The following is a 56476-nucleotide window of genomic DNA, read 5'->3' on the forward strand; positions in this document are numbered from 1 at the left end:
ATGAGAACCTTGATCAGGTCATGAAGGGGCGTGCCCCGACCCTGACTACTGTTCGCAAGGGGCAGGAGATAAAGGAGACGCTTACACGTCGACGCTTTTTGTCCGTGCTCTTCGGCTACTGTGCGACTCTTTCGATCCTGCTCTACATGTTTGGCGTCGTTTCCGCACATGTATCTGTGGACGTTTCTGGCCCGCCTTGGAGCGACGATGCGCTCCAAGTTATCGAGGCTTGCGGTTGGGCGCTTTATACTTGGATGGTTTGTAGCTTGCTCGTGGTTACTCTTTTGGGTCTCCACTACTTGGTCGAAAGGATGCACCGAGCCTAAGTTTTGGCACAGGGCGTGGTGCAAAGTGTGGTATGTCTACCCAGAAAAGAAATTAAACACTTTATAAACATATACTTGTTCCCAAAGTGAGACAGACTGTCTCTCCGCCATAACACTCACCCAAGCAAATGATTCCATTGCGAAAGGGTCGTTTCGTGCACACATTTCCCCATGTAGTTTTCCAGGCTTGGTTGATCAGCGTGACGCGTAATGGTGTTGTGATCTGACAATGGGGCAGCACCGTGATGCACATTGATTTTCGAAGCCTATCCACGATAGTATTCTTGAAACCGGCATTCTTGCGGGTTCAGATTGCCACGATTCAGCGTGCCTGCGGCAGCTTCACTGCGCTACCAGGTGCGCGTCTCGCCCGTGTCGATATGGATGAAGCTTGAATAGCGTGAAAGCCCACCTCGACCGATTGATGCCGCGATTTCATGCAGCCCGCGTGGACCAAGCCTGTGATGGGTGATATCGAGCGCCTGACCGTGCAGGTGGTGTGAATTGGCAGCGCCTCCACGCACATTGCGCGAGGATGATCGAAATCCGTGGGTCAGGATCAGCGGCTCCTCCGCGCCGGCACGTTGCTGGATTTCAAACGCCAGATCCAGAAGATGCGGGTCCATTTCACCCAACTCGCCTGTGCGCAGATCGCGGGCGAAAACCGCAAATCGTGCAAGCGATTCCGCAATATAAGCGTGACCGTCGAAATAGACATGATTGAACACCTCGTCGGTGCGCTGATTGACCATAAGCAGGCTGCGTGCCTCGGCGGGGTCCGGCTGCGTTGCCCTTCGCAGGAAGGGCAATGCGAAGGCTGGTGCCGCTGATACGCCGCCAAGCGCCGCAGTGGCACCGAATAGAAAGCTGCGCCTGCTGAATGCGGCCGGTCGGGCTTGGGTCTGCATAGGGTCTCCGGGATGGTTATTTCCGGCTGGCGCTTTACGCTGCTTGCACGGATCATCCCAGTGGGCTGGACATTCACATCTCTGTGTCGGCGGATTCTGACCAAGCGGGGCAGACTGGCGCGATGGCATTCCATTGCCGCGCGTGGAATCCGACCCGTTCTGACAGCGTCAGGCACCCGAACCTGTTGCAGCCCATGCGCCTGCGTTGCCATTCAGGGGCGAAAAGGGCGTTCTGCCTGCGGACAGCCCGATATCAGGAACCGGCTTGCCCCATTGCCGGGATTGCCCCCGTTACGGCCTGCGCCAACACCCCTGCCCCTTGGCGGACGGGGTCGGAGGCGGGCAGGCCGGTCTCATCCTCAACCGCTTTCAGCGCGGCGAAGGCATCTGTTTGTGACAGCCGTGATGTGTTCAGCGCGATTGCCACGACCTTGGCTGGCGTCAATGCACCCGCTGCGCGCGCCACCGCTTCATTCAGGGCGATTACATCGGGCAGCGGGGGAATACGCACAGTGTCCAACTCGTCCAGCGTTTCCATGCCCGCGCGGTGGCACAGGATCATATGTGTCGCGCAACTGCCGCGCATCAGCGGCAGGGTCGCGGTGCTGCCGGGGTGCAGAAGCGAGCCTTGCCCCTCGATCACGACGATCTCTTGATCTGCGGCCTCCAGCACCATGCGTTCAACCGCGCCGCCCGCATGGTCCACGCGGATCGCGTCCAGCGGGATGCCGCGCCCCGTGATGGCAATGCCGGTCTGGCCCGTGGCCAGAAATGCCGCGTCGCGACCCAATGCCTGCAAACTGCGCGTCAGTTCCAACCCCGCTGTCATTTTGCCGATGGCCATGTCGGTGCCAACCATCAACACGCGGGTATTGCCCAGTTTTGCGGCGCGTCCCATCGCGATGGGCGGGGCATCACCCTGTGGTACGCGCAAATCCCAGACCCATTGACCGACGCGCAGCTTGTCTGCGAACATTGGCTGAAGGCGGTCATGCATGCCATTGACAAGGCTCATCCCGCCCGCAATGGCCTGTTCCAGAACGGCAACCCACGCTTGCGGCAAGCGCCCGCCGGACGGGGCGGTTCCCAGCACCAGAACTTCCGCGCCCATCTTCTGCGCCATGTTCACAGTGGCAACAACCGGCACATCGCTGTCCAACGCGCACAGATCGCGCACGCGTTTTCCCGCCTGAGTGCTGTCGATCACTGCGACCACCGGATTGCGCCCGTAGCGCAGGATACCTTCGGCCATCTTGGCGTTCAGGCTGCCCATTGTGGCCTCGGCGAATAAGGCGATAGGTCGGGTCGGGTCAAGCATGCAAGGCGCCTCCGTGGCCGGGCTGATCTGCGGGCAGGGTCACGCCATGTTCAAACGGCGCGCCGGTAGCAGGGTCGGGATCAAGGTTCAGATGGGAATCAAGGTCGATATAGTCGAACAGCGCCGACAATGACGCACCCGCAGCGATGGAAACCGCGCTTTCGCCCATGCAACCGATCATGGTTTTCAGCCCATGCGCGCGCGCAGTCGCGACAATCCGCAAGGCTTCGGTAATCCCACCGCATTTCATCAACTTCAGGTTCACCCCGTCCACGCACTGCGCGAATGCGGGAATGTCGCTGGAAAACCGGCAGGATTCATCGACGAAAACCGGCAAGGCGCGGTCCTTGAACAGCGCAGGCAACTGGTCTTCAGCCCCCTGAACAAGCGGCTGTTCCACATATTCCACACCGCGCGCGGCCAGCCAGCCCATCATATGGCGCGCGTCCGCCAGCGACCAGCCGCCATTGGCATCAACGCGCAACGCCGCCCCGCTGCCTGCTGCGGCGTCATGAACTGCCATGAACATGGCCTTGTCCGCGTCAATTCCGTCCGCACTGCCCAGCTTTATTTTCAGGGCTTTGGCCCCGCGCGCCAACAACAAGGGCACACGCTCGGACACGACATCGGGCGGGTTTATGCCCACCGTCAGTGATGAGATCACCCCGCGCCGCGCCAGCCCCAAAAGCCGGTAAAGCGGCATACCCGCCTGTTTGGCGCGCAAATCCCACAGTGCCATGTCCAGCGCGGCCAGCGCACAGGCCCCCACCCCGCCCGCATGCGCGCGCGCCCAGATATCATAGATCGCGCCGTCCAGACCGTTTGCGCAAAACGCCTCCAGTTGCGCGCGCCCTTCTGCCACTGTTGCCGCGCCTTCGGTTTCGCCCGGTGCCATCTCGCCCCAGCCGGTCAATGTGCCATCGGTGACCGACACAAACAGGTTGTCACCGCCCGAAATTTCACCACGAGAGATGCGCAAGGGAAAGCGCTTCTTCAGATAAAGTGTTTGATACTCGACCTTCATGCGACACCCTTCAAAAATGCTGTCAGATTGTCGGACAGCGCGTCACTGACATAGCCGCCTTCCTGCACCAGAAGCAGGGGCAGGCCCAGTCCCGAAATCGCCGCCGCAATTGACGCAAACCCCGCTGTGGTAATTGCCAGCCCCTTGAACGGATCGTCAACATGCGCATCAAGCCCCAGCGCCACGACCACCGCATCGGCCCCGAAGGCGGTTATATGTGCAAGGGCTGTGTCAAGCGCCGCCAGATACCCCGCATCATCCGTGCCGCGCGGCAGCGGCAGGTTCAGGTTGCACCCCATCCCGCGCCCTTCGCCGCGTTCTTGCGCCCCCCCCCAGAAAAAGGGGTAGAAGCGGTCGGGGTCCGCATGCAGCGACACTGTCAGCACATCATCACGGGCATAGAATATGCCTTGCGTCCCATTGCCATGATGCACATCGATATCCAGAACTGCCGGCCGCAGCCCGTATGTGCGCAACCGTTCTGCCGCAATGGCCGAATTGTTCAAAAAGCAGAAGCCCCCCGCCAGATCGGCGAACGCATGATGCCCCGGCGGGCGTGACAACACATAGACCGCCTGTTCACCACCCGCCACCAGATCAGCCCCCGAAATGGCCGATTGTGCCGACCAATAGGCCGCATCCCATGTCTGCGCCCCGATGGGACAAGCCGTGTCTGCCTGATGATAGCCTGCCTGCCCGATGGCGGATCTCGGGTAGTTGTCGCCCCGCGTGGCAGGGTGAATGTTCGGGATAACTTCTGCCCCCGCATCGGGAATACGCTGCCAACGCGGATAGATGGTGCGCAGAAAATGCAGGTATTGCGCGCTGTGAATGGCGGCGATCGGGCCAAGGCCAGCATCTTGCGGCGCATCAAACCGGCAGCCCGCCGCCATTGCCCCCGCCATAAGGCGGGTAATGCGTTCAGGCGCTTCGGGGCTGGGATAGGTTTTGCCATTGGCCATGAAATGGCGCGGGTCATGCAGGCGCTGGCGGTCGTCGAATACGGCTTTCATGTGGCCCTTTCCATCAATTTGGACACGCCCTGCGCGCCAAGGCGCATTTCCTGCATGCCTGTCGCGGGTTCGAAACCCAGTCGCTTGTAAAACCGCTGCGACGCCGTGCTGTGGTCATAGACTGCCAGCTTGATCCATGTTGCCTGCCAGTCGCGCGCGCCCTGTTGCGCCACCTGCGCCAGAAGGCGCGCGCCAAGCCCCTGCCCGCGAGCATGCTGACTTACCCACAGGTCGGACACATACAGCCCCGCAGCCCCGCGCACGGTGGAAAATACGGGGCTGAACATGGCCGCCCCCAAAGTATCATTGCCGCGCAAGACCAATATGGCATACGCGGCAGGGCGCGGCCCTGTCAGGGCATCGGCTAGTGTCGCGCGATCAGTGGAATAATCCTCTGCGATACCGGCACTTAGGGCGCGCAATGCGGCTTCCAGCCGCGCCAGGTCATCGGCGGTCGCGACCTGTCGAAAATTCATCACATCATCGCGCATTCATGCCCCCCTGCCCCTTCAGCCCCAATGTGGCGCGCGCCTGTTCGGGGGACATGACCACCCGCCCAAGGCGTTCCACAATCTCGCGGATTTTCACAACCTGTTCGGCGTTCGACCGCGCAAGCTGGCCGCGCGCAATGGTCAGGCTGTCTTCCAGCCCCACGCGCACATGCCCGCCCATGGCCGCCGCCATGGTGATCAGCGGCATCTGGAACCGTCCTGCCGCCAATACAGAAAACAGGTAATCCCCGCCGAACAGCTTGTCGGCCATGCGCACCATATGCGTCAGGTTCTCTGCATCCGGCCCCATTCCGCCCAGCACGCCAAACACGAACTGGATAAAAAAGGGCGGCTCTATCAGCCCGCGATCCGCGAAATGGCGCAGCATGTACAGATGGCTCAGGTCATAGCATTCAAATTCAAATCGCGCGCCGCGCTCCACGCCAAGGCTGGTCAGGATACGGGCAATGTCGCGGGGCGTGTTCTTGAAGACCAGATCGTCAGTGCCTTCCAGAAAGGGCTTTTCCCACTCATGCTGCCACTCGCGATCCTTGCCCAGCATCGGATATAATGCGAAATTCATCGTCCCCATATTCAGCGACGCCATTTCCGGCGCTATCGCCAAAGGGGCGGCCAGCCGGTCATCAAGCGACATGACTGCGCTGCCGCCGGTGGACAGGTTCAACACCGCGTCCGTGTCGCGTGCGAGTGCGGGCACGAAGCCGTTGAAATGCTCCAACGCGGCCGAAGGCTGGCCTGTCACCGGATCACGCGCATGCAGGTGCAGAATGGCCGCGCCCGCCTGTGCCGCGTCAATCCCGTGCCGCGCGATTTCCGCGCCAGTCACGGGCAGATGCGGCGACATGCTGGGCGTGTGAATAGAGCCGGTGAGCGCGCAGGTGATGATAATGCCCGACATGCGATCACGCCATTTCCGACAAGGCGGGCGCAATGTCGCGCACCAGACGGGTCAGGGCCGCATCCAGCGTGTCCGAAATCTCGACCAGATGCTGGTCAGACACAATCAGGGGCGGGCACACCATAATATGGTCCCCCTCCACCCCGTTGCGCGTGCGGCGGGAATAGACGATCAAGCCCATCTCATAGGCGATATCGACAAGGCGCTGATGGGCATTCAGTCGCGCGGGCAGCGGCGCTTTGGTGTCGCGGTCCGCCATCAACTCGAACGCCAGCAACAACCCTTGCCCGCGCACATCACCAATGACTGGATGGCGCGCTGCCAACCCCTCCAGGTGCTTGCGCAATTCCGTCCCCATGATTTCGGCGTTCCTCATCAGGCCCAGCCGCGCAATCTCGTCAATGACCGCCGCCCCCGCCGCGCAGGCCAGCGGGTTACCCGCATAGGTGAAGCCATGCACAAAGCCGCCCCCCTCCATCACTGCGGCAACCAGTTCATCGCGCGCGGCAATCGCACCAAGGGGCACATATCCGGCCGCGAAGCCCTTGGACAGCACAACAATATCAGGCGACAGGTCCCAATGCTCCAGCGCCAGAAAACGGCCGGTGCGACCCGCGCCGGTCATGACTTCGTCAAGGATCAACAGCACACCATACCGGCGGCAGATGTCCTGCACGGCCTGCATATACCCCGCAGGCGGCACCAGCGCGCCGGTGGACGCGCCGCCAATGGGTTCAACGATGAAGGCCAGAACACTGTCCGGCCCTTGGGCCATGATTTCAGCCTCCAGCATGGCGGCATAATGCGCGCCGGTGGCGGGGTCAGCGGGGTCCAGCCCGTCAAGATAGGCGCGCGGCGCGGGGATTTTGGGCATCGCCTGCATCATCGGCGCGAAAGGGTCCGTCAGCGGTGCATAGCCGGTCACGGCCAGCGCCCCCAATGTGCACCCATGATAGGACGGGGCACGGCTGATGACCTTCCAGCGGTTCCCATGCCCCACAGCCAGCGCGTGCTGGCGCGCAAGTTTGATGGCCGACTCCACCGCTTCCGACCCGCCCGATACAAAAAACACCTTGTTCATGCCTTCAGGGCAAAGCGCAGCAGTTCTGGCAGCCAGTTGCTCGGACGCTTCGGTTTCGAAATGCAGCCTGTAGCCGAAGGTCGATTTTTCCATCTGGCGGCGCATGGCCTCCAGCACATTGGGGTTGGAATGGCCGATATTGCACACCATCGCGCCGCTTGACCCATCCAGATAGCGCTTGCCGTCCACGTCCCACATGTAAACGCCGCGCGCCTGATCCAGCAGGGGGCGGCGCTGGCTGGTCTGATAGAAAAGGTGACTCATAACGGTTATCCGGGCAGGGCCGCACAATCGCGCGGCCTAAGGGTAATATGCACCTGCGCACCGGCAGGGAACGGGCGTTCGTCGATCATATTGATGGCCTGCAACTGCGTATCGCCCGCGCGCACGAAATAGCGCACGGACTGGCCCTGATAATCGACCGTTTCCACCGTGGCAGCGGCACAGAATACACCGCTTTCGGGCGGGCTGTCGCGCAACAGCAGTTTTTCGGCGCGGATGACCAGCTTCGCGCCCCCTTCACCAGCCAGATGCGGGGCCTTGGCGCTTGGCACCGTGACCTTACCAAAGACCGGCACGTCCAGAACGGCCCCGTCGGCACTGCGTGACAGGCAATGCCCGTCAAGAATATTGGACGCGCCCAGAAACTTCGCCACAAACTCGCTGGCGGGGGTGTTATACACCTCCTCAGGGGCGCCGACCTGTTCGACACGGCCATTGGACATGACCACAATCTGGTCGGACATGGCCAGTGCCTCGGATTGGTCATGCGTCACAAAAACGGTCGTGACGCCAATGCGCGCCTGAATGTTCTTCAACTCCACCCGCATATCTTCGCGCAGATTGGCGTCCAGCGCCGAGAGCGGTTCATCCAGCAGCAGCACATCCGGCTCAATCACAATCGCCCGCGCCAGCGCAATGCGCTGTTGCTGCCCGCCCGACAGTGCCTTGGGATAGCGGTTGCCCAGATGCGGCAGTTGCACCAGTTCCAGCGCATCTTGCACACGCCGCGCAATCTCGGATTTCGCAACATTGCGGTAGCGCAGGCCAAAGGCCACGTTTTCGGCAACGGTCTTATGCGGAAACAGCGCGTAATTCTGGAACACCAGCCCCAGATTGCGCTTGTGAATAGGCACATCATTGACACGCTTGCCATTGATGATGATCTCGCCCTCGGTCGGGTCCAGCAGGCCTGCAATCATGCGCAAGGTCGTGGTCTTGCCGCAGCCGGACGGACCAAGCAGCGTGACAAACGCACCCTCCGGTATGGTCAGCGACGTTTTCTCGACCGCTTGGAACGTGCCGAAACGCTTGACGATATTGTTCAGACTGACAGCGCCCATACTTCGCCTTTCATGGGATGAGACCCGCCCCAGCAGTACGCGGGATCATCTTCATCTTGCCGGAAATACTCCGGGGGGTTCCGGGGGGCTGGCCCCCCGGCCTTGCATTCAGAAACCGCGCTGGACACGGGCGAAGGTTTCGGACCATTCAGCCTCGTTGCCGTTCCAATAGACGGGATCGGCGAAGGTCAGCGCCTCCAGTGTGCCACTCGGATCATAGGCAGGCAGTGTTGGGATTTTGTCGCCCAGATCGACCTTGGTGCCATCCAGTGCAGGTGGGTAGTTCTGCCCCTCTGCCACCGCGATCGAGGTTTCGGGCGCAAGCATGAAGTTCAGCAGTTCTTCGCAGGCCTCGACTGGCGAGCCTTTGATCACGAACAGACATTCCTGCCAGCCGAAACTGCTGGGCGCGTCATAATAGCCGATATCATGGCCCTGCTCTTGCAGTGCCGCGATCCGGCCGGACCAGCCTTCGGTTACATAAATTTCCTCTTCGGCCAGCAGGCTCATCAATTCGGCGCCAGACCCCCAGTATTTCAGCGCCAGATCGCGGTGCGTGCGAATGGCATCCCATGCGGCGTCCATATCCTGAATGTCATTGGGGCTTTGGCCGGTTTGCAGGGCCGCATACCACAGCCGCGTGCGCCAGTCGCTCCAGCCGCCGATCTTGCCCTGATATTCGGGGTCGATCAGGATGGACGCGCCCTTCTCGCGAATTTCCTCGTCCGAGATATAGGCCCGGTTATAGGCCAGCCCTGTGGTACCGTAGTTATAGGGCACAGCCGACAGGTGGTCGGGCGTGATGCCGCGGAACGCATTGGTCAGCGCGTCCATGACCAGTTCCATATTCGGGATATTTGCAAGGTTCAGTTCCACATCCAGCCCGAAATTCACATAGCGGGCATAGTCGAACACACCTGACAGATGGGCGATGTTATATTCGCCTTCCTGACTGGACCGGACCTGCGCAAGGTATTCGTCCCCCCCTGCGAATGTGCCGTCAACCACATTGATACCAGTGGCGGCCGTATAGGGGTCGAATGCGTGACGGCGGAACGCTTCGGACACCACGCCGCCCCAGCCATCGAACCGCACCTGGCTGACATCCTGCGCGAAGGCCATTTTCGCAAACGGGGTCTGCACGCCATATGCCACGCCTGCAGCACCGATCAGGCCCAGAAAACTGCGGCGATCCAGATCACCGTTGCGGTAGCGCTCCAGCAGACGCTCGTAGCGTTTTGTATTATCCATATTTTGATCTCCTTGTCGGGTTTGGGTTGTGCGGTTCTTACATGCCGCGTTTTATGGCTATACTGCGGGCGATTGCGGCCCCCAGCAAAGGCAGGCCCACAGTGATGACAATCATCACTGTGCCAAGGGCGTTTATTTCGGGGCTGATGGAATTGCGCAGCATTGAGAAGATCTGCGTGGGCACGGTTTCCACCCCGCCCGGTTTCCAGAACAATGTGCCGGTGATGTCATCGAAGGATATGGTGAAGGCAAACAGCGCCCCTGCGGCGACAGCCGGCATCAGCAGCGGCAGGGTCACAGAAAAGAAGGTCTGCACCGGCGACGCCCCAAGGCTAAGCGCGGCTTCTTCCACATCGCGGCGTATGGAAACCAGCCGCGCCTGCACCACCAGAATGACAAATGGCAGGGTAAAGATGACATGCCCTGCCAGCAGCAGTGCGAAACTTTTGCCAATGCCCAGCCAGTTCAGAAACAGCAACAGCGCCACCGCCAGCACCACTTCTGGCACCAGAATGGGTGCGATCAGGATGGTGGTGATCAGGTTCTTGCCCGGCACTGCATAGCGCACCAGCGCAAGGCTGGCCAGCACACCCAGCGTGGTCGAGATCAGCGCCGTCAACAAGCCAAGGACAAGCGACGTGCGAAACGCGCGCATCACGGCATCATTGTTCCAAAGGGCTTCGAACCAGCGCAGGGAAAAGCCCGTCATGGGAAAACTGCCAAACTGGTTCTGGTTGAACGACAGCAGCACCACCACGACCACAGGCAGGAACATGAACAGGTAGACGCATATTGTATATGCCCGGATCGCCCCCCAGCCCATCAGCCCAGCCCCTTCGTGATTTGCGACATGCCAAGGTAGCGGTTGTAAATGGCCACAAGCACCCCCAATACGATCAGCAGCAGCAACGACAACGCGGACCCCATGGGCCAGTTCAACTGTGTGATAATCGCCTCGAACACCAGATTGGCGAACATCGCATCGCGCGGGCCGCCAAGGATAAGCGGGGTGATATAGGTGCCGGCGCCAAGGACGAAACACAGCAGCCCCCCCGCCGCCAGTCCGGGCAGGGATAAGGGCAATGTGACCTGCAAGAATGCCTGCCAGCGCGTGGCCCCCAGCGATGTGGCAGCGTCTTCCAGACTGGTATCAATCCCGTCAAGACTGACATAGATATTCAGAACCATGAAGGGCAGCAGGAAATGCGCAAGCCCCAGAATGACGGTTGCTTCGTTATACAGCATCTGAATGGGCGAGGATGTAAGGCCAACAGTCATCAAAAGCGTGTTCAACGCGCCGGAACTGCCCAGAATGTTGATCCAGCTCATCGTGCGAATGATATAGCTGATCCAGAACGGCAGCATAAGCAGCAGCAACAAGATCAGTTTGTTGCCACTGGAACGGGCGATGAAATAGGCCGCAGGGTAGCCCAGTAGCGCGCAAATAACGGTCGTAATGGCCGCAATCTTAAGGGTGTTCAGCAAGATATAGCGGAAAAACGGATCCGTCAGCGCGCGCTGCCAGTTGTCCAGATGAAACCCCGCCGTATCCGGGCCAACCGCCGAACGCAGCCAGAAGGAATACACCACAATGAACAACAGCGGCACCAGCAAAAGCAGGGTGACGGCCCCAAGCGCAGGGGACAGCAAAATCCAGGGCTGCCGCTTTTCACGGGCTTCAACAGACATGACTTGGTTCCTGTGAGTTGGTCGGCAACCGCCACAAAGCAAATGATTGCAAAGCCCCATGCCATAGTGCAAATAGATAATGGGAATATTGATTATAGGTTCTGTCAATGGCATACGAGGAAGATGCAGATCGCCTGACCCGTGATCTGGATTGGAACCTGCTGCGCAGCTTTGTTGTGATGGCCGAAGCGCGGTCGATCACGGATGCGGCCCAGCGGCTGCGGCTGACGCAGCCTTCAGTTTCTACCGCATTGAAAAAACTGGAAGATCGCATCGGTAAGCGTTTGATTGACCGCGCGCCGGGGCGCTATGAACTGACCCGTGCAGGTGCGTTACTGTATCGCGAAGCGGTCGAAATTCACGGGGCCGTCCATCGCCTGTCTACGTTGATGCGCGACACCACTGATGAAGTTACCGGCCATGTGCGTATTGCGGTGGCCAGCCATGTGGTTTGCCCGCTTTTTGATCGTGTCCTGACCGAATTCCATGCCCGTCATCCAAGTGCGACGCTGTCAATATCGGTTCTTGGGTCAGGGTCTGCATTGGCCAGCGTGGCCGCGCGAACGGCATCTTTCGCGATCTGCCTTGTCCACCGGCGCGACCCGAAGATCGAATATATGCGCCTTTATCGGGAATTCTTTGGCCTGTTTTGCGGGCCCTCCCACCCGCTATTCGGGCGCAAGGGCCTGCGCCAGAAGGATCTGGCCGGACATTCTGCGGTCAGCTTCGAAACGGACCGGCTGCATGATGCGCTGCGGTCCGTCACGCTGCTGCGGGCAGAATCGGAATTGAGCGAGCGGATCATAGGCACATCCAGCCATCTGGAAGAAGTGCGCCGGATGGTGATTGCCGGTGTTGGGATAGGCCCCCTGCCGCTGCATGTCGTGGCGCGCGATGTGCAGGACGGGCTGCTGTGGCGCCTGCCGCCCTATGACAACCCGCCCCCCATTGACGTGCATCTGGCATGGAACCCCAAGGCGGCGCTGAACCGCGCCGAGACAGCGCTTCTTGCCGCACTTCAAAACGCCATTTCGTCGGTTCCCATATCTTCGCGCACTTACGGCCTTGATACATCTTGCGATGGGGCCGGTGACGCAAGCCCCTAGCCAAAATCCACACCGCAGGTGCCGTGCCGCCCCGAAACCGGCCGCCCGCGATCAAGCCACGCGCGTGCCCACTTCGGCACGGCACAGCATACCAAACAGGTCGCGCGGGTCGTCAGGGTCGGCAATCATGTCCAGTTCCTGAAAGAACCCTGTGCCCTGAAGGCGCTGGTGGATGTGGCGCAGCGCACTGAAATCCTCGATCGCGAAGCCCACACTGTCGAATAGTGTCACCTGCCCCTGATCGGTGCGGCCCGTCGTCTGGCCCGTGATGACCTGCCAAAACTCACTCACCGGATGGTCGGGGGCAAGTTGCTGGATTTCGCCTTCAACCCGCGTCTGCGGCGGGTATTCCACAAAGATGCCCGCGCGCAACAGAATGTCGCGGTGCAACTCCGTCTTGCCGGGGCAGTCGCCGCCGACTGCGTTTATATGCACGCCGCCCCCGATCATGTTGTCAGTCAGGATCGTGGCATATTGTTTGTCGGCAGTGCAGGTTGTGATGATCTGCGCACCAAGGATGGCATCCTCGGCGGTGGCGCAAGACACGATGCGCACCCCCCGCCCGGCCAGATTGGCCGCACATTTTCGCGTCGCGGCAGGGTCGGTATCATACAGGCGGACTTCCTCAATACCGCAGACGGCCTTCATGGCCAGCGCCTGAAATTCGGCCTGCGCGCCGTTGCCAATCATGGCCATGACGCGCGCATCGTGCGGGGCCAGCCATTTTGCCGCCATTGCACTGGTTGCCGCCGTGCGCAATGCAGTCAGGATGGTCATTTCCGACAGCAGCACCGGATAGCCCGTTGCCACATCGGCCAGCACCCCGAAGGCGGTGACGGTCTGCAACCCCTGCCGTGTGTTCGACGGGTGGCCGTTCACATATTTGAACCCGTATTGTTGCCCGTCCGACGTTGGCATCAACTCAATCACGCCAATATCCGAATGGCTGGCCACGCGCGGGGTCTTGTCAAATTCCGGCCAGCGGCGGAAATCGGCTTCAATGGCGTCGGCCAACTCAAGCATCATGCGCTCAATGCCGACATGCAGCACAAGGCGCATCATGTGATCGACACTGACAAACGGCACAAGCGCGTGGCGAGAGGGGGATGACATGGCAGACTCCTTCAGGTGAAACTACGGGTGGGACGGTCAAAAACCTTGCGGCCCATCAGACTGCCCAGCAGATCGACCATAAGCCGCGCGGTTCGGCTGCGTTCATCCAGTGCGGGGTTCAACTCGACCAGATCGAGCGAGGTCATCAGTCCGGTTTCGTGGATCATCTCGCAGACCAGATGCGCCTCGCGGAAGGTCGCGCCGCCGGGAACTGTTGTGCCAACGGCAGGGGCGATTGCAGGGTCCAGAAAATCAACATCCAGACTGACATGCAGCATGCCCCGCGCGGCACGGACGCGGTCCAGAAATGCGCGCAAGGGGGCAGCGATGCCCTGTTCATCCAGCACACGCATGTCATTCACGGCAATCTCGCACTCTGCCAGCGCAACATATTCCGCCGGATCGACACTGCGAATGCCGAACAGGCAGATGCGTTCGGGCGGGATTGGCGCGGGAAATGGCGGGAAGGGCGCGAACCCGTCGCGACCGGCGGCATAGGCAACGGGTGTGCCGTGCAGGTTGCCCGAGGTGGTGCTTTGCGGCGTATGAAAATCACTATGTGCGTCCAGCCAAAGCAGGAACAAGGGCCGCCCGACACGCGCCGCATGGGCCGCTGCGCCCGACACCGACCCCAGCGCCAACGCATGATCCCCGCCCAGCACAATGGGCAGCCGCCCGCCGTCCAGTTCCACCTGCACCGCATCGCGGATCAGCGCAGTCCAGGCCAGCGTTGCAGGCAACTGGTCAAGGGCAGGATTGGGCACATCGCAGGCAGGCAGGCTGTCGGGCAATACCAGATCGCCGCGGTCCTGCGTCGGGTGTCCAAGGGCCATCAGCATCGCATGCAGCCCCGCGACTCGGTATGCGGCGGGCCCCATCAGGCAGCCCGGCTGGCGCTGGCCGCTGTCAACCGGGGCACCAATCAGGGTGGGCGGGTGCATCAATCTCTCTCTCTCCTGTGTTTACACCATGTGGCGCGCAGACAGGGCAGCATTCAACTGGACAAATCGCCAGTCAGGTGCATAAATTGACCATATTGACACCAAAAGGTTTCGAAATGGACAGCACAGACCAGCAATTGATCGCGGAATTGCGGCGTGACGGGCGGGCGTCCGTGATGGCGCTGTCAGACCGCCTTGGGGTCAGCCGCGCAACGGTGCGCATGCGCCTATCGCGGTTGCAACAGCAAGGCGAGATTCTGGGATTCACCGCAATCACACGGGGCGATGTGGCCGATGCACCTGTGCGCGGGCTGATGCTGATCGGGATTGAAGGGCGCGGCGCCGGACGCATCATGGCGCGGCTGTCGGGCATGTCGCAGGTAACAGCGGTGCATTCCACCAATGGCAGGTGGGATCTGATTGTGGAATTGTCAGCCCGGTCGCTTGACGAACTTGACAAGGTGCTAAGCCAGATCCGGGCGCTTGATGGTGTGACATCCTCGGAAACGAACCTGCTTTTGTCGACGCGCAGGGCCAGATCACGCTAACCACGCGGCCTGTGCGCGTGGTACAGTTTTGGCAGGCACGCAAGGCCTGTTCGCCAGCGCCGAACACCGCATTCGTCCTTGCACGGGTCGTGGTCCATGCCCATGACCCATATATGACGGGCGACCCCAAAGCGCATTCGCGCACAGAACGGAGGATTTCCCATGCCATCCGGACTTCACCATGTGACCGCAATCACAGCGCGGGTGCAGGCCAATGTCGACTTCTATGCAGGTTTTCTGGGGTTGCAACTGGTCAAGCAGACCGCCGGTTTCGCCGATGGCGAACAGCTGCATTTGTTCTATGGCGATGCACAAGGCTGCCCCGGCAGCCTGATCAGCTTCCTTGTATGGGAAGCGGGCGCGCGTGGCCGTAGCGGACATGGACAGGTGTTCGAGATCGCACTTGCCGTCCCGCCCGCCAGCATTGGCGAGTGGCTGGCGCGTGCACTGCAGGCGCAAATCCCTGTCGAAGGCCCCATGCGCGAATTCGGCGAACCGGTCCTGCGTCTGCGCGACCCTGACGGCATTATTGTCAAGCTGGTGGGGGCCGACCTGCCTGCAACGGCACCGCTGCCGGACCCCATTGCCCCCACGCGCCTGCGCGCGGTCACCCTGCTGAGTGACAAGCGGGATGCAAGCGCGGGCTTCCTTGCGCAATTCGGCTATCGCGCAGGCCCTTCGGAAGGTGCAGTGCAACGCATGGTGTCAGACCGTGATGTGATCGACCTGCGCGATGGCAGCGGATTTGTGCCTGCAATCCCCGGCACCGGAATGATCGACCATGTCGCCTTTCGCGCGCGGGATGCGGATGCCGTGCGCGCCATGCGGCGTGGGCTTGGAACCGTGCAGGGGCTGACCGAAGTGCATGACAGGCGTTACTTCCTGTCCCTGTATGTGCGTGACCCTGCCGGTCATTTGATCGAGTATGCAACCGATGGTCCGGGCTTTGCAGTGGACGAACCCGCGGACGCCCTTGGCCAGTCCCTGCTGATCCCGCCACATGACGCGGCGCGTGCGCAAGACCTGCGCGTGATGCTGCCACAATTCGCCCGCCCCGGCGCAGAAAGGATACCCATGCGTGATTTGCCCTTCATTCACCGCTTCCATACACCGGACGATCCTGATGGATCGGTCATTGTGCTGCTGCATGGCACCGGCGGAAGCGAGGCCGATTTGATGCCACTTGCACATCGCATTGCGCCCCGTGCGACCCTGCTGGGCGTGCGCGGACGGTCCAACGAGGAAGGCATAAACCGCTGGTTTCGCCGATTTGATGCCGTGACCTATGATCAGGCCGATATCCGGTCCGAGGCCGCCGCATTCAAAGGGTTCATGGAAAGCGCCGTCCAAAGCTACGGGCTGGAGGCGGGGCGCATCAGCTATCTGGGCTATTCCAACGGGGCAAACCTTCTGGGGGCGGTTATGCTGCTGCATCCCGGTCTGGTGCAGCGCGCGATCCTGCTGCGCGGCATCGCGGTTCTGGAAGACCCGCCCGAACCCGATCTGGCAGGGACCGGCGTGTTGCTTCTGTCAGGGGCGCATGATCCTTTTGCCCGCATGGCCCCGCCGCTTGAAGCGGCGTTGCGCGATGCAGGGGCCAGCCTTGACGCACAGACCCTGCCCGCTGGCCACGACCTTGGCGCGGCGGATCTGGACGTGACAAAAGCGTGGCTGAACCAGAAAATGGCACCCTGACCAGCACATGGTGAAAGCCCCCCGCCCAACAACCTTGGCGGGGGGCTTTTGACGTCCTTCAGATACTTTTCGCGAACCCGTCCATGAACGCCGCCAGCCGGTCGCGGCTGGCCGTATCCGTCAGGTTCCCATCCGCGTCGAACAGATCACCCGCCCGCGACACCATCAGCCGCCCGTCGGCCCAGACATCCGCCTTCAGCGTTCGCAACACAGGCAGCCAGTGATTTTGCGCCATGATCGTGCCAAACCCGCCGGGCGATGCGCCGATCACAGCAACCGGTTTGCCCGCCCACATCTGCAATCCCGGCCCGCGCGACATCCAGTCGATGGCATTCTTGAACACGCCGGGAATGCCGTTGTTGTATTCAGGGGTCACCAAAAGCACACCGTCAGCGGCCTTTAGCTGGCTTTGAAGCACCTGCACCGCAGGCGGCAGACCAGATGATTTTTCCAGATCTCCATCATAAAGCGGGACATCACGGATTGACCCGATCTCGACCCTTGCGTTCTGCGTCATCAGTTCCGCTGCTGCGCGCAACAAGCCGGAATTGAAGGATGCCTGCCGCAGGCTGCCGCTAAGGCCAAGGATTGTTTTTGTCATCAGATCACTCCTTTCGACATTGGTTTCGCGGGCGTCGGGGGGCTGGCACGGGGGCTATCGGGATTTTGTCACGCCCCGACAAGGCAACGGACTGCACTTGTTCGCTCAGGCGCCGCGCATCGCGGCGGTCGGCCGTCATTCGCCTAGTCCAGCGGTTTCAACCCCGCCTCGATCGCGGCACGGCGCGGTTCAAGGAAGGGCGGCAAGGACAATGCCTCGCCCATCGTCCCGAACGGTTCATCCACCGCGAAGCCCGGACCGTCGGTCGCCAGTTCAAACAGGTTCCCGCCCGGTTCACGAAAATACAGGCTGCGGAAGTAATAGCGCTCCACCTCGCCGGAACTGGGCATGCGCAGGGCGTTCAACCGCGCCGCCCATTGGCCAAGTGCGGCATTGTCAGGCACGCGGAATGCAACATGATGCACAGCCCCCGCCCCCTGCTGCGCCACTGGCAGGCCGGACTGTACGGCCACATGCAGCTCTGCGGCTGGCCCGCCCGCGCCCATTTCATAGACATGCACATGACCAACCCCATCGGGGCTGGCATAATCGCGCACTGCACGCATGTTCATCAGGCGGGTCAGAACCGCATCGGTCGGGGCCAGTTGCGGCACGGATATGGTGATTGGTCCCAGACCATGGATCTGGTGTTCGGCCGGAACCGGACTGCGCGCCCAAGGATGCGCGGCGGCTGGTGTATCTGCGGTCAGGCGGAAACGCTGGCCTTCCGGATCCTCGAAATCAAGGGTGGCGCGGCCATCGGTCTGTGTAATATCGCTGCGTGTCAGTCCGGCGTCTTGCAGGCGGGACGCCCAATAATCAAGACTGTCCTGTGACACACGCAACCCCGTGCGACTGATCGAATTGGTTCCACGCCTCTCGCGCCCGACGGGCCAGTCAAAGAAGGTCAGATCCGTGCCGGGACTGCCTGCACCATCAGCAAAAAACAGATGATAGGCCGATGTGTCGTCCTGGTTCACGGTTTTCTTGACACGCCGCAATCCAAGGGTTTCGGTGTAGAACCGGTTATTGCCGGGCGCGTCAGCGGTGATTGCGGTTAGATGGTGAATTCCGGTCAGGTCCATGTGGGCCTCCTTTCGTTTGTTCCAACATGGCACGGCACTGCCTGGTTGCGCAGCCCTGTCAACGCCAACCCGGTGTTCGCGATTGTCGAACGACAAGGGGCAGTATACCATGACATGATGCGCTATACACTGGACGAGATTGAGACCTTCCTGACGGTGATGGAACTTGGCACCGTCACCGCTGCTGCGGCGCATATGAACCTGTCGAAATCTGTTGTCAGCAAGCGCATTGCCGATCTGGAACGCGCCTTGCAGGCAGCGTTGTTCCTGCGCAATGCCGGTCGTGTCACGCCCACCGAAGCGGCGCAGCGGCTGGCACTGCAACTGCGCCCCGCACTTGGCGCCCTGACCGCAGCCACCGACAGCGCATCCTGGGGTATGGATGGCGCAGCGCCCTTGCGCGGGCGGCTGTCCATCACCGCCCCCATGAGTTTCGGGACGCTTTTCCTTAGCCCGATCCTTGCGCGTTTTGCGCTGGCGCATCCGCGGCTGGAACTGCGGATCGACTATGATGATCGTGCCCGTGATCTGGTCCGTGACGGGTTCGATCTGGCCGTGCGCATTGGCGAGGCGCGCGACAGCGCCCTGATTGGCCGGACGCTGTGCACCGATCAGATGGTCGCCTGCGCCAGTCCCGATTACCTGTCCCGTCATGGCCATCCGGCAACACCTGCAGATCTGGCGGGCCATCAGGTGCTGAGCTACAGCCACTTGCCGGACGGGCAACTGTGGCAGTTTGCAACAGGCGGGACATTTACACCGGCCCCTGTGCGCAGCTGCCTGACCCTTAACAATGGCGAGGCGATGCGCGATTTTGCAGTGGCTGGCATCGGGCTGGCCATGTTGCCCGGCTTTCTGGTGGCGACACCGATTGCGGCAGGCAGACTGGAAGCCGTATTGCCGCACTACGCAACGCGGAAAATGCCGGTCCTTGCGCTGTGGCCACCGATTTCCCCCATGCCCGCGAAACTGCGCGCCCTTGTCGATCATCTTGCGCGGGAACTGGCAGGCGGGCGTCCGTGGACGGAATAGGTTGCCCAAGCGTTGCAAATGGCGGGCATTGGCTTGCCGTGTCGCATGGACTTCCGGCATTCCGCTTCGACTGACAAATCCCTGATCCTGTTTGTCCTATCTTCCCCCACTCGCGCCTGCGCCGCTCCGAATGTTATGTCCAGCGCAACGATAAAGGCCAGGGAACCTTGATCACCGCTTGGCGTTAACTGTCATGGCCGACCACATTGCCCCGGACAGCACGACCAAGAATGCGCAAGCCCGCCCGCCTTTGCAACACTGGCGCGTTCCTGCGGGACCGCATGTGTTCGCGATTTTGCCTATGGGTTTCATCGTGGTTTCCGCCCCACGCCGTGACTTGAAGGACTTGGGCACTACCATACCCCTTATCAATCACGAAACTCGCGATACGGCATGAACTACGCCCCGCGCCATTCTGTGTTTCGCTGCCCCCCCCGCTGGCGGCACATCCCCCCTCTCGACTTGAGACAAGGAGCTTTCCATGAACGACCGCGCTGACGCCTTGCTAAGCAACTTCATTGACCGCGTTGCGGCCCGCCATGAAGGCGAAACAGAGTATCTGCAAGCCGTCACCGAGATTGCGCGCGACGTCCTTACAATCGAGAAAGCGAACAGCACCTATACCAAAGCCCGCATTCTGGAGCGGCTGACCGAGGCTGACAGGATCATAAGTTTCTCGGTCATTTGGGAAGATGATGCCGGTCAGGTGCAGATCAATCGCGGATGGCGGGTGCAACATTCCAATCTGCTGGGGCCATACAAAGGCGGACTGCGCTGGGTGCCCGATCTGTCGCCTTCGGTGCTGAAGTTTCTGGCCTTCGAGCAGGCGTTCAAGAATGCCCTGACAGGCCTGCCCTTGGGTGCGGCCAAAGGTGGTGCGGATTTTGACCCGTCCGGCCGGTCAACTGCTGAGATCAGGCGGTTTGCTACGGCCTTCATGACACAGCTTGCTGCGCATATCGGGCCGGATACAGACGTGCCGGCAGGCGATATCGGGGTCGGGTCGCAGGAAATCGGCGTGATGGCGCGGGTCTGGATGCAGCGCGCCCTCCGCTGGGGCGGTGTCCTGACGGGCAAGCCGGTAGCCCTTGGGGGCAGTGCAATGCGCACCGAGGCCACGGGGTACGGGCTGCTGTATTTCACGGCCGCGATGCTGGACGCGGAAGGCGAAACCCTGAAGGGCAAACGCATTGCCCTGTCCGGACGCGGGAATGTGTCGCGTTTTGCCGCCCGGAAGGCGATTGAGCAAGGCGCTCGCGTTGTCACCATGTCGGGCCGCAAAGGGACATGGCACGCCCCCGACGGCTTCAGCCCGCAAGCCCTTGACTGGCTGGTCACCGCCGAAGGCGATAGCGCATATTCCCCGCCAGAAGCGCTCGAACTGACATTTGAAGAAGGCACGCGCCCTTGGGGCGTGCCCTGTGACATTGCCCTTCCTTGCGCGACGCAAAACGAAATCGGGCTGGAGGATGCCAAGGCCTTGGCCGACGCAGGCTGCCGTTATCTGGCCGAAGGGGCGAATATGCCCGTAACGCAGGACGCCATCGCGCATCTGGCGCGCGCGGGCGTCCTGCAAGCACCGGGCAAGGCCGCCAATGCAGGCGGGGTTGCCGTATCGGGGCTGGAAATGCAGCAGAATGCCGGATTTTCACGCTGGAGCGCGGCGCAGGTTGACGGTTGCCTGCGCGAAATCATGTGCACCATCCATGACCGCCTGACGTCTGAGCGGCGAAGCTGCTACACGCAAACCGGCGCGGTTGACTATCGCCGCGCGGCAAATGTGGCAGCGTATCGGCGCCTGGCCGAGGCTATGATCGCGGCCGGCTGATTGTTTCCAAGGGGGGGTATGGCAAATGCCATCGCGGGTGCGGCCAAGGTGCCAAGAACGCGATATTGCGCGCAATCGCAGTCTACGCACCAGAAGCGGGCCAGTCGTGCCTGCACTTCAGAACTGGGTGCGCAGCCAGCTCCACACCCAATCAGCCGCCTGTGTCCGAAGTGGCCGGTCTTGCCATTCCTGCAAGGTGATTTGCCGCGCCCGCGCCAGATCCTGTTCAAAAATGCCGATCTTGGCTGCTGCAAATTCCGGATCAAACACATTCAGGTTGGCTTCGTCATTCAGCCGGAAAGAGCGTTCGTCGAAATTGGTAGAGCCGATGGACGCGAACATAACATCCACGATCAGTAGTTTGGCATGCATGAAGGTCGGCTGGAATTCATGGATGCGCACCCCTGCCTCCAGAAGTGGCCCCCATAGGTGTCTGGACGCGTTGCGCACCATTTCTTTGCTCATATGCGCGCCCGGAACAATGATATCCACCGCGACCCCGCGCGCCCGCGCGTCCAGCAACTGGTTTACAGCCACCTTATCGGGCACGAAATAAGGGGTTGTGATCCGGATATGATCCTGCGCCGATGCGATCACGGTCATCAGCATCAGATGCATGTAATTGCGGCTGCCAGTGGAACTCAGCACCAGTTGGGCAGCGACCTCTCCCACAGGTTCCAAAGGTGGGAAAAACCTGTCGCCCTGCAATATTTCGCCTGTGTCTTCGACCCAGTTTGACGCAAAGCCCCCTTGCATGGCGGCGACAACCGGCCCTTCTATGCGGTAATGCGTTTCGCGCCATTCATCCGGGCTGCGGGCATCCCCCAGCCACTCATCACCAATTCCGACCCCGCCAATAAACCCTGTTTCACCGTCAATGATCAGAAATTTGCGGTGCGTGCGGTTGTTGATCCGGTCCAGCGTATACCAGCGCAAAGGACGGAAGCGCTTGACCTTGACCCCTTCGGCGGCCATCGTATCCACCAGTTCCGGATTCATCGGCTCCGAGCCTGCCCAGTCCAGCAGAACGCGCACGTCCACCCCCGCCTGCGCGCGCTCTATCAAGGCGTCTGCGAATTCATCCGCGATCTGGCCGGACCAGTAAACATACGTCTCGAAATTGATGCTTGTCTGTGCCGATGCAATGGCCTCAAGCATGGCGGGAAAAATCTCATCTCCGTTTTGCAAGATGTCGATGGCGTTCCCGTCAATCAAGTTGGATCCGAACAACCCGGACACACTGCGCTGAAACTCCGGATCCGCGGGCGACAGGATTGCGTCCACTGGCCTGCGCAGCTCTCGCCGGTCGGGCATAAGATTCAGGGCGACAACCACAGCCGCCAGCGTCAACACCAGCACCGTGACGCACAGCACAATGCGCCGCCGCGCGTGACGCAGCCGGTCAAACATCTGGCCCATCCGAACCGTGAACCGGTTCTGCGGCACGCACCATGCCGCGCGCCCAGTTTCGGGTCATCACACCAAAGCAATCATGGATTGAATCTGCAGCAATGCTGCGACCTTCCGTCAAACGCCCCAGAACGGCAAGTCCTTCGGATGCGCGCCCCGCATCGTCAACATCAATGCCGCCTGTTGCCTTGTTTTCACGCAAAACCCCGTCGGATCGGAACGCGCGGATCAGCGGGTCATCGATCACATCAAGCCTTGGTGGGGGCAAAACTGCATCAATCATGACCTGCGCATAACTGTGCTTGTTCAGCACCCAACCCTGCGCCGTCAGCTTAATCTTGGGGTCATCGGCAACGGCCAGCTGCACAAGCCCGTCATCGGCAAGCGCAAGCATCAACCGGGCCGAAGTCAGGGGCGGGCCGTAGGTCATGCGTTTTAGCCCGCGATCAAACCCCAGTATCGCAGCGCGTGTTTCCGCCGGACCGTCCGAGGCCAGAAAGATGCGACGCAGGTCCGGCTGAAACTTGCGCCAGATCTGCCCGATGCAATAGCCGACCGAAGCGGGCTTGCGCCCTGCGGCCATATCGATTCCGTCCCGCAAAACCGCTAGTGGCGAACGCGCACTGTCTTGTGCGCCAGCCGTGTCACATTCCACCTTCAGCCAGCCTGTCGGATCTTCGCCTGTCAGCCGCTGTGCAGGTATGGCAAGGGCGCGCCTCACCTTGGCCAGCGCGGCATCCGGCCCAAGGTCCAGCGCCCGAGTGAGGGCGTCACCAAGCAGCGCGGCTTCACCACCAGTCAAGTCAAACCGGCTTTCCAATGCCTGAACAGGTTTCGGCAGCGGCGGCATCCCGTCAAGCGAGAAAGGTAGAATAACCGCTGGCTCCGCGCCCGACCGGATATAGCGACCACCGGAAAACCGCCCGCCCTGACCCAGCGTCAGAATGGCCAGAACATCCAGTGCGGCAAGACCCAGCCCACGAATTGCGACTGTCTTTCCAGACCAACGGGCGGCCTTTTGTTGCAGCGCATGGCCCGGATACGCCGGGGCAAGGGTTACCCCGCACCCGACCGCTTGCGCGCACCAGCGCTGCCATGTGCTGTCGGGTTGGGTGACCGGCTGGCCCATCGCCAGAACCAGTTCGTCATATGGTCCGTATTCACCCATATGCGTTGCCAGCCACCAGCCTGACGCATCGCGCCGTGCTTTTGTTACGACCTGTTGGTGATGGGCCAGCGCCATGGGGAACGACGCTAGCAAGGCGGAAAAGCGGCTGTGCAGGTATTCGCCCAACAGATGACGGGGCGGATACTCTTCTGCCGCGTGCGCTGTTGTCTGACACAACCAGTCACTGAAAGAAGGGTGTTCAGGCAAGGCCAGCGCTGGAATATCCACATCGCAGGCCCGAAGATTCAGACGACAGCAGGCAGTCTCGTCCAAGGCGAAATTCGGCCCCGCAGCGGGCCAGGGGCTTGGATCGAATATGTCGATACTGCACCTTGGCAGGCTGGCCAACGCATGTTCAACAGCCGCAAGTCCGCGCGGACCGCAACCGATGATCCCCAAGCGTAAAGCGGGCTTGGTCCCCCCTGCCCCTGCCACTGACCCCGACTGCATCACGCGCGCCACTTCCGGCCCGTCGTGAACAGAACCGGCTGCCAGCGGTCAGGCTGTTCATTGCTGATTGCTGCACCCGCCCAAATCAGCAGACCTGCCGCCAAGAAGACACCAGCCCCGCCATCAAATGCGATCTCGCCTGAGATCCAGACAAACGCGGCGGTCAGGCCAATCTGCAACGGCAAATGACATTGGCAAAACCTGAAGGCCAATAAGGCATGGATCAATCCGTGCATAACATATCTCAAAATCAAGGCGTATCAGGAAGAACCGCTCAATCCTGTTTCGGTTCCAGCAAACCGCATTGTCACAGGCAATGTGCGGCTATCGCCTTATGGCAATCCCGACGTCGGGCCTTGGCCGGCCGGTTCCGGATATGGCAGATCCCAGCGCATTGCGGGAACGGGCGTGCCGTTGCGGCTTCGCAAGCCGTGGTCTGCCACAAGTGTCAGCGGGCCAGCATGCGGCATGTCACCAGTCAGGAACAATCCGGCTGAAAGCGTTGCCGCATTCACGACAAGATCAGTTTCCAATGCCTGCCCTGTGACGTCAGTGATCGACAGATGATTGGCCAGATGCGCGGCATCAATATCAGCGGGCAGAAACAATGTGATCGGGGCACCAAGTGCAAATTCAGATGCATCAGGCAAATCAGGTTCCGCCCAATGCAGGGGCTGGCGTTGCAGGTCAATATCCTGGTCGACGAACCGCAACCCGTCTGTTGCGCTGACGCGCAATCTTGGTGCAGGACCGTCAGGCAATGCGGCCAAATCAATCCGGACCGGCGATCGGGTTTGTTGCAGGTGCACCGGCGTCCACGGGGCGGCACCTGTCGGACTATAGGCAATGTCAACACTGCTGGTGGCGGCCCCGCGAACCTGCCATTCCAAGGTGCCCGACGGGGCAAGTGTCACATCCAGCTCCAACAGGCCATCGGTTTGCGGCGCGAACGCGGCAATCACGTCCGGGCCGTCATGTATTTCTATGCTGGCCGCATCAGGGTCGACGGGCAGGCTGAATGCGAAATCCGCCCATGTCAGCGGGTTCATCGGATTATCCAGATGCATCAGTCGCCGCATCGCCGGATTTTGCGGCTGCCCACGCAGTGCAACGGGATCAAACCGCGCTTCGGACAGGATACGACCGGCATCATCCAGCAAAACCGCAGCAAACCTGCCGGTTTCCGACTGCACGGGCGGCGCGTTGCGCAAGCGGACAGGATTCAGCAGCATGGGGCCGTCATCAGGTGCCATCCAACCGCTGACCGCCAGACTTCGGGCGGGCGGATTGCGTGCATCAGTGGCCATTTCATTGGGGCTTTCGGCCCAACGGGTCGCGCGCGGCAGGCTGGCATCCAGAAGATCACGCATACCCGGCCGCATACCTTGCCAGATATCGGCCTGCACAGTGCGGTATTCCGCCATATGCATGGAACTGGCCGCAGATGGCAACACACTTGGCCACATCAGCGTGACAAGCGTATCTTCATCCTGCGCGTTTCCTTCGGTCGCCGATTTATTCCAGCCATCCACCCCTGAAGGTGCAATACGATACGCTTCTATATTCGCCTTGAAGTCACTGGCCGCGCCCACCTGACTGGAATCACCCGGCAGATGCGGCAACCCGAAGGCATGGCCAAATTCATGCACCAGCCCAGCCGCAAGTTCATCAGCGCTATGGGTCGCATCCATGAACATCATGACAGCCCGCGCACGGTAATTGTTGAAAACCCCCTTGAATAGCGTCCTTTCCGCCGCCGAAAGTGCGCGGCCCAAAGTCGCCTCTCCCAGAAATCCGGGGGGGGCAATGATGGCAAGCATATCATCCGGACCCAGTTGTTCCCCCAGTTGCTGCTGGACCCAGCGCGCGAACGCCGCTGCCAGAACAGTGTTGGGTATCGATTCCGAGGCGTGCTCCGGCGCATCACCACGCTGGTATGTCCGGAACACCTCCCATCGGCCGGGGGTGGCAGACTCCGCACCATCGGCAAGCCGTTGCCGAACAGCATGTTCCACAGCGGCGTCAAAACGCCCGATTTCACGCATGGCCAGCGCCCCGCCATATGCCGCCAGCATTGCAGGATCGCGCAACAGGGCCTCAAGGAAATGCGCATAACTCAGACTATGCCGGATGTATTTTGTCCTGACCCCGCGATGCGGCAGATATTGCGGAACATAGGTGCCGGCCATGTTGATCGTGTTCAGCATAAGAATGCGCTTGTCATCGGGAATACCGTCAAGCCAGTCCCCAATGCGCAAAACAGCGTAAACAATCGATAACTGGCCAGGGTCTACGTCCCATACCTGATAGGGGTGTTCGGCATTGTATCGCGCTTGCTCCAGCGGGTCGGGATAGGGGTTGGCGGGTTCAACACGCAACTGCATGATGCCTGAATCCGGCCCCGGCCGCCAACCAAACGCGTTGATCGTATGGCGCGCATGGCGGCGATCCTCATCAGAAAAAACCTCATCATCGTCATGCCTCCAGACGCGCAAACGCTTGCCGCGCGGCGCGCGCCCGAACTGCCCTACGATGCGGGGGTGATGCTCGGAATAGTCCAGCTGCATCATAAAACTGTCAGGCTGCATGTCCGCCGCAACATCCTCATGCGGCTGCCAGGTGACATAGGCGCGCGTCAATGTTGGTTTGTTCCGTGTCAGTGCCGCATCGCGCACAACCTGAAACATGTGCAAACGCACCGCCGTCTCATCCTCCGGGGCTTGGGCGGTCAGGTCCAGCATGGTCGTGAAGGACCAGCTGTAATCCTCCTCCAGCATGGCCCCGTCTGGTGTCAGCACGCCGGTTCCGCCGCTCTCAATGCGGGCGCGATACATAGTGCCGGAATACAGCGGTTCATTCGGTGTGAAACGATAGCGCGACGCCCCGTCCCGGTCCCAGGCGCCATCAATCGCAAGCGCGGCACCATCGGGGGCATAGGTATAAAGGGAAAACGCCCGCGTCAGGGTCGGCAATAACACTGGTTCACTGAAAGTAACCGTCAGCCCGGGTTGTTCGAAATTCACATTCTCCCGGTCCGGGTCGGGGCGGACGGCGTCAACGCGAAACGGCGGTTCGCAGGCGAAGGGGTCATTATCCCAGCGTTCACGCGCGACAATGCACAGTCGCACATTGGCCCGCCCGACAGGGCGCGCGGACAATAAAACGGACTGGTCACATGGCGCGATGGCCTGCCACGGCGGTTCTGATGCCTGCAGGCAACTGACCGCGCTTGTGCGCAATGTTATCGCCAGTTCCCCGCCGGTCCGGTCAATACGGGCGAACCCGTCTTCATTCATCAGCAGGCCACCATCGGTCCCCAACGAGTACACAGACCGCCCCTGCGGTGTCAGGTAATTCAACCCGTGAGAGGCAAGCGCTGTCGGCGCGGTCATGGGCAGGCCTAGCTGCGAAAACCGTATATGCGAAACCTCGTCTTCGGGGGGGCCGCCAAGTGTCTTGAAAATGACCGGCCCATCTTCGCCGGGAACTTCAAGAAACGCGTCGATACTGTTGCCAATGATATGGGCGCGCCCCTCTCCCTCCAGTCGGGTTGTCCAGCTGCCGTCAGACTCAAGACGCCACACAACGGGAACCGGACCGTTCCCACGGCTGCGCGCACGTTGCGGTGTTGGTGCGGGCTGGTCAAATTCAAAACGCTCGCGGTCCTGCGCGCTGGCAGGGGCTGCCATGCCGGTGATGGCCAGCATGACGCCAAACAGAACCTGCATCGCGGCACGCGCGACGCTGTCAGAACGGATCGCCATCATCAAGCAATTCCGACTGGCCTGTGACATTGAACATCCGGCAATCCCCGTCAATCGGGGTGAAGCCTTCGACGCGGCACAGCGTGCCCGACACCTCAAGTTCTATTTCTGGGCGGGCGTCTTCCAGTGTAATGCTGCGTATGACCGCCAGCGCCTCTCCTGCGCCTTCGTCGCTGGTGTAGAATACACGCGGCAGGCCGCTTGTCCCCTCAAGCGCGAACATGACCTCGGCGGGCAGGGGCGTATTCTCGGGAATGTCGCCATGCGCCCAGATATTGATCGACATCACATCCTGATACAGGAAATTCTCGGACTCGGGCGAATGACCCTGAACCCGCAGACGTAGGGTGCCATCCTGCGCCTGCGCAAAACTTGCCGTGCCCTGCCCGCCGCTACGCGTGATGGTCAGCCACTCAAACGCATCTGTGCCGACTGTGCCCGCCATGCGGCCCAGCACCTCGACCTCGACCGGGCCACCTGTCGGGGCAGATGTGTCGGCCCCATCGCTGGCAGCCGCGAAATCCAGCACAGCCGCCTTGCAGACCATATCGCCACCTTCCAGAACCGGAACGTAGTCCAGATCATCAACCTGATGCAGGCAGAACCGGCTGCTGGCGAACTGTCCGCGCACGGTCTGGCTGTCATCGTCCAGCGCAAGCACGACATCGAACTCCTCGGCGCTGTCCATATCCGCCAACCAAATGCTGGAAGGGTCCATCTGGCCATCCGGCCAGTCCTCGATCAGGACGAACTCCGCCTCGAACAACATATCGGCGGTGAATTCTGACAGGTCCAGATCGCCATCACTGTCAAATGACAGGCCAATCATAACCCCCTCCAGCCCCGATGTCCCTTCGCCGATGGCGATCAGGTCCATCTCCAGCTCGGTGAACCCGCGCCCTGAATAATGCCGGACGAAGAAGCCCTGCTCCTCCGGCTCGGGCGTTCCAAGTGGATGATCGAACGGCACGCCATCAATATTGCCGGCAATCTGGCCCGTCTGGGCCTGTGCGGTAACGGGCAGGACCAAAGCCGCGCCGAATGCAAGCGTCATGGCGCAGGCCAGTGATATGTCGCGCATAAAGGACCTCATATTTCGGGAACGAAGGATGCAAACTGAACCGTAATTCGGGGGCAGACGGGTTCCCCCATGACGCGGGCTTCGAATGGTTCCCAATGCCCCTGATCATCCGCATGATAGACGAACAGGCAGGCCTGTCCGGTGGCACTGCCTTCGATATCAAGCCCGCCATCGGTGACATTCAGCGCCGTGATGTCAACGTCAACCGGATTGAACATCGTGGAGTATTGCAACGCGGGCACCGTTGCAGTGCTGGGCCAGACTTCGACAAATACAAGCTGTGCATCCGCGACCTCGGCACTGGCAAGATCGGCAATCGTGGCGTCGGGCGGCAGATCAAACAACATATCAATCTGCAGGAAACCGTTCCCGCGCAGCCGCCCCGCCGGTGCGGGTGCCGCGGATGGAAGCGCATTCAAACGGATCGTGGCACCTGTGCCCCAATCATCGCTGTCCAGCACGACCGAAGCCCCCATCATGTCCCGTTCACTATGATCGCCGCGCGCGATCACGCGCCACTCGGCCGTCATTGTGCCACGCGCGTCCGCGATCTGGCCCGTAATCTGGCCAAGTGTCTGCGTCGGACCGCCTTGCCCCAAAACGGGTGCGGCCCCCGCGGCGACCACCAACGCCGCACCCGCAAAACGGGGCAGGATGCGGCATCGTCGTGAAACTGTTCCTGCATGCTTCATGGTGTCCGCCCTTTTTGGATCATGCAAACCACGTCCCAGCGTGCTTACAGCCAGCCAAAGTGGCACACACCGTTCAAACAGAGGGGGGAACAAGAACTCAATCCGCGCGAAAGTGCGCAGGGGCATGACACAAAGCAATGGTTACGGTGCGGCAGTCAGATCAGGCATTGTCATAATGTGCACGATACCACGCCACGAACCGCGCAACACCTTCTCGCATATCTGTTTGCGGTGCGTATCCGGTCAGGTTGTGCAGCAATGTTGCATCCGCCCATGTCGCTGGCACATCACCTTGTTGCATGTCCATGTAATTGCGGATGGCGGGCTTTCCGGTCGCCGCCTCGATTGCGTCGATGAATTCCTCCAGTCGTACCTTGGTGGAGTTGCCGATATTCACGACCCGCCAAGGGGCCACCGGCGACAGGCTGTCATCCGCGACCTGCGCGCCACGGCCCGGAACAACATCCATCAGCAACCGGATGCCACGCACCAAATCATCGATATAGGTGAAGTCCCGCCACATCTGCCCGTGATTATAGACGTCAATCGCCTCTCCTGCCAGGATCGCCTTGGTGAACTTGAACAATGCCATATCGGGCCGCCCCCATGGCCCATACACCGTAAAGAACCGGAACATTGTAATAGGAAGGTTGTGAATATGCGCCCATGAATGTGCCATCGCTTCATTCGCTTTTTTGGTCGCCGCATAAAAGGACATCTGGGTGTCGGCCTTATGGTGCTCGGCGTAGGGCATATCCGTGTTCGCGCCATAGACGGAACTGGTCGAGGCCATCAGCAAATGCGCGGGTTTCACCGCAAGCGCAGCTTCCATCAAGTTGAAGGTGCCGATAATATTGGCCTCAACATATGCGCGGGGATTATCGATCGAATACCGCACCCCTGCCTGCGCCGCCAGATGTATGATGACATCGGGGCGTGCCGCAGCAACCGCCTGCGACACCGCACCCGCATCTTCCAGCAGCGCCTCGGTCGCTGTAAACCGTGCATGCTGGCCCAACATGTCATGGCGACGCTGTTTCAGGGCCACATCGTAATAATCGGTCATACCGTCATAACCCGCGACATCCCACCCTTCCTGCAACAGCAGTTCGGCCAGATGGAACCCGATGAAGCCCGCCGTTCCGGTGATAAACGCTCTCATGTGGGTAACCCTGTGTTTGGACGGAAATTCGCACACTGCGGCAAGCGCGCTGGTGGTTTACCAAACCGCAACCAGATGCGGTTATTCATCCTGTTGCGCAACATGTTCCACGACTCCCGCGCGCAGTTCCACTTGACCGAGGACGCAATGCCCGATCTGTCCATGCCGACACTCAATGCCCGACCGTCCGTTCGCGGAGGTCGTTCCGAATACTGGCCCGGCGGGGGGGCCGCGCTTTTGACCGTCATGTTGTTCATGCCGACAATTCAGACAGGATTGGCCGCACTTCTGTTCCTGTCCGCGCTTGTTGCCTTGAAGGAAATCGTGTGGAACTTTCTGATCCTTGATCTGGAAGACCATCAGATAGGCAACACCACCCTTGGCGCAATGTCCGCCTTTTGCATGATCTATCTGGCTGCCGTTCCAGTCCTTGCCCCATAAGCTAGCGCCCGACCCCGACATAGCCCGAAAAGCCGGCGGCAGTTGCGTCCGCCTTGTCGTAAATATTGCGCAAATCGGCAAGGTTCGGCGTGGCCATTGCGGCGGCAAGGCGCTTCAGGTCCAGCGCGCGGAATTCATTCCATTCGGTCAGGATCAACAAGCAATCCGCCCCGTCGGCTGCAGCATAGGGGTCCGTTTCCCAATGCACCCCGGGCAGCAGCGCCTCGCCTTCTCGTTTGCCATGCGGGTCCACCACGCGCACGCGGGCGCCACCGCCCACCAGCGCAGGAACAACAGTCAGGGACGGCGCATCGCGCATATCGTCGGTTCCCGGCTTGAAGGTGACGCCCAGCACTGCAACCGTCTTGCCATTGACCGACCCACCGCACAAATCCAGCACCTTGTCGATCATCCGCCGCTTGGTCATCTCATTCACCGTTATGACAGTCTCGGTGATACGCTGCGGCGCGCCATGTTCCTGCCCGATCCGCGCCAGCGCGCTGGTATCCTTGGGAAAGCACGACCCGCCATAGCCCGGCCCCGCATGCAGGAACTTGTTGCCAATCCGCCCGTCCAGCCCAATGCCCTTGGCCACCGATTTGACATCCGCGCCCACGCGTTCGCACAGCGCTGCAATCTCGTTGATGAAGCTGATCTTGGTCGCCAGAAACGCATTTGCCGCGTATTTGATCATTTCAGCGGATTCCAGATCGGTATAGACAATCGGGAAATCGCGCAAAAACAGCGGCCGGTAAATGTCGCCCATGACCCCCTTCGCGCGGTCGCTCTCAATGCCCACGACCACACGGTCAGGCTTCATGAAATCATCGATTGCCGCCCCTTCACGCAGGAATTCCGGATTCGATGCCACGTCAAATTCCGCCTGCGGATTTGCCGCCCGTATGGCCGCATCGACCTTTCGGTTGGTGCCCACAGGCACTGTGGATTTCGTCACGACAACAGTATAGCCGGTCAGTGCCCGCGCTATTTCCGACGCGGCTTCCATCACATAGGTCAGATCGGCATGCCCGTCACCGCGCCGCGTGGGCGTGCCGACAGCTATGAACACCGCATCCGCCCCGTCAACCGCCGCAGCCAGATCGGTAGAGAATGTCAGCCGACCGGCAGCGACATTGCGCGCCATCACCGCATCAAGGCCCGGCTCGTAAATCGGCACCTCGCCGCGTTCCAACTGCGCGATCTTCGCGTCCATCTTGTCGACGCAAACGACATCATGCCCGAAATCCGAAAAACACACACCGGAAACAAGCCCGACATATCCTGTGCCAATCATCGCTATCTTCATTGTTCAGAAACCATCCTGTTTGATACACACGGGCGTTCATATCGGCCTTAATATCGTGTAAGGCACGGGAACACACGGCATAATCGATCGGCCCGAATTCAGAAAGTGTCCTCTGTTGCCTTGGGCATGGTCAGAACCAGTGCCGGTATACTTGTGGCACCTCCATGATCAGGCCCTTAAACCCTCAGCTTGCGCGCCGATCCGCTTTGTCCCGAAGCCGCTGATAAATCGATGCAATCGCGACGGCTTTCGCTGACCATGTGAAATCGTTCAATGCACGCGCACGTCCCGCATCAGATAGCGCCTCAAGGCTTTCGGGGGCGGCCGCTATTCCCTCAAGCCGGTCGCGCAATGCACCCACGAGTTGTGGACGCGGTGCAATCGGGATCTTGTGGCCGGTATCTTCGGTCACCAACTCACCCGGACCGCCATAATCAACAACCAGCGGCACAGTCCCAAGCGCCATGGCTTCCAGCACAACGCCGCCGCCAAATTCCCGTATCGACGGAAAGGCCAGAATATGCGCACGGCCAAGGATGCCCGCGACATCCTTATGCGCGACCCAGCCATGGAAAGTGACAGCACGCTCCACGCCCAGCGCGGTCGCCTGCGCACGCAACTGCGCCATCATCGGACCGTCGCCCACAATATCAAGGACCAACCGCCCCTGCGCCAGCAGCGGGGCCGCCGCGTCCAGCAGCATGTCCGGCCCCTTATAGGGCACAAGCCTGCCTACGAAACACGCCCGCAACGGGGCCGCCGGATCGCGCTGTGGCGCAGTGCCGAAGCGGTCAGGGTGGATCGCGTTCTCTGGCATCCAGACGACCTTGCCCTGCATATCGGCGGGGAATTCACTCGCGGTGTGGTGCGACCCCGCAAGTATTGCCGAACAGGCGTTCAACATGCGCCGCCGCCCCGGTGCTATTTTATAGGCATCGCGCACATATGACAGCCATTCCTTTTCCTTGCGGCGTGCGGCGTCAAACGCGCGCGGCCAAGGCACGCCACCGTTCAGCGGCCCCAGCACGAAGGGCACGCCCGATGCAGCACATTTTGCGGCGATGGGGCTGACAATTGTGGGGGAAAGCGGTGTAATCCGGTGCACAATGTCAAATGCACCTGCCCGTATTTCCGCCCCGAAACGGCGCCAGACAAGTCGCTCAAAATAAGGATAGGACAGCGCACCCAATGCCATTCTGGACGTCCATCCCAGCCGCAATGCGTTGCCTATGGCAAAAACCGGCCGTTCCAGCGCTTCGCTGTCGATGACCGTGAAATCCTGCCCTTCCACAAGGCCAGCCCGCAAGATCGCGTCACGATTGCGCACTTGCGTGACAAGATGCACATCTGCCACCTCGCGCAGGGCCTGCGCCAGCGACCAGCCGACAAGGGGAACACTGACCCATTCGGGATTTGCGGCCTCTGCCAGAACCAAAACACGCGGCTTGGATTGCACCCGCCCCCTCCGAATACCCGTTACATACAGCATCAGTAGTCGAAACCCGACCTTGTGTCGAGGCGGGGGCATTCATCAAATGCCCAATGCCGCACCCTGTTTGCGTGCCCAGCCGAAGGGAAGGCTGCGCGCAAAAACATCAGGCCGCGACAGGTGCAGCGCGCAGGTCGGTCAGGATATCTGCGGCCATCTGGAATGACCGCACCCGCGCAGTCTGGTCGTGAATCATGCCGGTGACCATCAGTTCATCGGGCTGAAAGGTGTCAATGATGTCGCGCAACTGGTTTTGCACCGATTTTGCGGACCCTGTGGCGGAACATGACAGGGCGTGGCGCACCTGTGCCAGAACAGCGGGCGGAACCTCTGTGCCAATATCATGGGTCGGGTATGGCAATTTACCCGGCCGCCCGGTCCGCAGCCGCGCGAATGCAAGCAGTTGCGACGATCGCAAATAAGCGGCCTCGGAATCGGTATCCGCGACACAAACACCTGCGGCCATCATCACATAGGGGCGGTCCAGATGCGCTGATGGCTGAAATGTGCTGCGATAAACCGTCAGCGCCTGTTCCAGCATATCGGGCGCGAAATGCGATGCAAAGGCATAGGGCAGACCCAGATAGGCCGCCAACTGCGCGCCATACAGGCTGGACCCCAGTATCCAGACCGGAACATGCGTTCCTGTTCCGGGGATGGCACGCACAGGGGCCGCATCCACGCCGTCGCTGAAATAGCCGATCAGTTCCTGCACATCCTGCGGAAAGCTGTCGTCGGGGGCCATGTGGCGGCGCAGGGCGCGCGCGGTGGCCATATCCGTGCCCGGCGCGCGCCCCAGACCCAGATCGATCCGGTCGGGGTAAAGTGTGGCCAGCGTCCCGAACTGTTCGGCAATGACAAGCGGCGCGTGGTTTGGCAGCATGATGCCGCCTGCGCCGATCCGCATGCGGCGTGTCGCAGCCGCCACATGCCCGATCACCACAGCCGTTGCGGCACTGGCAATACCGGGCATGTTATGATGCTCGGCCAGCCAGAACCGGTGATACCCGGCCCCTTCGGCGGCGCGCGCCAGATCAACGCTGCCCGCCAGCGCATCTGCGGCGGTTTGGCCTTCGGGGACGGGTGACAGATCAAGAAGTGAAAAATTTTGCATGGCAGCCTCCGTTCAGGGACAGCTAAGCATCCCGCGCGATGCTGCCAAGTGCATCATCGTAAATCACCCTATTGGCCGTGACCGGCACCATTGCCCGCTAACTGACTGTCCAACGTATCAAAGGCCTTCTGGAACACGTTATCATGCACATTCGGTATCAGCGCCAGATCATCTTGCGGGCTTGCCGTCCAGTCCGCAGTCCACACGGCGAAGGTATGGTCGCGGTCGGTCAGCGGATATAGCTGTGCACCGGCGTGGTAGTTCATCCACGGCATGGGACTTTTCAAAATCCGGTAGCGAAACGCGTGGTCCTGATCGGACAGAAACGTAAGCTGTTCGTGCAGCTGCCCGTCACCGAATATGAAATCCCGTACGCCCGACACCTTGTCGGACCGCACATTGTCAATCATGTCCATCTGCGGGATATCTTCGTGCCAGTGCTTCATACCCGCAAAATCGCGCATCCTGTCCCAAACCAAAGGCAGTGGCGCACGGATCACGCTGGAGGTGAAGACCTTGGCGGGGCGCAGCCCCTGCCAGCGCACTTCCCCCGTGGCGGGTGCCGGTTCGCGCGCAATGAATTCCGCCAACGCCTTCAGCCCTGCGGCGAATACATCCCTTGAGATAAGCGCGCTGTATATCCCGCTATCTTTCGCATCCTCGTCAAAGCTCGCGTGCCAGCGCAGGAATGTCCGGTCGCCATTGGTGACGGGTATCAGTTCCAAAGTGGCCAGATACTGCGCCACAGGAAAGGCAGGCGTTTCAAAGTTATAGCGCATCCGGTAGCGGCTGTCGTCCAGTTCCAGCAGCCGTTCGCGCACGAAACTGCCATCAGCCAGATGAAAGGCACGGATGCAGCCAACAGTGTCGGCGTCGCGCCCGTCCTCGATCACGCTGTCGCGCACGCCGGGGTTCCAGCGTGGCAACCCGTTGAAATCACGCGCGACGGCCCAGACACTCTCGACCGGCGCATCGATTATGGTTGTTGCAAGGGCGTGGGCCATGATCTTCTCCTTAGAAGGTAAGCGCCTTGAACGCGCGGGTGGTGTCGCATAACGCGGATTCTGTCGGCAGCCGTTCCATGGAACTGGCCCCGTAGAACCCGTGGCACAGTCTGGTTTGCTGCAAAACGTATGCTGCATCCTGCGGCGTGGCAATCGGACCGCCATGGCAGATAATCAGAATATCAGACCGCACGCGCAGCGCGGCTTCCGCCCATTGGTCGATATCGCGCACGCAATCATCCAGCGTGCGCACGGTTTCCGCGCCGATGGTCCCGCCCGATGTCAGGCCCATATGCATCACCAGAATATCGGCGCCCGCATTGGCCATGGCCACAGCTTCATCTGCGGAAAACACATAGGGCGTGGTCAGCAGGTCGCGGTCATGGGCCATACGGATCATGTCGACTTCCAGCGAATAACTCATGCCGGTTTCTTCCAGATTTTGCCGGAACACCCCATCAATCAGCCCGACTGTGGGGAAATTCTGGACACCGGCAAAGCCCAGCGCCTTCAGCCGGTCCAGATGCTGGTCCATCATCACAAACGGGTCAGTGCCGTTCACCCCCGCAAGAACCGGCGTTTCATGCACCACCGGCAGCACCTCGCGCGCCATGTCCAGCACGATTTCATTGGCATTGCCATAAGCCAGCAACCCCGCCAGCGACCCGCGCCCTGCCATGCGGTAGCGCCCCGAATTATAGATCACGATCAGGTCGATCCCGCCGCTTTCTTCACTTTTGGCCGACAGCCCCGTGCCCGCCCCACCACCAATAATCGGAATGCGCCGCTTGGCCATATCCTGAAACTTGCGCATCAGCGCGCGGCGGTCGCGGTGGTCGTTCTTGGTCTGGGTCATGGGAGTATCCTGAATAATTCAGCGGCCATTGCAGCGGCAAAGGCCGGATCGTTGATATGCTGGGGCAGTTCGATCAAACGGCGGTTCGCGCCGGATTTGAATGTGTCGCGGATTGTGGTGAACAGCGCGTCATCGGCTGCGGGGTCATGAAAGGGCATGCCCGGCGCGTCCACCGCTGAAACCCCGCCCAGCGGCAGAAACAACGTGACCGGCCCGTCGCAGCGGTTCAGGCGTTCGGTCAGAAAGCGCGCGATCTGCACATTTTCCGCAGGCGTGGTGCGCATCAGCGTAATCTGCGGGTTATGCACCAGCAACTGACGTCCGGCGAAGCGGTCCGGCACTGTTTCACGGCCTGCGAAATTAACCATATCGACAGCGCCCACCGACCCGACCCATGGAAGACCCGTGCGCGCAACAACGCCATAGCGATCAGATGAACACGGCATGACGCCGCCCACAACATGGTCGGCAATTTCCGTCGCGGTGACATCCAGCAGCCCCGCAACAAACCCTGATTCCGCCAGTTTCTCCATCGACGCGCCACCTGTTCCGGTGGCATGAAACACATAGGGGTCCAGCCTGCCCGCAAGTTCCTTGCGCAGATGGTCGACGCAGGTTGTGGTGACGCCAAACATTGTCACGCCCACGCCGGGCAAATCCCCCGCAGCGTCAGGGATTGTGTTTTGCGCCATGCCGGCGGCGGCATGGGCGGCGTTGCCGATCACGCGGCGGCTGATTGCGTTCAGGCCCGCCACATCGGTCACGGAATGCACCATGCCCAGATCAGTGGCCCCCACATATTGCGCAACCTGCCCCGATGCCACGGTCGAGACCATCAGCTTGGGCACGCCCACAGGCAGCGCCCGCATGGCCTGCGTGACCAAGGCCGTATTGCCGGACCCGCCCAAGCCCAGGACGGCGCCGATATCGTCGCGCGACAGCAGCCAATGCGTCAGCGCTTCGGCCATACGCGTGACGGCCAGCCCGCGATCATCAGACCCAAGCACGGCATCCGCGCCATCGGGGTGACATGCGGCAATTTCAGCGGCGGACACATCCGCGGCCCCGGATAGGCCGCGTGTGCTGACATCGACCAGCACGGCCGCAGCGCCAGCAGCCCAGATCCTGTCACAGGCAAAAGCCAGTTCGGCCTGTTTGGTGTCGCAAGTCCCGATGACATAGACGCGCCTAATGCCCATGGCTGACCCCCAGATACCGGTTTTGCATGTCGCGGTCGCTGGCCAGTTCCGCAGAACCGACCGTTGCCGCAATCCGGCCCGTCACCATGATCGAGACATTCTCGGACACGGATGTCGCCACGCGCAGGTTTTGTTCAATAAGCAGCAGCCCCATGCCTTCGGCGGCGATGGTCTGCAACACTTCGATCAGATGATCGACAATCACCGGCGCAAGTCCTTCGGACGGCTCGTCCATGATCACAAGGCGCGGGTTCATCAACAGGGCGCGGGAAATGGCAAGCATCTGTTGCTCGCCGCCCGAAAGCTGGTTGCCGCCATTCCGGCGCCGTTCGGCAAGTCGCGGAAACGTGTCATAGACACGCTCGATGGTCCAGGGCGGGTTGCCACGCTGGGCAACCAGCAGCAGGTGTTCATGCACCGACAGCGACGGAAACATGCGCCGCCCTTGCGGAACAAGGGCAATACCTTTTCGCGCAACACGGCCCGTGCCAAGGCCAATGATTTCCTGCCCGTCAAGCAATGCGCTGCCGGTTGCGGGCACCATTCCCATAAGGGCAGAGCACATGGTCGTCTTGCCCATTCCGTTGCGCCCGACCACCGATAACGGTTTATCAGCAACACTCAGGTTGATGCCCTGCAGGATCGTGGCCCTTCCGAAGCGCACATACAGGTCGTGTATATCCAGTTGGCCCGCCATCAATGCCCTTCCCCCAGATAGATCGCCTGAACAACCGGATCATCAGCAACCTTGTCGGGCGTTGAATCCACGACAATCTCTCCGTCTTTCATGACTGTGACCTTCTCGGAATTTGCCAGCGCCACATCCATGTCATGCTCGATCAACACCAAAGTCAGATCGCGCGGCAGGTCGGCCATAAGCTTGACCAGTTCGGGCCGCTCGGCAGCGGACAGGCCAGCGGCAGGTTCATCCAGCATCAGCAATCTGGGAACACAGGCCAGCGCCATGCCGATTTCCACCTGCCTGCGCTGGCCATGTGACACTTCATCAATGCGCGTGTCCAGAATGTGGTCCACCCGCACCTGTTCGGCCAATGCCTGCACGCGCACAAGATCCGCATGCCCCGGCCCTGCCTTGATCAGGGAAAACCTGCCGGATTTGGCGGCCCGCACAGCAAGATACAGGTTTTCACGCACAGAAAGCCCGTTGAACAACGTAGAGCTTTGGTAAGTGCGCCCGATCCCCATGCGTGCCCGACGATAGGGTTTAAGCTGCGAGATGTCGGAACCGAAATAGGTGATCGTGCCAGAAGTTGGCGGAAAATCACCGCAGATTGTGTTGAACAAGGTTGTCTTTCCGGCCCCGTTCGGACCAAGGATTGCCCTGCGTTCGCCCGCCTGAATGGTCAGGGTCACATTGCTTACTGCGTGCAACGCGCCGAACCGGCGGCCAACACCGGCCAGCTTCAGGGCGGGCAGATCAGGTTCTGGTGAATGTGACGGCGTCATCATATGTCCTGTGTTGGAAACGCCCGCCCCGCTTGTTCACGGGGCGGGCAAGGCCGTTCAGCGTGCTGGCGGGCAAGACGGGTTGTCGCGCGACGGTGCGCCAAGCGCCAGAAACGCCTCGCTTTCCATGCCCAGCGTCTGGCTTACATCCGGCGTGCGCCCGAAGGCTTCCGTGCGCATGGTGCCGCCATCATTGACGATGCGGGTCAGGAAAATATCCGAAATGGCCTGACGGTTCTCGTCAAGGCGGACATTTGCACCGGTCGGGGCCGTAAACTCGATTGACGCCAGCGCGTCCTGGAACGCCGCCTGATTGTCCGACAGATCCCCGCCCACTTCTTCCAGCGCCTGAAGTACGGCGATCGTGTTGGTGTAGTAGTTCACTGCGTGGATCGACGGTGAATCAAACCCGTCCGGCCAGCGTTCGCGGTAGTTTGCGACGAATTCCTGCCAGTTCGGGTCATCATTCAGGTCCGCAATCGGCCCTGCGGCCACCATCCCTTCCATCAGACGCTGGTGCGGCCCGCGCGCGGACAGCAGCGTCTGGTCCGCGGTAATGGACCCGCCGATGATGGGCAGATCGCCGCCAACTTCGGCGTATTGCGTCAGGAAGGCCAGCGCGTCGGTTCCGCCCTGAATCAGCAACACTGCGTCGATATCATCAGGAAACTGCGCGATGATCGACGAGAAGTCGGTGGTGTTCAGCGGTGACCACAGCTTGGTGACCTCGCCGCCCAACTCGCAATACTCGTGCATGAAGCCAAAGACCTGCGCATACGGGAAGGCATAATCAGCGGCCACAAGGGCCACATGGCGCGACCCCATGTCTTCATAGGCATGGGTGCCAAGTCCGGCCATCCATTGCGTGCCTTCCGTGTTGAAACGGAAGAAATTCGGTGACGCATCGCGCAGGGTCGTATCCGCAGCGCCCGAAGACCCGTTCACGATCGTCCGCCCCTCCAATGTGCGGGAATAATCCCGCAGCGCGATCCCTTCTGCGCCCGAAAGCGGGCCGATGATGATATCAACCTCGTCCTGTTCGATCAGCTTGCGGGCGCGGGCCAGCGCCACGTCAGGCGTTGCATTGGACGATTCACGAATCCACTCGATCTGGCGGCCGCCAACCGTATAATCAATCGCCTCAAACGCCATTTCCATGGCGCGGTAGGCATCCTGCCCGCCAGTGGCGAACGGCCCTTCCAGCGTTGTGATAGACCCGATGCGAATGGGCGACTGGTCTTGCGCCATGGCACCAGACAGCGCGAAAACTGCTGCCACCGTGCCCATTGCCCAGGCTGTTGTATGTCTGCGCGAAACTGACATGTATCCTCTCCTCCTTGTTGTGCCGGATTTCCTCCTCCCCGGCGATGATATCGTTGACCCTTGCATCAGCAGGATTGCGGCGCGGGCGGGTCACGGTCCCGCGCCGTGTCGTTCAGCGGACCTCGCCGCTGTTTGCTGCCTTGGTTCGGGCGCGCCCTGCCAGCACTGCCGGCAATCGCTTGCCTATGCCCCAGACCCCGTCCGGCGACAGCAGCACAATGACCAGAAAGACCATTCCGATCAGGGTGTTAAACCTGTCATGCCCGATGATGGTAGAGGCGAATGTATCCATCAGCGCGAAAATCAGCGCGCCGATAAACGCCCCCAACGGGTGGCCCAGCCCGCCGATCACCGCCATGATCAACACACCCACAGTGGCCCAAAGCCCGATGGAACTGGGGGTAATGCCAATGTTGTAGAATGTGATCAGCACACCGCCCCAACCCGCGATGAAGCCGGCCAGCGCAAAGGCCGCAATGCGGTGCAAACCCACATGAAAGCCAATCGCTGCCGTGCGCCGGTCTGAATCGCGGATCGCCTGCAACACCAGCCCAAATGGTGTGCGCACCACATACAGAACCAGCAGATACAACAATGCAGCGACAATCAGCGCGGTATAGTAAAACACCAGCGGGGTGCGGAAGGGTTTGCCGAATATCTCGGGGCCGACCACATTGCGAATACCCTCATAGCCGTTGAACCATGTGATATTGGACTGCGCAAACAGGCTGAAACCGACAGCCAGTGCAAGCGTGATCATCAGCAGGTATATTTCCCGCGTATTCACCGCGATCAGCCCCACCACAGCGCCCGCCACCGTGGCGGCCAGCACCGCCAGCGGTATGGCCAGCGCATAGGGCAAGGCCACATCGCCCAGCGGAATGGCGGTCGGGGCCATCATGGCCACGGAATACCCTGCAACGCCCGCGACCATGGTTTGTGCCAGCGAAACAAAGCCCCCGTAATGCGCCAGAAAGGTCAGCGACAGCGCGACAATTCCATAAACCAATGCGCGCCCGAAAATATTGACCAGCCAGAAGTTGGGCAGAAACAAGGGCAATGACAGCAGAACAACCAGTCCGATTGCCGTCAAGATCCAGCGGCGTGTATCCATGATGATCATACGGGCTTCCTTCCCAACAGGCCTTGGGGCCAGACGGCCAGCACCGCTGCCATGATCACGAAAGTCAGGATCACGGAATAGGTGGGGAACAATACCTGCCCCCATTGCTCGGCCAGACCGATCAGCAGCGCGCCCAGTGCCGTGCCGCCAATGGACCCCATGCCGCCCACGATCACCACAACCAGCGACATCAGCAGGAACCGCACGTCAACACCCAGCGCCATTGGTTGCGCTGTGGCCCCGATCACACCGCCCAGACCCGCCAGCGCCGCGCCAAGGGCAAAGACAGTGGCCGCCACCAGTGGCACATTGATCCCGCAGGCGGCTAGCATCTGGCGGTCATCAACCCCTGCACGAACCACAATTCCCAGCTTGGTCTTGTTCAGCAGCAGCCACAATCCGACCCCCACCGCAATCGCCAATCCGACCTGGAACAACCGGAACACCGGATAGCGCCCGATGCCCGGAACCTGCACAGGCCCGAACAGCATATCGGGTGCAAAGAACTGGAACGGATTGCCGCCAAAGGTCGCAAGCAGTTGATCTGCAATGATAATTGACAGACCGATTGTCACCAGCGCCTGACGCAGTTCCTGCCCTTGCATCCACCCCAGAAAGGCCACCTGCATGACCAGCCCCACCAGTGCGGCAGCGGCAATCCCCGCAACAACGCCAATCAGCCATGCTTGCGAGCCCCACACGCTTGAGGCATAGAGGGGGTCAAACACCGCAAACCCGACATAGGCCCCCACCATGTACAGGGAACCATGCGCCATGTTTACAGTCCGCATTAGCCCGAAGATCAACGAGAACCCGCAGGCGACGATAAAGTATAGTGATGCAAGCGTCAGCCCGTTCAGGGTGACGGTCAGTATGAACTGCAAGGACACGGTTTCCTCCTCGTCTGGCACTGGCAGCCGTGCTGGCTCCTCCCTCAGTGCGGCGACGATCAATTGGTGTTGTGTTGCGGCGATTTTGCAGGGCGTGCCGCGAAGTTTCCACAGCCATTTTACAGGATAATTGGGTAAATATGGGTAAGTCACCAGATACCATGCCGACGAACCCGCTGCCGGATCTGCCGATCTGCGCCACTTTGTTCGGGCGGAACCACAGGCACGAATCGCAGCAAGCGCGCATATTCGCCCCATGGCTGGTTGGCTTGCCCGCTGCACGACGCGATCTTTTGGCATTGCTGCCGGTTCTGGATGTGAACGGCGCATTTTCTGCCGCGCTTGGCGACACGGCACCGGACGGCGAAACAGCGCCCCGATCCGCACATGCAGGAATGATCGCCGCGCTGCTTTGCGTGGACCCGTTCTTGCGGGTGCGCGATATCACTGCATTGCTGGGCGCAAACAACATCGGCGGCGTGGCCAATTTCCCGACCATCCAGATCATTGACGGTGTGGCGGCGCTAGGCTTTGACAGTGCGGATCTGGGTGTGCGGCGCGAAGCCCAGATACTGGCGCGTTTCGCCAATGAAGGGCTGGCCGTAACGGGGTTTGCGACATCTGCGGATAACGGCCTGCGCCTGCTGGATCACGGCGCCAGCGCGCTTGTGATTCACCCCGGTCCACCATCAAGTGACTGGCGCAACCGCGCGATTGCAGCGCGCGGGGCGGCTGATACGCTGCAGGCGCTGCGCGCGCATTGCCAAGGTCCGCTGCGCCTGTTCTGCCCCGAGGCGTATGGCGCGGAACTTGATCCGGCGCGCGCGCTGGCTGATGGTCTGGTGATATATGGCTGACCGGACCGGACGGGTAAAACCCGACTATTGCGCCTGCAAGCCGCATTTCCACTGTTCCCGATGCACCAGATGGATATGCTGAACACCTGCGCAGATGGCCGGCGGGAACCATGGACACCACACTGAACAAGATGCTGCAAAAGAAGTCGCCCGGCAGTGGGACATTGCTGGTTGGCGGGGCAATCGGTGTTGGCATGACCGCAGAAGCCGCAGTGCGCGGCGGTGCAGATTTCCTGCTGGCACTGAATGCAGGGCGCTACAGGGTCATGGGCGCGGCCTCGCTGGCCGCGCTTTTGCCGCTCAGCAATTCCAACCAGTTCACCGACCAGTTCGCGCGGCGCGAAATTCTGGACCGCGTGTCGGTTCCGGTCCTGTTCGGGGCATCGTGTTTCGACCCTTCGACCAGTCCGGAACAACTGGTCCGGCACGCCTGTGACGTCGGGTATCAGGGCATCGCGAATTTCCCGTCCTGTATCCATTTTGACGGACGGTTCCGCCAGTTGCTGGAAGAAGCCGACCTTGGCTTCGAGCGCGAGGCACGCATGCTGGCACTGGCCCGAAGACAGGGGTTGCTGACCTTCGGCTATGCCAAGACCCGCGCCGAAATCGCCTTGTTGATGGATGCGGGTGTTGCCATGATCTGCCTGAATTTCGGCTGGAACGCGGGCGGCGTACAATCTGTGGCCCAAAGCTTCACCATCGCGGAAGCCGCAGATCGCGCGCGCCGCATTTTCACATCCATCCGGAACCGCAGCCCCGACACACTTTGCTTTGTCGAGGGCGGGCCGATCATCAGCCCCGATGACATGTTCCGCGTCTGCGATGAGGCCAGCGCCGACGGATATGTCGGCGGTTCCACGCTGGACCGTGTGCCGCTGGAAATTTCGGTGACCGAACGCACGTCCGCGTTCAAGGCGTTCGGGCTACTGAAACAGGCCAATACGGCACAATCGCGCGAACTGGGACGGGCAGCGCGGATTGCAGGAATCGTGGGCCAGTCGGAATTCGTGCTGGGGGTGCTGGAACAGGTCACACGCCTTGCGGGCACGCGCATCCCCGCCCTGATCTGCGGAGAGCCCGGCCTGGGCCGCGGGGCAATCGCGCGTGCCCTGCATCCGCTGTCGGGACGCAACGGCCCCTTGGTGACATTGCGCGCCACAAACCCGCAGGCCACACCAGAGGCGCTTTTGTTCGGCGAAGCGCGGCGCCGACAGGGCGTGCTGGCCAAGCCCGACGCAACTGTCGTGATCGAGAATGCCGAAGCATTGCCCGCAAGCGTGCAGCGCCGCCTTGCCGACTGGCTGGAACAGGACATGGTGAATACCGGCCTGCCTGCGCCTGCAATGCCCGATCATGGTGCCAGACTTGTGCTGGTGTGCACTGTGGACGCAGGCGGCGAACCGGATCTGGTTCCCGCATTGGCGCAATGCCTGCAAGCCGGTCGCATCGAGATCCCGCCCTTGCGCGAACGCCCCGAAGATGTGCCCGCGCTTGCGCGGCACAGGCTGGCAATTCTTGGGGGTGGACAGCAGATTTCCGCAGATGGCTATCGTTTGCTGCTGGCGCATGGCTGGCCGGGCAACACGCCCGAACTGCGGTCTGTCATTGACCGTGCCGCGCTGCACAGCGAAGGCAGGACAATCGGGTCTGCCGCATTGTCGGCGGCCATCGGCCCTGCCACATCACCTGACACCACTGACGATGACCCGCAGCCCACACAGCCCCTGACTGAACGGGACTGGCTGCTGGATGCCCTGCGCCGGAACCGGTTCCGGCGCGGCGACACGGCCGCATATCTGGGCGTGTCGCGCAAGACACTGTATAACAAGATGCGCCGCATGGGGCTGCTGGAATAGCGCGCGCATGATGCGCAATGACGGTTGCCGCCAGCGCATTACCCAGACAGGGCGCTATCTGGTTGACCCGCGCGCAGGGCGCACATTAAACTTCCCGCATGGATGCAATTTTCCTGAAAGCGGTGATGCACCGTGCAGCGTTATTCACCGGCGGCTGGCTGGTGCTGACGGGCGCACAGCCCGCAGCCATTGCGCCCGGACTGGCAGTGTCGGCGGCCGCCACATGGCTAAGCCTGTGGTTGCTTCCCGCCCGTCATCCGTTTGCATTCTGGCGGTTGCTTCGGCATGTGCCGCGTTTTTTCGTTGGATCGGTCAAGGGCGGGGTAGATGTGGCCTTGCGCGCATTCTCGCCGCGCATGCACCTTCAGCCGGGCTGGATCGACGTGCCCAGCGCATTGCCAGACGGCGCGCGCGCAGCGCTTGGCGGGGAATTGTCGCTGATGCCCGGCACCCTGTGCGCTGGCAGCGCGCGGGGCAGGTTGATCGTGCACCTGCTTGACACGACAGCAGGGTTTGACCACGCCATCCCCCGAGAGGAGGCCGAGATCGCGGCCATGATCGGCCAGCGCCCCAAGGACAAGGCATGAGCGTCTGGTTGCACATTGTCGCACTGGGCTTGCTGGCCAGTCTTGGGGCCGCACTGTTGCGGGTCTGGCGCGGCCCATCCCAGGCAGACAGAATGATGGCGGCGCAACTGGCCGGAACAGGGGGTGTGGCCGTCCTGATGGTGTTGGCCGCCTTGCAGGACTGGGGCTTGCTGGTTGTGGCACTGGCCTTGGCATTGCTGGCCGCATTGGCGGCGGTGGGGTTCGTCAAGGCACAAACCCCTGACGGCGCGGGCGATCCCGAAGAATCCCCCCCGCCACAGGATTGGGCGCGGAAATCCGCCCCCCGACAACCGGGAGAAGGCGCATGATGGCCGATATGGCAACCTATGCCCTGACTGCATTGGGGCTGGTGTTCTTTGTCGCGGGGACGGTCGGCCTGCTGCGTTTTCCCGACACATTCAGCCGCCTGCACGCACTGACCAAAGCTGACAATCTGGGGTTGGGGTTCATCGCGCTCGGGCTGGCCTTTCAAACCCAAAGCTGGGCCCAACTGGCCATGCTGGCGCTGATCTGGGCTTTGGCCTTGCTGGCCGCAGGAACCGTTGCCCAACTTGTGGCGCGGGCTGCACTTGCCGGATTGCAGGAGGACGAATGAGCCTTGCACTGGACCTTGCGCTTTGCGCCTTGATCACAGGCGTGGCGCTTGCCACTGTCGCGGGCGGCGGGATTTTCCGCGCGATCATTTTCTTCATAACCTACGGGCTTTTTGTGGCTATCGGCTGGGCAAGGCTGGGCGCGTTCGATGTGGCCCTTGCGGAAGCGGCCATTGGCGCGGGGTTGACCGGCGTGCTGCTGCTGGCGGCACATGGCCGGTTGCGGCGTATGCGCACCAAAGCTGTTGCGGGCAACACAGGGCTGAACCTGCCTGCCGCCCTTGCGGGGGCTGCGGTGGCGGGGGCACTGGGCTGGGCATGGTTCGCCCTGCCTGCCCCATCCGTGCCGGACCTGTCGCAGGCGATGACAGACTCAGGTGTCGGCAATCCGGTGACAGCCGTTTTGCTGAACTTTCGGGCATGGGACACATTGCTGGAAAGCATCGTGTTGCTGGCAGCCCTGCTTGGGGTCTGGATGCTGGCACGCGACGAGGATTGGAACACCCCGCTTGGGCCGCGCTATCATGCGCTGTCAGGTGGGGTTCTGGTCAGTTTTGGCAGGCTTTTGCCGCCTGTCGGGCTGGTCTTCGGGGCCTATCTGGTTTGGGCGGGCGCAGAATCCATAGGGGGGGCGTTTCAGGGCGGCACCGTTCTGGCGGCTGTCGGATTGGTGGCCTTGATGGCCAATGTTCTGCCCGCGCCACAAATATCACAATCCGGTTTGCGGGTTGCGCTTGTCCTTGGGCCGGGGGTGTTTTTAGGCGCGGGACTTGTGGCCGCAGCGCTGGGGGGAGAGTTCCTGAGCATAGCGCCCGACGTGGCAAAAGCGGTGATCGTGACAATCGAGATCGCGTTAAGCATGTCGATTGCCGTGACGCTGGCCCTGTTGGTCATTGGTCCGCCCGTCGATGCAGAGGGCAGGCCATGATGCCGACACTCTTTGCACTGACCGGCGCTGTGCTGATGGGGGTTGGCACCTATGGCCTGCTGGCACTGCCGCATTTGCTGCGCCGGATCATTGCCTTCAATCTGATGGGATCGGGGTTGTTTCTGTTCTTCGGCGCTGCGGGCGCGCGGGGCGGGGCGGTCGATGCAATCCCGCAGGCCCTGATCATCACCGGTATTGTCGTCGCGCTTTCGGCAAGCGCGCTGGCAGTGGCGTTGGTCGTGGCGCTGGCGCGCAGCACCGGAACGGTCACTCTGGCTGACGAAGACACCACATCATGACCGCGCTTGTTGCCGCACTGACACTGCCCCTTGTCGCGGCACTGGCCGTGCTGGTCCTGCCTGCACGGGGACATGTGCCCACCGCACTGGCAGGGGCTGCCTTGGTGACAGCGGCAACACTGATGCTGGCGGGCGTGGTCTGGCATGGCGGGCCGGTTACGTTGCATCTGGGGGGGTGGGCGCCGCCGCTGGGCATTGCGCTGCGCGCCGACGGGCTGGCGGTCGCGCTGATGGTCATGAGTGCGCTGGTCATGGGCGCAGTGGCCTGCGCGGCCTGGTTTGAGTTGCGGCCGGATACGGCAGGGGCGCGCGTGGCCTTCGGGTTCTGGCCCTTGATGCTGTTGTTATGGGGGGCGTTGAATGCCGTTTATGTATCGCGCGACCTGTTCAACCTGTATGTCGGGATCGAACTCCTAAGCCTTGCGGCAGTCGCGTTGGTCGCGATTTCGGGCAGCGCGAAGGCATTGGAAGCGGCGCTGCGATACATGATCTTCGCCTTGGCGGGGTCGCTTCTGTATCTGTCGGGGGTGGTGCTGGCTTATGCGGCACATGGCACGCTTGATATCGGCCTGCTGGCCACGCGCACGCCTGCCCCAAGCGATGCGCTGGCGCTGGGGCTGATGACTGCGGGATTGCTGGCCAAGACGGCGCTGTTTCCCTTCCATGTATGGCTGCCACCTGCCCATGCGGGGGCACCGGCACCCGCCTCGGCGTTGCTGTCGGCGCTGGTGCCGAAAGCGTCCTTCCTGATTATGATCCGCTTGTGGTTCGAGGCGATGCCTGATCTGGCCACCCCTGCCGCCTTGATGGCGCTGGCCGCGCTTGGCGCAGGTGGCGTCATATGGGGCGGCATTCTGGCGCTGGTGCAAAAGCGCCTGAAGCTGATCATCGCCTATTCGACCGTGGCACAACTGGGGTATCTGTTCTTCGTTTTCCCGCTGGCGGGGGGCGACGGGTCGGCGCAGCCATGGGCCGCAGGGGCATGGACCGGCGCGATATTTCAAGCCCTTAGCCACGGGCTGGCCAAGGCCGCAATGTTCCTGTGCGCGGGCATCTATATTGCCGCTATTGGCAGCGACCGGCTGGGCGATCTGCGCGGGATGGCGCGCATACTGCCGATGACGGGGTTTGCCTTCGCGCTGGCCGCAATCACGCTGATGGGGCTACCGCCATCCGGCGGGTTTACCGCGAAATACCTGCTGATGACATCGGCCTTTGCGGCGGGCCAATGGGGGTGGGCACTGGTGCTGGCGGGGGGCGGCCTGCTGGCGGCTGCGTATCTTTACCGGCCCATGGCCGCCCTGTTCGCGCGCGATGCCCACATCGCTGCCCGCCCGGTCGCGCGTGCATGGCAATGCGTTCCATTGGGGCTTGCGCTTCTGTCCATCCTGCTGGGCCTGCTGTCTGCCACCCCGTTCGAGTTGTTACAGATCGGGCGGCCACCCCCCGCGGCGGAGGGGTTATGACAGCCGCCCTGCCTGTGCTGATCGTGCTGACATCGCTTGTGCCGGCATGCATCACGTTCTTTCTTGCACAAGACAGCCATACCCTGCGCAATGGGCTGAACCTGTGCGGGGCCGCGCTGAAACTGGGGTTGATTGTCTGGATGCTGTTCGCCGTGGCAGGCGGTGCCAGTTATGAGGCCACGCTGACACTTGCCCCCGGTCTGGTGATGCTGCTGCGGGTGGACGCGCTGGCGCTGTTGTTCATTTCCCTGTCTGCAACGCTGTGGTTTCTGACCACAATCTACGCCATCGCCTATTTCGGCACCAAGGCGGAATTATCGCGTTTCTTCGGGTTCTTCAGCCTGTGTGTGGCCGCAACTACAGGACTGGCATTGTCGGGGTCGCTAATCTCGTTTTTTATCTTCTTCGAGTTGCTGACCCTGTCCACATGGCCGCTGGTCGCACATAAGCAAGACAAACCATCAATGGCAGCGGCGCGGGCATATCTGGCCTATGCCCTGCCCGGTTCGGTTGCGCTGCTGTGGGCAATCATCTGGCTGGAAAGTGCGACAGGGCCGGTCCTGTTCACCGACCCGCCCGACCTGAGCGCACTTGACCCCGCCACGCTTCGCGCGATCTTCGCTTTGTTCATGATCGGGCTGGGGGTCAAGGCCGCGCTGGTGCCGCTACATGGCTGGTTGCCCGCCGCAATGGCCGCCCCCGCGCCGGTATCTGCATTGCTGCACGCAGTGGCCGTGGTCAAGGCGGGGGCTTTCGGGGTGGTGCGCATCATTTATGATGTGTTCGGCGCAGGCACGGTTCTGGCGCTTGGCGTTGGGGGGCCTTTGGCCTTGCTGGCGTCCCTGACGATTATTTGGGGGTCGCTGCGGGCCTTACAGCAAGGCGAAATCAAGAAACGGCTGGCCTATTCGACGGTCAGTCAGGTCAGCTATATTGTGCTGGGCGCGGCACTGGCCAGCCCGCTGGCCATGATTGGGGGGCTGGTGCACCTGATCCATCAGGGGTTGATGAAAATCACGCTGTTTTTCTGCGCGGGCATTTATGATGAACGCGCAGGCGTCAAAACAATCGCAGGGCTGAACGGCATGGGCTGGCGCTTGCCATGGACGTCGGTGTGTTTCAGTCTGGGGGCCATGGGAATGATCGGATTGCCGCCGCTGGCGGGGTTTGTCAGCAAATTCTACCTTGGGCTGGGCGGGCTGGAAGCTGGTGCGCCATGGGTGCTGGGCGTGCTTGTTGCGTCCACATTGCTGAATGCCGCGTATTTCCTGCCCCTGCTGTACCGGTTGTGGTTCCTGCCGGCGGACGACACGGCGACAGGCGATGAACGCGCCCCAGCGCTGGTTGTGCCCGCAGTTGTAACGGCCGCCGCCGCCGTTGGGGTGGGCCTGCTGGCCGCCAGCCCGATAAGCCCGCTGGGTTGGGCCACCCTTATCGTCACGCGGGAATATGGACCATGAGCAGCTTTTATTCCGGTTCCCTTCTGCCTTTGGGCGTCCTTGTCTGGCCGCTGCTGATAGGGCTGGTGGCGGTGGTGCCACGCTGGCAGGCAGGGGCCGTGCGCCTGCTGCCATTCGCGCCGTTGCCCGCGCTGGCCTTTGCACTTGCGGGCGCGCCGGGCGGGCTGGTCGTGCCGGATTTGCTGTTGGGGGTTACGCTGGCCACAGTGCAGGGCGGCGCATTGCTGGTTGGCATGACCGCATTGGTGTGGATCGCAGCGGGCATACATGCGGCCCTGACACTTCGGGCAGGGCAACATAGCGGGGTTCTTGCAGGGTTCTGGTGCATCACACTGGCAGGAAATCTGGGTGTTTTTCTGGCGGGGGATGTTGTCACCTTCTATCTGGCATTTGCCGCAGTGTCGCTGGCAGCATGGTTTCTGGTCGTGCATGACCGCACCGCCAAGGCCCTTTCTGCGGGCAAGCTGTATATCACGCTTGCCGTGCTGGGCGAGGCCGCGTTGCTGATCGGGCTGATGATCGGGGCCGCCGCGGCCGAAGACTTGCAAATCGCCACGGTGCGCGCCGCATTCGCTGATGCGCCCTTGGGGCAATGGGGGCTGGGCGCGCTGGTGCTGGGCTTTGGCATCAAGGCGGGTATGGTGCCCTTGCACATATGGTTGCCGGTGGCGCACCCTGCGGCCCCTGTGCCCGGATCGGCGGTGTTGTCCGGCGCAATCGTCAAGGCAGGGCTGATCGGCATGGTGTTGTTCCTGCCCGACGGGTCCGGCTGGTCCGGCGTGTTGATCACTGCGGGAATACTGGGCGCATTCGGGGCCGCATTATGGGGGCTGACGCAGCGCAACCCGAAGGCGGTTCTGGCCTATTCCACCGTCAGCCAGATGGGACTGATGCTGATGCTGATGGGTGCCGGTTCCGGTAATCTGGCCTTCTATGCCCTGCATCACGGGCTGGCCAAGGCCTGCCTGTTTCTGTGCGTTGGCATCCTGCTGGCCGCCACAAGCCCACGCCAGCGTCATGCCACCCTGCTGGTTGCTGCTGCCATTGCAGTGTCTGTGGCGGGGGTACCGCTGACCGGCGGGGCCTTGGCCAAACTGGCGGCCAAGGACGGGCTGACAGGCGGACTGGCGTTTCTGGTGGCCCTTAGCGGTGTGACAACAACGCTTGTTCTGGGCTGGTTCCTTTTGCGTCTTGCGCAGTCCGGTTCCCAACAGCCCAAGGGGCAGCCCCACTGGCCTGCCCTGTGGCTCAATGCCACGCTTCTGGGTCTGGTCGCACTCGCCCTGCCATGGGGTTTGTGGACAAATGCGACGGGGCTGGCGGGGAATTATGCATTGCGCTGGGCCAGTATGATCGACGGGCTGTGGCCGGTAGTGATCGGGCTTGGCGGCGTGGCGCTTGTTCGCAAATTATCCCTGCCCGATTACCCGCCCGGTGATATTCTGGCCACCGCCCGCCAGATATGGCGGCAGTTTCCCGTTCGGCCCACCGATACAGCCCCAACCGGAACCGCGGCCCACACCTTGGGGCGCAAAGCCCTGCGCGCCCTGCTGCGTGCCCGCCATGCCGAAAGCATGATCCGCAGATGGCCGCAGGCCGGTGTCATGCTGTTTGCTGCGGCAGGTTTGTTCACTGCGCTTGCTATTGTGACCCCGTAACGCTGCGCGGCTTACCGCTTTGCCGGACGGCACACAACAAAAGGCACCCGAGGGAACTCGGGTGCCCTTGAATTGGCAAGCGGGACACTGGCACGCGAAATGATCGTCATCACATCCCGTCAGCAGGGTATCAATCCAGCGGAGCCAGCGGCGCATCCGCGCCATTCGTGACCACGGGTGCAGGCAGATCGGTGCGTTCACGGAACACATATTCCGGCGCTTCATCAGCCTGTTCGCGCGTCATATCAAGCTGGATCTCGCGCGCGTCAAAATCGATCACAAGCTCGTCGAAACGCACTGCGATCTGTTTTGCGCCGATGCCCAGAAACCCGCCAACCGACAGGATTGCTGCGGTAATCTCGTTCGTGTCCTGATCAATGATAAGATCGCCGATACTGCCGATACTCTCGTCCTGAAGGGACCGGACTGTCGTGCCGGTGATCCAGTCCACCCGCAGCTCGTTCGGGGCTTGCTGCTGGACAATTGTATCTCCCGCAGGCTCTGTCATTTCATCAGGGCTAGCCATGTCGACTTCGGCAGGCGCGTCCATGTCGATGCTATCGTCCATGTCCAGCCCATCATCTGCGCCCATGCCATCGTCCGGCATGGTGTCTATCTGCTCGCCCATCAGCGGATCTGCCTGATCTGTGGGCGCTGGCGCGTCCTGAGCAAGCACCGATCCCACAAGAAAGGGGGCGATAAGTGTAGATGTCAAAAGTAGTCGTTGCATGATAACCTCCATTTTCTGGCGGCATACAGACTCCGGAAAAGGGAATACTTACCGCCCTGCAATCACAACCCGGTTATCCACAAACAGGTTTCCCACATGGGTCAGCCATTGGCAAAGTTCCGCCTGCCGCTGAAAAAGTTTAAATCTTTTCAATATCTTGAACAGGGCACGCTTGAAATGCCGGTATTTCCGATTTTAGCCGGAACATAAAACATCACACGATGGCAAAGGGCCTATCTGGCCCTTGCAGCACTGCGCCGCCGCCACATCTGCCAGACAGGCAGCAGCAAAAGCGCCACGGTTGCAATCACGAAACCTGCCGCAATCGGCCTTTCAAGAAACACCATCGGATCACCGCGCGAGATCAGGAAAGCGCGGCGCAGGTTTGTTTCAATCAGCGGCCCCAACACGAATCCCAGCAACAGCAATGCGGGGCTGAATTTGGCAATGGCCAACAAATACCCCGCCAACCCGATGCCAGCGACCGCCATAATATCGAAGGGAAGCCCCCTGACCGAATACACCCCAAGGCACAGGAACACGATAATCGCCGGATAAAGATAGTTGAACGGAATGCGCAACATCGACACCCAGATCCCGATCAGCGGCAGGTTCAGGATCAGCAGCAACAGGTTTCCGATCCCGAAACTGGCGACAAGCCCCCAGAACATTTCGGGTCGCGCCTCCAGCATCATCGGGCCGGGCTGGATGCCATGTATCACCAGCGCGCCCAGCAACAACGCCATAATCGGATCGCCCGGTATGCCCAGCGTCAGCGTGGGCGCAAAGGCGGTGATGGCGGCGGAATTATTGGCGGATTCAGGACCGGCCACGCCTTCGACGGCGCCTTTGCCGAACCGTTCGGGCTGGCGCGCAATGCGGCGTTCCATCGAATAACTCAGGAACGATGACAGGGTTGATCCGGTACCGGGCAATGCACCAAAGAAACTGCCAAGCGCGCTGCCGCGCATCGTGGGCAGCACCATACGCCGCAAATCATCGCGTCTTGGCATCAGCCGCCGCAGCCCTATACGCTCGGCCACGCCCTGCCGGTCAGGGTTGCGGACATTGGCTATAACCTCGGCCACGCCGAACAGCCCCATGGCCAAGGCCACAAGGTTGATCCCGTCCAGAAATTCCGTCTGGCCGAAGGTGAAACGCTGCGTGCCGGAATTCACATCCGTGCCGATGCAGCCCAACAACAGCCCCAGCGTGACCATGGCGAAGCCCTTGGCCGGACGGGATGAACCGATTGTGGATGCCGCAACAAGGCCAAGGATCATCATGGCCGCGTAATCGGCCGCGCCAAATGCCGTTGCTGCGCGGGACAACCAGTTCGCCAGCACCACCAGAACAAGTATCCCGATGATCGAGCCGGTGAAGGATGACACCATCGCCGTGAACAACGCAACGCCCGCACGCCCGCTTTGCGCCATCGGGTATCCGTCCAGCGTGGTCACTGCTGATTGCGGGGTACCGGGAAGCCGCAACAGAATGGACGCAACCGCGCCGCCATATTGCGCGCCATAATAGACACCGGCCAGCATGATCAACGCGGCCTCGGCAGTGATGTAATAGGTGATGGGCAGCAGCAGCGAAATGGCGGCCATCGCGCCAATGCCTGGCAACACGCCGACAAAGGTGCCCAAAACCACGCCCAGCAGGCAATAAACCAGCACCTCGGGCTGGGTAACGAAACTGATGCCGAATAACAGCCCTTCCCAAGTGGTCATGACAGGCGCGGCCACACTGGAAGGGTCATGCGCAGCCCTACAGAGAACACCAGCACAGTCAGCGCCGTGACGGCAACGGCCAGCAAAATACGCCAGACCCACCCCTTGCGCGGCGCGGGCAGGCTGGCCACCAGAACGGTGGCAGCCGTTGTGGCCGCAAGGCCCAGACGCGTCAGGCCCAGCGCAAAAATCACGATCGCCACCAGAACCGCTGCCGCGGCGGCGGGTTCAACCTTCGGTGCGACGCCGGCGCGCCGAAGTGCCGGCACTGCAATAACCATTCCCAGCACGAAAAGCGCGCCCCCCAGGACCACAGGAAATGCCCCCGGCCCCATTCGGCGCAGGGTTCCCAGATCATAATATATGGATGCCCAGACAGCAGCGCCGACCCCTATGGCGGCCAGTATCAGGCCGCCGAAAATATCAGGCCAGTCGCGCTGCATGTCCGACCCTTTTTACTGCGCCTGCACGCGGTCGATCACCGCGCCCCACATGGCCGTGTCGTCAACAATGCGCTGGCGCAGGTCATCTGCCGATCCTGGCGCGGCCTGCCAGCCAATTGTCAGCAACTGTTCCTGAACCGCAGGATCTGCCAGAATTTCGACGATCTCGGTGTTCAGCCGTTCAATAATTGCGTCATCCGTTCCGGCAGGCGCGATAAACGCATTCCACAGCTCGGCGCGGAAATCATCGGGCAAACCGGCATTTCCCGCGATCAGGGGCACATCGGGGGCCTGCGCGAAGGGTTCGGATGATGTCATGCCAAGCATGCGCATGGTTCCCGCCTCCACAAAGGGCAGCGCGGCGGATGGGGCCATGAAACCGGCGTCAATCTCGCCACCCAGGATCGAGGTTGTGACCTCGGCATAGCTGGTGAAGGGGACATGAAGCATGCTGACCCCTGCTTCGGTCGCGAACAATTCCGCAGTCAGATGCGCACCCGACCCCTGCCCGACCGACCCATAGGCGATTGCTTCGTCACCGGCACCCGCAGCCGCAATGAAGCCTTCCAGATCATCGATATCGCCAGCGGCAGA

The 56476-nt window shown here is 61.3% G+C and carries 53 protein-coding genes (1 of these 53 cut by a window edge); 17 read left to right on the top strand and 36 right to left on the bottom strand.

Annotation, left to right across the window (positions count from 1 at the left end; all coding sequences use genetic code 11):
• A partial coding sequence (locus tag ACTIE1_RS03010) for a hypothetical protein (RefSeq protein ID WP_439563250.1) occupies nucleotides 1–326 on the top strand: 326 nt, incomplete at its 5' end.
• 350 nt (nucleotides 327–676) lie between these two features.
• Here the strand turns inward: ACTIE1_RS03010 and ACTIE1_RS03015 are convergent.
• From ACTIE1_RS03015 to ACTIE1_RS03065, 11 genes are all read right to left on the bottom strand, one after another.
• On the bottom strand, nucleotides 677–1234 hold the full coding sequence (locus ACTIE1_RS03015) for a YcbK family protein (protein WP_439561607.1): 558 nt from the start codon (nucleotides 1232–1234) through the stop codon (nucleotides 677–679).
• Nucleotides 1235–1487: 253 nt separating this feature from the next.
• The gene (locus ACTIE1_RS03020) at nucleotides 1488–2552 is read right to left on the bottom strand and encodes a DUF1611 domain-containing protein (protein ID WP_439561608.1); all 1065 of its coding nucleotides are present in this window, start codon (nucleotides 2550–2552) and stop codon (nucleotides 1488–1490) included.
• Complete coding sequence (locus ACTIE1_RS03025) at nucleotides 2545–3576, bottom strand: dipeptide epimerase (RefSeq protein WP_439561609.1); 1032 nt, start codon at nucleotides 3574–3576, stop codon at nucleotides 2545–2547. Before ACTIE1_RS03025 ends, ACTIE1_RS03020 begins: the two co-directional genes overlap by 8 nt.
• Nucleotides 3573–4589, bottom strand: a complete 1017-nt coding sequence (locus ACTIE1_RS03030) for a histone deacetylase family protein (RefSeq protein ID WP_439561610.1) — start codon at nucleotides 4587–4589, stop codon at nucleotides 3573–3575. Before ACTIE1_RS03030 ends, ACTIE1_RS03025 begins: the two co-directional genes overlap by 4 nt.
• A complete protein-coding gene (locus tag ACTIE1_RS03035; RefSeq protein ID WP_439561611.1) occupies nucleotides 4586–5080 on the bottom strand; it encodes a GNAT family N-acetyltransferase in 495 nt (164 codons plus the stop codon). The genes ACTIE1_RS03030 and ACTIE1_RS03035 overlap by 4 nt, the downstream gene beginning before the upstream one ends.
• Nucleotides 5070–5999: a 3-keto-5-aminohexanoate cleavage protein gene (locus ACTIE1_RS03040; protein WP_439561612.1), complete on the bottom strand. Its 930-nt coding sequence runs from the start codon at nucleotides 5997–5999 to the stop codon at nucleotides 5070–5072. Before ACTIE1_RS03040 ends, ACTIE1_RS03035 begins: the two co-directional genes overlap by 11 nt.
• A 4-nt stretch (nucleotides 6000–6003) precedes the next feature.
• Complete coding sequence (locus tag ACTIE1_RS03045) at nucleotides 6004–7344, bottom strand: aminotransferase family protein (protein ID WP_439563251.1); 1341 nt, start codon at nucleotides 7342–7344, stop codon at nucleotides 6004–6006.
• Nucleotides 7345–7349: 5 nt separating this feature from the next.
• Complete coding sequence (locus ACTIE1_RS03050) at nucleotides 7350–8423, bottom strand: ABC transporter ATP-binding protein (RefSeq protein ID WP_439561614.1); 1074 nt, start codon at nucleotides 8421–8423, stop codon at nucleotides 7350–7352.
• Nucleotides 8424–8531: 108 nt separating this feature from the next.
• On the bottom strand, nucleotides 8532–9674 hold the full coding sequence (locus ACTIE1_RS03055; protein ID WP_439561615.1) for an ABC transporter substrate-binding protein: 1143 nt from the start codon (nucleotides 9672–9674) through the stop codon (nucleotides 8532–8534).
• A gap of 37 nt (nucleotides 9675–9711) precedes the next feature.
• Nucleotides 9712–10497, bottom strand: a complete 786-nt coding sequence (locus ACTIE1_RS03060; RefSeq protein ID WP_439561616.1) for an ABC transporter permease — start codon at nucleotides 10495–10497, stop codon at nucleotides 9712–9714.
• Entirely contained in the window at nucleotides 10497–11363 is an 867-nt protein-coding gene (locus ACTIE1_RS03065) for an ABC transporter permease (protein WP_439561617.1), read from the bottom strand. Before ACTIE1_RS03065 ends, ACTIE1_RS03060 begins: the two co-directional genes overlap by 1 nt.
• 107 nt (nucleotides 11364–11470) lie before the next feature.
• Here ACTIE1_RS03065 and ACTIE1_RS03070 point away from each other — a divergent pair, with 107 nt between their 5' ends.
• Nucleotides 11471–12469, top strand: a complete 999-nt coding sequence (locus tag ACTIE1_RS03070) for a LysR family transcriptional regulator (protein WP_439561618.1) — start codon at nucleotides 11471–11473, stop codon at nucleotides 12467–12469.
• 51 nt (nucleotides 12470–12520) lie between these two features.
• On the opposite strand, the gene ACTIE1_RS03075 is transcribed toward ACTIE1_RS03070, so the two are convergent.
• Nucleotides 12521–13582, bottom strand: a complete 1062-nt coding sequence (locus ACTIE1_RS03075; RefSeq protein WP_439561619.1) for an ornithine cyclodeaminase — start codon at nucleotides 13580–13582, stop codon at nucleotides 12521–12523.
• Nucleotides 13583–13593: 11 nt separating this feature from the next.
• Nucleotides 13594–14523 (bottom strand): arginase, encoded by a 930-nt coding sequence (gene rocF / locus ACTIE1_RS03080; protein ID WP_439561620.1) that lies wholly within the window; start codon nucleotides 14521–14523, stop codon nucleotides 13594–13596.
• Between the two features lie 116 nt (nucleotides 14524–14639).
• Between rocF and ACTIE1_RS03085 the strand changes: the two genes are divergently transcribed.
• On the top strand, nucleotides 14640–15071 hold the full coding sequence (locus ACTIE1_RS03085) for an Lrp/AsnC family transcriptional regulator (protein WP_439561621.1): 432 nt from the start codon (nucleotides 14640–14642) through the stop codon (nucleotides 15069–15071).
• A 162-nt stretch (nucleotides 15072–15233) separates the two neighbouring features.
• On the top strand, nucleotides 15234–16766 hold the full coding sequence (locus tag ACTIE1_RS03090) for a VOC family protein (RefSeq protein WP_439561622.1): 1533 nt from the start codon (nucleotides 15234–15236) through the stop codon (nucleotides 16764–16766).
• A gap of 58 nt (nucleotides 16767–16824) precedes the next feature.
• On the opposite strand, the gene ACTIE1_RS03095 is transcribed toward ACTIE1_RS03090, so the two are convergent.
• Both ACTIE1_RS03095 and ACTIE1_RS03100 read right to left on the bottom strand, forming a co-directional pair.
• Complete coding sequence (locus ACTIE1_RS03095; protein WP_439561623.1) at nucleotides 16825–17367, bottom strand: NADPH-dependent FMN reductase; 543 nt, start codon at nucleotides 17365–17367, stop codon at nucleotides 16825–16827.
• A 143-nt stretch (nucleotides 17368–17510) separates the two neighbouring features.
• A complete protein-coding gene (locus ACTIE1_RS03100; RefSeq protein WP_439561624.1) occupies nucleotides 17511–18452 on the bottom strand; it encodes a ring-cleaving dioxygenase in 942 nt (313 codons plus the stop codon).
• Between the two features lie 114 nt (nucleotides 18453–18566).
• Here ACTIE1_RS03100 and ACTIE1_RS03105 point away from each other — a divergent pair, with 114 nt between their 5' ends.
• Nucleotides 18567–19484 (top strand): LysR family transcriptional regulator, encoded by a 918-nt coding sequence (locus ACTIE1_RS03105; RefSeq protein WP_439561625.1) that lies wholly within the window; start codon nucleotides 18567–18569, stop codon nucleotides 19482–19484.
• A gap of 481 nt (nucleotides 19485–19965) precedes the next feature.
• The gene (gene gdhA, locus ACTIE1_RS03110; protein WP_439563252.1) at nucleotides 19966–21312 is read left to right on the top strand and encodes an NADP-specific glutamate dehydrogenase; all 1347 of its coding nucleotides are present in this window, start codon (nucleotides 19966–19968) and stop codon (nucleotides 21310–21312) included.
• 117 nt (nucleotides 21313–21429) lie between these two features.
• Here the strand turns inward: gdhA and ACTIE1_RS03115 are convergent, their stop codons facing one another.
• The 6 genes from ACTIE1_RS03115 to ACTIE1_RS03140 form a co-directional block, all read right to left on the bottom strand.
• Complete coding sequence (locus tag ACTIE1_RS03115; protein WP_439561627.1) at nucleotides 21430–22722, bottom strand: phospholipase D-like domain-containing protein; 1293 nt, start codon at nucleotides 22720–22722, stop codon at nucleotides 21430–21432.
• On the bottom strand, nucleotides 22715–24340 hold the full coding sequence (locus ACTIE1_RS03120; protein ID WP_439561628.1) for an FAD/NAD(P)-binding protein: 1626 nt from the start codon (nucleotides 24338–24340) through the stop codon (nucleotides 22715–22717). The genes ACTIE1_RS03115 and ACTIE1_RS03120 overlap by 8 nt, the downstream gene beginning before the upstream one ends.
• 332 nt (nucleotides 24341–24672) lie before the next feature.
• On the bottom strand, nucleotides 24673–28107 hold the full coding sequence (locus tag ACTIE1_RS03125; RefSeq protein WP_439561629.1) for an Ig-like domain-containing protein: 3435 nt from the start codon (nucleotides 28105–28107) through the stop codon (nucleotides 24673–24675).
• Entirely contained in the window at nucleotides 28088–29185 is a 1098-nt protein-coding gene (locus tag ACTIE1_RS03130; RefSeq protein ID WP_439561630.1) for a hypothetical protein, read from the bottom strand. Before ACTIE1_RS03130 ends, ACTIE1_RS03125 begins: the two co-directional genes overlap by 20 nt.
• Nucleotides 29186–29193: 8 nt before the next feature.
• A complete protein-coding gene (locus tag ACTIE1_RS03135) occupies nucleotides 29194–29877 on the bottom strand; it encodes a hypothetical protein (RefSeq protein WP_439561631.1) in 684 nt (227 codons plus the stop codon).
• Between the two features lie 160 nt (nucleotides 29878–30037).
• Entirely contained in the window at nucleotides 30038–31039 is a 1002-nt protein-coding gene (locus ACTIE1_RS03140) for an SDR family NAD(P)-dependent oxidoreductase (RefSeq protein WP_439561632.1), read from the bottom strand.
• A gap of 75 nt (nucleotides 31040–31114) precedes the next feature.
• Between ACTIE1_RS03140 and ACTIE1_RS03145 the strand changes: the two genes are divergently transcribed.
• Nucleotides 31115–31480, top strand: a complete 366-nt coding sequence (locus tag ACTIE1_RS03145; RefSeq protein ID WP_439563253.1) for a hypothetical protein — start codon at nucleotides 31115–31117, stop codon at nucleotides 31478–31480.
• A gap of 1 nt (nucleotide 31481) precedes the next feature.
• Here the strand turns inward: ACTIE1_RS03145 and ACTIE1_RS03150 are convergent, their stop codons facing one another.
• From ACTIE1_RS03150 to ACTIE1_RS03200, 11 genes are all read right to left on the bottom strand, one after another.
• A complete protein-coding gene (locus tag ACTIE1_RS03150) occupies nucleotides 31482–32786 on the bottom strand; it encodes a UDP-glucose dehydrogenase family protein (protein ID WP_439561634.1) in 1305 nt (434 codons plus the stop codon).
• Nucleotides 32787–32970: 184 nt separating this feature from the next.
• Nucleotides 32971–34275: a glycosyltransferase family 4 protein gene (locus tag ACTIE1_RS03155; RefSeq protein WP_439561882.1), complete on the bottom strand. Its 1305-nt coding sequence runs from the start codon at nucleotides 34273–34275 to the stop codon at nucleotides 32971–32973.
• A 106-nt stretch (nucleotides 34276–34381) separates the two neighbouring features.
• Nucleotides 34382–35389: an LLM class flavin-dependent oxidoreductase gene (locus ACTIE1_RS03160; RefSeq protein WP_439563254.1), complete on the bottom strand. Its 1008-nt coding sequence runs from the start codon at nucleotides 35387–35389 to the stop codon at nucleotides 34382–34384.
• A 68-nt stretch (nucleotides 35390–35457) separates the two neighbouring features.
• Nucleotides 35458–36393, bottom strand: coding sequence for an SRPBCC family protein (locus ACTIE1_RS03165; protein ID WP_439561636.1), 936 nt, complete (start codon nucleotides 36391–36393; stop codon nucleotides 35458–35460).
• Between the two features lie 10 nt (nucleotides 36394–36403).
• Complete coding sequence (locus ACTIE1_RS03170) at nucleotides 36404–37249, bottom strand: phosphoenolpyruvate hydrolase family protein (RefSeq protein ID WP_439561637.1); 846 nt, start codon at nucleotides 37247–37249, stop codon at nucleotides 36404–36406.
• On the bottom strand, nucleotides 37246–38448 hold the full coding sequence (locus tag ACTIE1_RS03175; protein ID WP_439561638.1) for a Tm-1-like ATP-binding domain-containing protein: 1203 nt from the start codon (nucleotides 38446–38448) through the stop codon (nucleotides 37246–37248). Before ACTIE1_RS03175 ends, ACTIE1_RS03170 begins: the two co-directional genes overlap by 4 nt.
• On the bottom strand, nucleotides 38438–39145 hold the full coding sequence (locus ACTIE1_RS03180; RefSeq protein WP_439561639.1) for an ABC transporter ATP-binding protein: 708 nt from the start codon (nucleotides 39143–39145) through the stop codon (nucleotides 38438–38440). Before ACTIE1_RS03180 ends, ACTIE1_RS03175 begins: the two co-directional genes overlap by 11 nt.
• On the bottom strand, nucleotides 39145–39915 hold the full coding sequence (locus tag ACTIE1_RS03185; protein WP_439561640.1) for an ABC transporter ATP-binding protein: 771 nt from the start codon (nucleotides 39913–39915) through the stop codon (nucleotides 39145–39147). Before ACTIE1_RS03185 ends, ACTIE1_RS03180 begins: the two co-directional genes overlap by 1 nt.
• Before the next feature lie 57 nt (nucleotides 39916–39972).
• A complete protein-coding gene (locus tag ACTIE1_RS03190; protein WP_439563280.1) occupies nucleotides 39973–41202 on the bottom strand; it encodes an ABC transporter substrate-binding protein in 1230 nt (409 codons plus the stop codon).
• 148 nt (nucleotides 41203–41350) lie between these two features.
• Nucleotides 41351–42361 (bottom strand): branched-chain amino acid ABC transporter permease, encoded by a 1011-nt coding sequence (locus ACTIE1_RS03195; protein WP_439561642.1) that lies wholly within the window; start codon nucleotides 42359–42361, stop codon nucleotides 41351–41353.
• The gene (locus tag ACTIE1_RS03200; protein WP_439561643.1) at nucleotides 42358–43251 is read right to left on the bottom strand and encodes a branched-chain amino acid ABC transporter permease; all 894 of its coding nucleotides are present in this window, start codon (nucleotides 43249–43251) and stop codon (nucleotides 42358–42360) included. The genes ACTIE1_RS03195 and ACTIE1_RS03200 overlap by 4 nt, the downstream gene beginning before the upstream one ends.
• A 140-nt stretch (nucleotides 43252–43391) precedes the next feature.
• Here ACTIE1_RS03200 and ACTIE1_RS03205 point away from each other — a divergent pair, with 140 nt between their 5' ends.
• The 10 genes from ACTIE1_RS03205 to ACTIE1_RS03250 all read left to right on the top strand — a co-directional run bounded on the left by ACTIE1_RS03205 (nucleotide 43392) and on the right by ACTIE1_RS03250 (nucleotide 52976).
• Nucleotides 43392–44108 (top strand): phosphoenolpyruvate hydrolase family protein, encoded by a 717-nt coding sequence (locus tag ACTIE1_RS03205; RefSeq protein ID WP_439561644.1) that lies wholly within the window; start codon nucleotides 43392–43394, stop codon nucleotides 44106–44108.
• Between the two features lie 110 nt (nucleotides 44109–44218).
• Nucleotides 44219–45964, top strand: coding sequence for a phosphoenolpyruvate hydrolase family protein (locus ACTIE1_RS03210; RefSeq protein ID WP_439561645.1), 1746 nt, complete (start codon nucleotides 44219–44221; stop codon nucleotides 45962–45964).
• Between the two features lie 98 nt (nucleotides 45965–46062).
• Entirely contained in the window at nucleotides 46063–46551 is a 489-nt protein-coding gene (locus tag ACTIE1_RS03215) for a Na+/H+ antiporter subunit E (protein WP_439561646.1), read from the top strand.
• Nucleotides 46548–46880: a monovalent cation/H+ antiporter complex subunit F gene (locus tag ACTIE1_RS03220; RefSeq protein ID WP_439561647.1), complete on the top strand. Its 333-nt coding sequence runs from the start codon at nucleotides 46548–46550 to the stop codon at nucleotides 46878–46880. Before ACTIE1_RS03215 ends, ACTIE1_RS03220 begins: the two co-directional genes overlap by 4 nt.
• Nucleotides 46877–47167, top strand: coding sequence for a cation:proton antiporter (locus tag ACTIE1_RS03225; RefSeq protein ID WP_439561648.1), 291 nt, complete (start codon nucleotides 46877–46879; stop codon nucleotides 47165–47167). Before ACTIE1_RS03220 ends, ACTIE1_RS03225 begins: the two co-directional genes overlap by 4 nt.
• Entirely contained in the window at nucleotides 47164–48093 is a 930-nt protein-coding gene (locus ACTIE1_RS03230) for a hydrogenase subunit MbhD domain-containing protein (RefSeq protein WP_439563255.1), read from the top strand. The genes ACTIE1_RS03225 and ACTIE1_RS03230 overlap by 4 nt, the downstream gene beginning before the upstream one ends.
• Nucleotides 48090–48392: an NADH-quinone oxidoreductase subunit K gene (locus ACTIE1_RS03235; RefSeq protein WP_439561650.1), complete on the top strand. Its 303-nt coding sequence runs from the start codon at nucleotides 48090–48092 to the stop codon at nucleotides 48390–48392. The genes ACTIE1_RS03230 and ACTIE1_RS03235 overlap by 4 nt, the downstream gene beginning before the upstream one ends.
• Nucleotides 48389–49858 (top strand): complex I subunit 5 family protein, encoded by a 1470-nt coding sequence (locus ACTIE1_RS03240; RefSeq protein WP_439561651.1) that lies wholly within the window; start codon nucleotides 48389–48391, stop codon nucleotides 49856–49858. Before ACTIE1_RS03235 ends, ACTIE1_RS03240 begins: the two co-directional genes overlap by 4 nt.
• Nucleotides 49855–51318, top strand: a complete 1464-nt coding sequence (locus ACTIE1_RS03245) for a complex I subunit 5 family protein (protein ID WP_439561652.1) — start codon at nucleotides 49855–49857, stop codon at nucleotides 51316–51318. Before ACTIE1_RS03240 ends, ACTIE1_RS03245 begins: the two co-directional genes overlap by 4 nt.
• Nucleotides 51315–52976 (top strand): complex I subunit 5 family protein, encoded by a 1662-nt coding sequence (locus tag ACTIE1_RS03250; RefSeq protein WP_439561653.1) that lies wholly within the window; start codon nucleotides 51315–51317, stop codon nucleotides 52974–52976. The genes ACTIE1_RS03245 and ACTIE1_RS03250 overlap by 4 nt, the downstream gene beginning before the upstream one ends.
• Before the next feature lie 130 nt (nucleotides 52977–53106).
• Here the strand turns inward: ACTIE1_RS03250 and ACTIE1_RS03255 are convergent, their stop codons facing one another.
• The 4 genes from ACTIE1_RS03255 to ACTIE1_RS03270 all read right to left on the bottom strand — a co-directional run.
• Nucleotides 53107–53706 carry a PRC-barrel domain-containing protein gene (locus ACTIE1_RS03255; RefSeq protein ID WP_439561654.1) on the bottom strand — a complete coding sequence of 200 codons (600 nt, stop codon included), beginning with the start codon at nucleotides 53704–53706 and terminating at the stop codon, nucleotides 53107–53109.
• Between the two features lie 233 nt (nucleotides 53707–53939).
• Nucleotides 53940–55439, bottom strand: a complete 1500-nt coding sequence (locus ACTIE1_RS03260) for a tripartite tricarboxylate transporter permease (RefSeq protein ID WP_439561655.1) — start codon at nucleotides 55437–55439, stop codon at nucleotides 53940–53942.
• A complete protein-coding gene (locus ACTIE1_RS03265; protein ID WP_439561656.1) occupies nucleotides 55436–55882 on the bottom strand; it encodes a tripartite tricarboxylate transporter TctB family protein in 447 nt (148 codons plus the stop codon). Before ACTIE1_RS03265 ends, ACTIE1_RS03260 begins: the two co-directional genes overlap by 4 nt.
• Nucleotides 55883–55894: 12 nt before the next feature.
• Nucleotides 55895–56476 carry the 3' portion of a Bug family tripartite tricarboxylate transporter substrate binding protein gene (locus ACTIE1_RS03270; protein WP_439561657.1) on the bottom strand. 396 nt of this gene lie beyond the right edge of the window, so the window shows 582 of its 978 coding nt (coding positions 397–978); its start codon lies off the right edge, out of view; it ends in the stop codon at nucleotides 55895–55897.

This window comes from Roseinatronobacter sp., from assembly GCF_051859525.1.
Taxonomy (GTDB): domain Bacteria; phylum Pseudomonadota; class Alphaproteobacteria; order Rhodobacterales; family Rhodobacteraceae; genus Roseinatronobacter.

What these genes read in the sequence shown, in the direction of transcription:
- ACTIE1_RS03130 (WP_439561630.1), bottom strand. Translation starts at nt 29,185, where the DNA reads ATGCGCGACATATCACTGGCCTGCGCCATGACGCTTGCATTCGGCGCG.
- ACTIE1_RS03125 (WP_439561629.1), bottom strand. Translation starts at nt 28,107, where the DNA reads ATGATGGCGATCCGTTCTGACAGCGTCGCGCGTGCCGCGATGCAGGTT.
- ACTIE1_RS03030 (WP_439561610.1), bottom strand. Translation starts at nt 4,589, where the DNA reads ATGAAAGCCGTATTCGACGACCGCCAGCGCCTGCATGACCCGCGCCAT.
- ACTIE1_RS03095 (WP_439561623.1), bottom strand. Translation starts at nt 17,367, where the DNA reads ATGACAAAAACAATCCTTGGCCTTAGCGGCAGCCTGCGGCAGGCATCC.
- ACTIE1_RS03175 (WP_439561638.1), bottom strand. Translation starts at nt 38,448, where the DNA reads ATGGGCATTAGGCGCGTCTATGTCATCGGGACTTGCGACACCAAACAG.
- ACTIE1_RS03050 (WP_439561614.1), bottom strand. Translation starts at nt 8,423, where the DNA reads ATGGGCGCTGTCAGTCTGAACAATATCGTCAAGCGTTTCGGCACGTTC.
- ACTIE1_RS03140 (WP_439561632.1), bottom strand. Translation starts at nt 31,039, where the DNA reads ATGAGAGCGTTTATCACCGGAACGGCGGGCTTCATCGGGTTCCATCTG.
- ACTIE1_RS03195 (WP_439561642.1), bottom strand. Translation starts at nt 42,361, where the DNA reads ATGATCATCATGGATACACGCCGCTGGATCTTGACGGCAATCGGACTG.
- ACTIE1_RS03135 (WP_439561631.1), bottom strand. Translation starts at nt 29,877, where the DNA reads ATGAAGCATGCAGGAACAGTTTCACGACGATGCCGCATCCTGCCCCGT.
- gdhA (WP_439563252.1), top strand. Translation starts at nt 19,966, where the DNA reads ATGAACGACCGCGCTGACGCCTTGCTAAGCAACTTCATTGACCGCGTT.
- ACTIE1_RS03065 (WP_439561617.1), bottom strand. Translation starts at nt 11,363, where the DNA reads ATGTCTGTTGAAGCCCGTGAAAAGCGGCAGCCCTGGATTTTGCTGTCC.
- ACTIE1_RS03205 (WP_439561644.1), top strand. Translation starts at nt 43,392, where the DNA reads ATGGGTAAGTCACCAGATACCATGCCGACGAACCCGCTGCCGGATCTG.
- ACTIE1_RS03070 (WP_439561618.1), top strand. Translation starts at nt 11,471, where the DNA reads ATGGCATACGAGGAAGATGCAGATCGCCTGACCCGTGATCTGGATTGG.
- ACTIE1_RS03160 (WP_439563254.1), bottom strand. Translation starts at nt 35,389, where the DNA reads ATGCAAAATTTTTCACTTCTTGATCTGTCACCCGTCCCCGAAGGCCAA.
- ACTIE1_RS03090 (WP_439561622.1), top strand. Translation starts at nt 15,234, where the DNA reads ATGCCATCCGGACTTCACCATGTGACCGCAATCACAGCGCGGGTGCAG.
- ACTIE1_RS03260 (WP_439561655.1), bottom strand. Translation starts at nt 55,439, where the DNA reads ATGACCACTTGGGAAGGGCTGTTATTCGGCATCAGTTTCGTTACCCAG.
- ACTIE1_RS03120 (WP_439561628.1), bottom strand. Translation starts at nt 24,340, where the DNA reads ATGCAGTCGGGGTCAGTGGCAGGGGCAGGGGGGACCAAGCCCGCTTTA.
- ACTIE1_RS03190 (WP_439563280.1), bottom strand. Translation starts at nt 41,202, where the DNA reads ATGGGCACGGTGGCAGCAGTTTTCGCGCTGTCTGGTGCCATGGCGCAA.
- ACTIE1_RS03180 (WP_439561639.1), bottom strand. Translation starts at nt 39,145, where the DNA reads ATGGCGGGCCAACTGGATATACACGACCTGTATGTGCGCTTCGGAAGG.
- ACTIE1_RS03155 (WP_439561882.1), bottom strand. Translation starts at nt 34,275, where the DNA reads ATGCTGTATGTAACGGGTATTCGGAGGGGGCGGGTGCAATCCAAGCCG.
- ACTIE1_RS03035 (WP_439561611.1), bottom strand. Translation starts at nt 5,080, where the DNA reads ATGCGCGATGATGTGATGAATTTTCGACAGGTCGCGACCGCCGATGAC.
- ACTIE1_RS03040 (WP_439561612.1), bottom strand. Translation starts at nt 5,999, where the DNA reads ATGTCGGGCATTATCATCACCTGCGCGCTCACCGGCTCTATTCACACG.
- rocF (WP_439561620.1), bottom strand. Translation starts at nt 14,523, where the DNA reads ATGCACCCGCCCACCCTGATTGGTGCCCCGGTTGACAGCGGCCAGCGC.
- ACTIE1_RS03250 (WP_439561653.1), top strand. Translation starts at nt 51,315, where the DNA reads ATGAGCAGCTTTTATTCCGGTTCCCTTCTGCCTTTGGGCGTCCTTGTC.
- ACTIE1_RS03015 (WP_439561607.1), bottom strand. Translation starts at nt 1,234, where the DNA reads ATGCAGACCCAAGCCCGACCGGCCGCATTCAGCAGGCGCAGCTTTCTA.
- ACTIE1_RS03265 (WP_439561656.1), bottom strand. Translation starts at nt 55,882, where the DNA reads ATGCAGCGCGACTGGCCTGATATTTTCGGCGGCCTGATACTGGCCGCC.
- ACTIE1_RS03220 (WP_439561647.1), top strand. Translation starts at nt 46,548, where the DNA reads ATGAGCGTCTGGTTGCACATTGTCGCACTGGGCTTGCTGGCCAGTCTT.
- ACTIE1_RS03240 (WP_439561651.1), top strand. Translation starts at nt 48,389, where the DNA reads ATGACCGCGCTTGTTGCCGCACTGACACTGCCCCTTGTCGCGGCACTG.
- ACTIE1_RS03210 (WP_439561645.1), top strand. Translation starts at nt 44,219, where the DNA reads ATGGACACCACACTGAACAAGATGCTGCAAAAGAAGTCGCCCGGCAGT.
- ACTIE1_RS03105 (WP_439561625.1), top strand. Translation starts at nt 18,567, where the DNA reads ATGATGCGCTATACACTGGACGAGATTGAGACCTTCCTGACGGTGATG.
- ACTIE1_RS03025 (WP_439561609.1), bottom strand. Translation starts at nt 3,576, where the DNA reads ATGAAGGTCGAGTATCAAACACTTTATCTGAAGAAGCGCTTTCCCTTG.
- ACTIE1_RS03100 (WP_439561624.1), bottom strand. Translation starts at nt 18,452, where the DNA reads ATGGACCTGACCGGAATTCACCATCTAACCGCAATCACCGCTGACGCG.
- ACTIE1_RS03185 (WP_439561640.1), bottom strand. Translation starts at nt 39,915, where the DNA reads ATGACGCCGTCACATTCACCAGAACCTGATCTGCCCGCCCTGAAGCTG.
- ACTIE1_RS03145 (WP_439563253.1), top strand. Translation starts at nt 31,115, where the DNA reads ATGCGGTTATTCATCCTGTTGCGCAACATGTTCCACGACTCCCGCGCG.
- ACTIE1_RS03115 (WP_439561627.1), bottom strand. Translation starts at nt 22,722, where the DNA reads ATGTTTGACCGGCTGCGTCACGCGCGGCGGCGCATTGTGCTGTGCGTC.
- ACTIE1_RS03170 (WP_439561637.1), bottom strand. Translation starts at nt 37,249, where the DNA reads ATGACCCAGACCAAGAACGACCACCGCGACCGCCGCGCGCTGATGCGC.
- ACTIE1_RS03255 (WP_439561654.1), bottom strand. Translation starts at nt 53,706, where the DNA reads ATGCAACGACTACTTTTGACATCTACACTTATCGCCCCCTTTCTTGTG.
- ACTIE1_RS03225 (WP_439561648.1), top strand. Translation starts at nt 46,877, where the DNA reads ATGATGGCCGATATGGCAACCTATGCCCTGACTGCATTGGGGCTGGTG.
- ACTIE1_RS03055 (WP_439561615.1), bottom strand. Translation starts at nt 9,674, where the DNA reads ATGGATAATACAAAACGCTACGAGCGTCTGCTGGAGCGCTACCGCAAC.
- ACTIE1_RS03215 (WP_439561646.1), top strand. Translation starts at nt 46,063, where the DNA reads ATGGATGCAATTTTCCTGAAAGCGGTGATGCACCGTGCAGCGTTATTC.
- ACTIE1_RS03230 (WP_439563255.1), top strand. Translation starts at nt 47,164, where the DNA reads ATGAGCCTTGCACTGGACCTTGCGCTTTGCGCCTTGATCACAGGCGTG.
- ACTIE1_RS03085 (WP_439561621.1), top strand. Translation starts at nt 14,640, where the DNA reads ATGGACAGCACAGACCAGCAATTGATCGCGGAATTGCGGCGTGACGGG.
- ACTIE1_RS03235 (WP_439561650.1), top strand. Translation starts at nt 48,090, where the DNA reads ATGATGCCGACACTCTTTGCACTGACCGGCGCTGTGCTGATGGGGGTT.
- ACTIE1_RS03075 (WP_439561619.1), bottom strand. Translation starts at nt 13,582, where the DNA reads ATGTCATCCCCCTCTCGCCACGCGCTTGTGCCGTTTGTCAGTGTCGAT.
- ACTIE1_RS03045 (WP_439563251.1), bottom strand. Translation starts at nt 7,344, where the DNA reads ATGAGTCACCTTTTCTATCAGACCAGCCAGCGCCGCCCCCTGCTGGAT.
- ACTIE1_RS03165 (WP_439561636.1), bottom strand. Translation starts at nt 36,393, where the DNA reads ATGGCCCACGCCCTTGCAACAACCATAATCGATGCGCCGGTCGAGAGT.
- ACTIE1_RS03060 (WP_439561616.1), bottom strand. Translation starts at nt 10,497, where the DNA reads ATGGGCTGGGGGGCGATCCGGGCATATACAATATGCGTCTACCTGTTC.
- ACTIE1_RS03245 (WP_439561652.1), top strand. Translation starts at nt 49,855, where the DNA reads ATGACAGCCGCCCTGCCTGTGCTGATCGTGCTGACATCGCTTGTGCCG.
- ACTIE1_RS03150 (WP_439561634.1), bottom strand. Translation starts at nt 32,786, where the DNA reads ATGAAGATAGCGATGATTGGCACAGGATATGTCGGGCTTGTTTCCGGT.
- ACTIE1_RS03020 (WP_439561608.1), bottom strand. Translation starts at nt 2,552, where the DNA reads ATGCTTGACCCGACCCGACCTATCGCCTTATTCGCCGAGGCCACAATG.